This window comes from Sphingobium fluminis (assembly GCF_037723805.1).
Taxonomy (GTDB): Bacteria; Pseudomonadota; Alphaproteobacteria; order Sphingomonadales; family Sphingomonadaceae; genus Sphingobium.
The window spans coordinates 56912-113210 of record NZ_JBBJUK010000004.1 but is presented as its reverse complement, the minus strand read 5'-3'; the positions used below and the strand labels follow the sequence as shown (position 1 = coordinate 113210).

The following is a 56299-nucleotide window of genomic DNA, read 5'->3' as shown; positions in this document are numbered from 1 at the left end:
ACCTTTTCGCCGACATCGATCTCGGTCCACAGCGATTTGCCGAGCCGCCCGCCATTTTCAGCAATCACGCCCGACGCCGCGCCCAATATGTGGGGCGTCGACCGGTAATTCTGTTCCAGCCGCACGATCGTCGCGCCGGGAAAATCCTTTTCGAAGCGCAGGATGTTCGCCACCTCTGCGCCACGCCAGCTGTAGATCGACTGGTCATCATCGCCCACGCAGCAGAGATTTTTGCGGGTCTGGGCGAGCAGGCGAAGCCAGAGATACTGGCTGGAGTTGGTGTCCTGATATTCGTCCACCATGATATAGCGGAACCGCTGCTGATACTGTTCGAGCACGTCCCGATGCGTTTTGAGGATCGTCAGCACATGCAGGAGCAGGTCACCGAAATCGCAGGCGTTCACCTGCGCCAGTCGCGCCTGATAGGCGGCATAGAGCTTCTGCCCCTTGCCATTGGCATAGCCTTCGCTCTCGCCCGCGCCTACATCCTGCGGAGTCAGGCCCTTATTCTTCCACTGGTCGATCAGGCCGCCCAGCTGCCGCGCGGGCCAGCGCTTTTCGTCGATGCCCTCTGCCTGAATGAGTTGCTTCATCAGGCGCAACTGATCGTCGGTGTCGAGTATCGTGAAGTTGGAATGGAGACCCACCAGTTCGGCATGGCGACGCAGCATCTTGGCGGCGATGGCGTGGAAGGTGCCGAGCCAGGGCATGCCCTCGACCGCCGGGCCGATCATCCGGCCAACGCGCTCGCGCATTTCCCGCGCTGCCTTGTTGGTGAAGGTGACGGCGAGGATTTCGGACGGATAGGCGCGGCGCGTCGCGACCAGATGCGCCAGCCGCGCCGTCAGCGCGGCGGTCTTGCCCGTGCCCGCGCCGGCCAGGACCAGCAAAGGGCCTTCCGTCGTCAGCACGGCTTCGCGCTGGGGCGCGTTAAGGCCCCGGAGATATGGCGGTTCGTCAGCAGGGGCTTGGTCGGGTGTCATCGATGAACAACTAGGAAGAGGCAACGGCAGGGGCAAGGTGGCGCACTTGCCGTGAGGCGCTTTCTATGAGAACAAAAAGAGAATCACGCAAGGAGGAAGATATGGTCACGGGCCGATGCCAATGCGGCGCCATCGCGTATAAGGCCGATGGTGACCCGGTACATAGTTCGCTTTGCCATTGTTCGGACTGCCGCAGGAGCGCGGGTGCGCCGATGGTGGGCTGGGCTTTGTTCGCCGAGGAACGGGTGACAATCAGCGGTGCGCCGGTGACGTACCAATCGTCCGACAATGTCAGTCGCGCGTTTTGCGGTACTTGCGGAACCGGGCTGTTTTACAGAAATCCGGTCGCCTTTCCCGGCATGGTCGACATCCAGACCGGCACGCTGGACGATCCTTCGGCTCTCCCGCCGCAGGCCCATATTCAGGTGGCGGATGCACCATCATGGATGGCCGATGCGCACGAACTGCCCAAATTCGATCGCTATCCGTCGGGTTGAATTCCCCCGTTTTTGGTCAGTCCATGGCGCATAAGCCACGCTTCGTCGTCGGGAGGGGAACGGGCGCTTACCGGTGCTGGTTCTTCGCGTGCCGCATCCTGACGGATGCAACGGGCCGACAAGATAAGGAAGGATGATCCCGATGAAATCCATCATGCTGGCAGGCGCCGCCCTGCTGACTTTTTCCGCTGGTCTGACAGGCATGGCGGTCGCACAGACCGCGCCTGCCCAAACCGCTCAGCCGACTGCCGCCGATCCCGCTTCGTCCATGCCGATGGGCGATGCGACCCAGACCGATAGCCCTGCGGCGGCCTCGCCTCAGGCTGCCGATCCCAACGCAGGCCAGCCGACCGGCGCGGTTCCGGCCGATACCGGTATGGTGCCAGCGCCGGCCGATGCGCCGAAGGATGCCACAGCGCCGGTTGGAACGTCCGCCAATCCGGTCACGGTAGGGGGCAACGTCACGCCGCCACCGACCGAAGCGAAGGACTATCCGGTTTGCAGCAAGACGGTGCAGGATAGCTGCATCAATCGCGGCGAAGGGCAGCGTAAGGCGCGCCGCCACCGTTAATCATCGATCAGGGTCTCGTGAAGCCTGTGCTTTGCGGGACCCGGACCGCTTCAGGCATCGGCACGAAGCAGGGTCAGCCGCGCCTTGCCGACATCGCGCACCGCATCGATGATAAAGCCCTTGACCAATATATCCTCACGACGATCCGTCTCGATGCTGATCCAGCTGGCGGGCCCGGTCCAGCCGAGGCGGGACAATTTGTCGAGGGCCACCGCCCCCGCTCCGGTGCCATAGGGCGGGTCCATGAACAGCAGATCGAGCGGCCTCTGGCTGCTTCCCAGCGAAAGAACGCTTGAGGTGCGAATGTCTGGGCGGATGCCGAGCCGGTCGCCATTGGCGCGGATCGCGTCGATCGCCGGCTTGTCTTGCTCGACGAAGAGGCAGGAGCCGGCGCCGCGCGATAGCGCCTCAAAACCCAATGCCCCGGACCCTGCGAAGAAATCACCGACCGCCAGCCCCTCGAACGAACCGAGTCGGCTGACGAGCATCGAAAATAACGTTTCACGCGTGCGATCGGCGGTGGGACGCGTGGCGTCGCCCTTCGGCGCGATCAACGGGCGGCCGCGCCATTGACCCGCGATGATCCTCATGCCTTGTTCTTCAGGCTGGCGCGGAACTGGACGAGATCATGCTGGCGCACCTCTTCGACTTTGCCCGGTGCCAGGTCGGCGAGGAGAAACGGACCATAGCTGGTGCGGATCAGGCGGTTGACCTGAAGCCCCATATGTTCGAGCACGCGGCGCACCTCGCGGTTCTTGCCTTCGGTCAGGGTCATTTCGATCCACTGGTTCCGGCCGGTGCGCCGCTCAAGATTGGCCTCGATCGGACCGTAGCGGATGCCATCGATTTCGATGCCATCGAACAGATCCTCAAGCTGCTGCTGGCTGACCTCACCAAAGGCGCGGGCGCGGTAGGTGCGAGGTACGCCCGTCGAGGGCAGCTCCATCTGGCGCTTGAAGCCGCCATCGGTGGTTAGCAGCAAAAGGCCTTCGGTCGTCATGTCGAGCCGGCCGATCGGAATGACGCGCGGCAGATCGTCTGGCAGCCGATCATAGATTGTCGGGCGGCCTTGCGGATCGCGCTCGGCGGTCAGATAGCCCGACGGCTTGTGAAACAGGAACAGCCGCGCGGGCGGAGGCGCGTTGATAGCGACGCCATCGACCGCGACGCCATATAGCGATGTCAGCAGCGTGGCCGGCGTTTCGATGGCGACGCCGTCCAGCGTGACGCGCCCTTCCTCGATCATCCGCTCCACTTCCCTGCGCGAAGCGACCCCGGCGCGGGCGAGCAGCTTGGCGATCCGCTGCGGCTCGCCCTTGCCATCGGCGCTGGCGGCGGCTCGTGCGGGATGCGGGTTTGCGGGAGATGCGGACGCTGTGGTCTTTTTCCCGAATGCGGGCTTGCTGGCATAGGCGCGCGCGGCATCCGGACGCGCATTAGCCGGGCGAGGCGCACCGGGACGCGACGGCGCGGCTCTGCTCTCCGATCGTGCCGCTTCCGCTTTGGCGCGGGATGCCTTGTTTGCCGAAAAGCTGCCCGGTCTGGAGCCGCCGGTTTTTTGCCCCGGGCCTTTGGCCGGGCCATCGGGGCCACCGGGACGTTTCGGGCCGCCCGGTCCAGCCCGGCGGGGCGGTCCTGATTTTTTTGGCGGTTCCAAGGTGCAGTTCCTTTTCTTGGGGACTGGCTCTCCCCATATCGGCGGGTGCCAGTAATAGGCTTAATGGTGCCATCCCGGCGCTTGCGCGAGGGGAAACGCCTGGCTTGCCGGGCAACCGGAAACGGGGGCGCGGCGTTTAGCGGTTGCATGGCGCAAAGAGGGCGGATCGGCAAATGTTTTTCGGGCGAGTTAAAGGGGCGGTCGGCAAAGCCATCCACAACATTTTGGTGGTGGAGGATGAGCCTCTGGTCGCCTTCGACAATGAGCATGCGCTGGAGCAGGCCGGCTTTCGGATCGCCGCGACCGTCGAGGATTATGATCATGCCGTGGCCGTAATCGACGCGGGCGGCGTCGACCTGATCATCGCGGATGTCAATCTTCACGGCGAAAAGACGGGCGTGGATCTGGCGCGGCATGCCCGCGAACGCGATCTGCCGGTGCTGTTCGTGACCGGCGCATGTCCGGCGCATGCGCGCGAGCTTGCGGTCGGTTGCCTTGCCAAGCCCTATGCGCCCCGCGACCTGGTGGGAGCCATCAATCTGGTCGATGCCGTGTTGCGCGGCAGCGCCCGGCCCCGCGCCCCGGCGGGATTCCATTTGTTTGCGGACCCTCGCTGACCCTCGCGGTGGGTTGCCAGCGCCGGATTTGCTCATATGGTGCCCCTTTGAATCGCCATCGGGGGATTGGGCTGAATGACCGACGCCGCAACGGGCCGCACCGGCTGGCTGGATGCCGTGAAGCCCTATGTCGAAAAGGCCCCGCTCGCGGCCTTTTTCTTGGGGATTTCGTCGGGCTTTCCCTATGCGATGATCGGGGCCACGCTGACGACCCGGCTGGCGCAGGATGGCATCGATAAAAAGGCGGTCACCGCCTTCACGCTCGCATTCCTTGTCTATAATCTCAAATGGCTGTGGGCCTGGGTAGTAGACGGGGTTCGCCTCCCGTTGCTCGGGCGGCTTGGCCAGCGTGTGTCCTGGCTGGTGTTCGCCGGCGCGCTCGTCATGGCGGCAGTCGTCAATCTGGCGCTGGTCGATCCGACCGCCGGCCTGTTGCAGACGGCCTATGCCGCCATCCTCGTCGGCATGGCCGGAGCGACGCTCGACATCGTGATCGACGCCTATCGCATCGAGATGCTCAAGCCCGAGCAGCTCGGCGTCGGATCGGGCATGTCGCAATATGGCTGGCGCATCGGTTCGGTAGCGGCCGGTGGACTGGCACTGGTGCTGGCGGCGCGGATCGGCTGGTCCGGGGCCTATATGGCGTGTGCGATTTTTGCGCTGCCCGCGATGCTGACCGGGCTTGTGCTCGGCGAGCCGGAACGGCGGCGCGAGCCCGCCGGGCGGCGGGGGATGAGCGAGGTCTGGCAGTCGATCGCTGGCCCGTTGGCCGAATTTTTCCAGCGTCGCGGGGCGCTGCTCGTCCTGCTGTTCATACTGCTGCACAAGATCGGCGATACGCTCGCCAATCTGACTTTCCGGCTGTTGTTCGACGATATGGGTTTCACCAATGACGAGATCGCGATCTACGATATCGGCATCGGCTTCTGGGCCTATCTGATCGGCATATTCGTGGGCGGCATCCTCTACGCCAGGCTGGGCATGAAGCGGTCGGTGCTGTTCAGCCTGTTTCTCATGGGCGTTTCCAACCTCAGCTTCGCGGTGCTCGCGGCGGCAGGTCACAGCAATTGGGGCATGGCGGGCGCGATCGGGTTCGAGAATTTCGCGAGCGGGATCGGCGGCGTGACTGTCGTCGCTTATTTCTCCGCGCTGTGCGATCTGCGCTTCACGGCGGCGCAATATGCGCTGATCTCTGCGGCGGCGAGCATCGTCGGCCGGTTCCTGACCGGCACGACCGCCGGGACCATGATCGAGCGATTCGGCTATGTGCAATTCTATCTGCTGACGACCGTGCTCGCCGTGCCGGGCATAGTGCTGTTCTGGCTGATGATGCGCGCCGGCCTGATCGACGCGAGCGTCGGCACGGCGGCGCGCGAAGCAGGCGATCAGCCCGCGTAGAGATCGAGCGGACGGCCAAGATCGGCATGGGCCTGCGCCACCGCCTGCATACAGGTAAGCGCGCCCAGCGCATGATCGTTGCCGAGCAGGGCGCTGACATGATCATATGCGATACGCGGGTCGCGCAACGCTTCCCCGGCGGCACGCATTATCAGCGCTTCGTCGGCGGTCATGCGCGAGCAACAACAGGGCGCGACCAATATCCTGCGGCTCGACATGCGCGCAAATTCCAGCATCATCGCTCGCATCAACACCAACGGCCGCCGGTAGCTGCGCCCGAACGCGCCGAGCAGCGCGTTGGCGGCATGGGCGTCGTCCACGCCCGCGCTCGCCATCCGCCGCATCACGAACAGGAACAGGCGGTTGCCATATCCCTGCGGCATTTCGCGGGACAATTGCTGGGGTAAGCTCGCTGCGTTCATCATGCTTCCTCGCCTCTCATCGGGATCGATAAAAGCAATTTACGCTATTGCGAGGCATTCGCAAGTATAATCAGTCTGGAATTTGCTCGTTCAGTCGCAAAATTTCGCCAGCGAGATAGAGCGAACCTGCGATCAGTATTTTAGGGGCGGCGCGGGACTGGGCGGCGATCGTCCCGATGGCATCGGCGGGCGAAGCGTGGGCGGTGCAGCCAATGCCCCAACGGGCGGCGGTCGCCGCGAACCGCTCGGCCGGGTGATGATCATGCCCCTGCACCGACAAGGCGTGAATATGGGCGATCCCGCCAGCAAAGGGTGACAGGAAGGCGTCCACATCCTTGTTGGCGAGCATGCCGATGACCAGATGAAGCCGCTCACCCGCCAGCCGGTCTTCATCGAAAAAGGCGCTGATCGCCTCGCCTGCGCTCGCATTATGCCCGCCGTCGAGCCAGACCTCGCTTTGTTCGGGGAGCGGCGCCAGCAAGGGACCGTGATCGAGCCGCTGAAGCCTCGCTGGCCAGTGCGCCCAGAGCGGCGCGGCCTTGATCGCGGCTTCGGCCACGGGAATAATCTGCTGATGCCGCAACATGGCGAAGGCAAGCGCGGCATTCTGAAGCTGGTGCGCGCCGGACAGGCGGGGCAGGGGTGTTTCGATCCGGCCCTGCGCATCGCGATAGTGCAGCCGGTCGCGATAGCTTGCCGCGTCCCAGCTCTGGCCCATTGCGAGCCATCGTGTGCCGGCATGGGTCGCCGCCTGCATCATGACGGCGTGGAGCGATTCGGGGTAGCGCTGCGTGACCAGCGGTGCGCCGGCTTTGGCTATGCCGGCCTTTTCCGTGGCGATCTCCTTAAGAGAGTTTCCGAGAAAAGACTGATGATCGATTCCAAGCTGGGCGATGCCGCAAACGACGGGGTTGGGAATTACATTGGTCGCATCCAGCCGGCCGCCAAGCCCCACCTCGATGATCGACGCGTCGGCGGGATGCTCTGCGAAGGCGAGGAAGGCGGCGGCGGTCGTCACTTCGAAGAAGCTCGCGCCGATCCCTTCGGCGACATCCAGCACGCGTTCGAGATAGGTTGCGAGCGCTGCGTCCTCGATCAACTGGCCGGAAACGCGCACACGTTCGTTGAAGCGCACCAAATGGGGCGAGGTGAAGACGTGGACAGTCTTGCCGTCGGCCTCCAGCGCGGCGCGCAGAAAGGCGCATGTGGAGCCTTTGCCGTTGGTGCCGGCGACGTGGAAAACGGGGGGGAGCGCTAGGTGCGGATCGCCAAGGCGCGCGAGCAGCGCGGTGATCCGCTCCAGCCCCAATATGTCCGCCCCGGGGGAGAGGATCGCAAGCCGGTCAAGCTGTGACTGGACCTCTGGATCATCGGAGACGGCATGATCGGGCAAGGCGCGCCTCCATTATGGAAAGGTCAATTCGCGGTGGCGGGCATCAGGTAGCCAATCACCCGCGCTAGCGTATCGCGCAGGTCGCGCCGATGCACGACCATGTCGATCATGCCATGATCCCGCAGATATTCGGCCCGCTGGAATCCTTCAGGCAGTTTTTCGCGAATCGTGCTTTCGATGACCCGCTGGCCTGCGAAGCCGATGAGCGCATTGGGTTCGGAAATCTGGACATCGCCGAGCATCGCATAGCTGGCGGTCACACCGCCCGTCGTCGGGTCGGTCAGCACGACGATATAGGGCAGGCCCGCCGCGTGCAGCTTGCGGATGGCGACGGTCGCGCGCGGCATCTGCATAAGCGACAATATGCCCTCCTGCATGCGAGCGCCGCCCGCCGCCGTCAGGATCACATAGGGGCATTCATGCGCGATCGCGTCATTGACCCCCTGGATGAAGGCCGCGCCCACACCCATGCCCATGGACCCGCCCATGAAGGCGAAATTCTGGACGCCCAGCACCAGCGGCACATCGTCGATCGCGCCGCGCGCATTGATCAGCGCGTCCTGATCGCCGGTCGACTGGCGCGCCGCCCTGATGCGATCGGGATATTTCTTGGAATCGCGGAATTTGAGCGGATCTTCCTGCACCTGCGGCGTCGGCAACAGGATGAAACCGGCGTCGAGAATCTGTTCGAACCGCTCGGCCGGGCCGATCCGGTCATGATGGTCGCAACGCGGGCAGACGGAGAGATTCTCCTCCCATTCCTTGATGAAGACCATCTCGTGACAGGACGGGCATTTATGCCAGAGCGTTTCGGCCGTGCCTTCCTTCTTCGCGATGAAGGGGATGGCGTTGCGGACGCGGTTGATCCAGCTCATGCGGCGGTCTCCCGGAAATGAGGGCTGTTATTGTTGAGCGCCCCGCGCAGGGCAGCGACGAATTCCTGCACCAGCGGCGCGGCGGCGTCGCCATGCGAGCCGATGATATCGACGATGGCCGACCCGACGACGACACCGTCCGCACTGCGGCCGATGGCGGCTGCCTGTTCTGGCGAACGGACGCCGAAACCTACCGCCACGGGCAGGCTGGTCGCGGCCTTCAGCTTCGCCACAGCCTGTTCGACCGAGGCGGTCGCTGCCTGCTGCCGCCCAGTCACCCCCGCGACCGAGACATGATAGAGAAAGCCGCTTGCGCCTTCCAGCACGGCGGGCAGGCGCGCCGCGTCCGTCGTGGGCGTCGCAAGGCGGATGAGGTGCACGCCGGCGGCGCGCAAAGCGGGGCCGATCTCGCGATCTTCTTCGGGCGGCACGTCGACGCAGATCACGCCATCGACACCGGCGTCCCTGCACTGGTCGGCGAACCAGTCCGGCCCGCGCACGAGCATCGGATTGGCATAGCCCATCAGCACCAGCGGCACGGCGGGATGCCGCACGCGAAAGGCCGCAGCGATGGCGAAAATATCCTTCGTCTTCGTGCCTGAACCCAGGCTGCGCAGATTGGCGAGTTCGATCGCCTGCCCGTCGGCCATCGGATCGGTAAAGGGCATGCCCAGTTCGATGATGTCCGCCCCGCCCGCAACAAGCGCGTCGAGGATTGCGGGCGAATCCGCCGGCGTCGGGTCTCCAGCCGTCACGAAGGTGATGAGTGCGGCGCGGCCCTGCGCTCGGCAGGCGTCGAAGCGGGCGAAGAGGCGATCCATCGGGGCGGCGCTCACATTTCCACTCCCAGGGCGTTAGCGACGGTGAAAATGTCCTTGTCGCCCCGGCCCGACAGATTGATGACGAGGATCTTGTCGGCGTCTAGTGTCGGCGCGATCTTCTGTGCGGCGGCGACGGCATGCGCGGATTCGAGCGCGGGGATGATGCCTTCGAGCGCCGAAAGCGTCTGGAAGCTCGCAAGCGCCTCATCATCGGTGATCGGCAGATATTGCACCCGGCCGATCTCGTGCAGCCAGCTATGTTCGGGGCCGATGCCGGGATAGTCGAGACCCGCCGAAATGCTGTGCGCTTCGGTGATCTGTCCGTCCTCGTCCTGAAGCAGATAGGTGCGGTTGCCATGCAGGATGCCCGACGCGCCACCTGCGAGGCTGGCGGCGTGCTTGCCTTGTAATCCTTCTCCCGCCGCCTCGACGCCGATCATTGCGACTTCGGGGTCGTCGAGGAAGGGATGGAACATGCCGATGGCGTTGGAGCCGCCACCGACCGGCGCGATCAGCATGTCGGGCAGGCGGCCTTCGGCCTCCATGATCTGGGCGCGGATTTCCTTGCCGATGACCGACTGAAAATCGCGGACCAGTTCGGGATAGGGATGCGGGCCGGCGGCGGTGCCGATGATATAAAATGTGTCGTGGACGTTCGATACCCAATGACGCAGCGCGTCATTCATTGAATCCTTGAGCGTTTGCGATCCCGACGTGACCGGGATCACCTCCGCCCCCAGCAGTTTCATGCGAAAGACATTGGGCTTTTGTCGCTCGACGTCCTTAGCGCCCATGAAGATTTTGCATTCCATGCCGAACAGCGCGGCGACGGTGGCGGTGGCGACGCCATGCTGGCCAGCGCCGGTCTCGGCGATCACCTTATTCTTGCCCATGCGGCGGGCGAGCAGCGCCTGGCCGATGCAGTTGTTGATCTTGTGCGCGCCGGTATGGTTCAGCTCTTCGCGCTTGAGGTAGATTTTCGCGCCCTTACCGGCAGGCGCGTCCGCGCGAAGGGCGTCGGTCAGGCGGCTGGCATAATAAAGCGGGTTCGGCCTGCCGACATATTGTTTGAGGAGCTGCTCAAACTCTTCCTCGAACGCCGGGTCGATCTTCGCCGCCCGATAGACGCGCTCCAGTTCCAGAATGAGCGGCATCAGCGTTTCGGCGACGTAGCGACCGCCGAACTGGCCGAAATGGCCGTTGGCGTCGGGCTGGCTTCGCAGGCTGTTGGGCAAAGTGAGTGGGTCGGTCATGATCGTTCAGGTCCTTCGGGCAGGCATGGGCGTTCGCTTCGGCAAGCGTTCAGCGCCATCGAGTCCGGCTAGGCTCGGTAAGGGCGGTCATGGTCAGCATTGTGCAACCGCTTTGCAGAAGGCCATGATCTTGTCCACATCCTTGATGCCCGGCGCGCTTTCCACGCCGGACGAAATGTCGACCAACGGCGCATCGGTGATGCGGATCGCGTCTGCCGCATTACCGATCCCCAGCCCGCCTGAAAGTCCCCACGGCATGGGAAGCGCCAGGCCGCGCAACAGCGTCCAGTCGAAACGCAGGCCCATGCCGCCGGGCAGCGCGGCGCCGTCTGGCGTCTTGGCGTCAAACAGCAGGCGGTCGGCGATGCCGACATATGCGTCCGCCGCAGCGATGTCGGCGCGGGTCTTGACCGAAATCGCTTTCCATACCGAAAGGCCGAAACGGCGACGGATGGCGGCGACGCGGTCGGGCGACTCCTTGCCGTGCAACTGGATCGCGCTGAGCATCCCGCCGGCCGTCAGCGCCGCCAGCATGTCGTCGTCCGGGTCGACGACCACGGCGACGCGCTCGACATGGGCAGGCGCGATTGCCGCGAGCGACTGCATTTGCCCCACGTCGACATGGCGCGGGCTTTTGCGGAAATGGACGAAGCCGACATGGCTTGCCCCCGCGCGCACCGCCGCGCCCACAGTGTCGCTGGTCGAAAGACCGCAGATCTTGATCGCGATTCGGGACATGGAGGCGCTTTAGACGCTCGAACGCTTCAAGTCACATCTGCGCGGGTACGGGCCGCGCCGGAACCGGCTGGGTGAGGTCCATATCATGCAGGGCCAGCCACTGGTCGGCATGAGCGACGCAGGCCGGTCCGAGAAAGGCGTCGAGCTGGCGCACGATTTCCGCATCGTCCAGGTCCTGCGGGTCGAGCGGAGGGTGCCAGCGCAGAGTGAAATGCGGCCCGCTGGTGCGTGCGAGATAGAAGGGCAGGAATGTCGCGCCGACCTTGCGCGCGAGCCGCAGCGCGACGGACAGATTGCCCGACGGCGCCAGATCGCGACCGAAGGTCGGGAACCACACCTGCCCGTCGCGCCGCTCGTCTACGAGAATATAGAGGGTGGCGCGCTCCTTCTGGGTCAGATGTTTGAACACGCCGCGCGCCGCGCCTTCGCCGCCGATCGCCTCGCCCATATAACTTTGCCGCGCGCGCTTAAGCAGCGCCGCCTGTGCCGGATTTTCGGGCGGCTCATAGATGCCCAGGCCCGGCCGGTCGGTCGACGCCTTGATATGCGCGGCGAGCAGGTCCCAATTGCCGGTGTGCACTGTCAGGCTGATCATCGGCCCCGGCCCGTCCAGCACGGCCTGATAGCCGACGCGATCCTCGACCCTTACATGGCGGTCGTTCACCAGCCGGTCGATATTGGCGAGTTCGCCCATCGTGCGACCGATATTGAACCAGCGCCGCGTCAGCATATCCTCCCGCTCGGCTGGCGAAAGATCCGGCCGAAGAATCGAGAGGTTCGTCCGCGCGCGGGCGTCGCGCAGCTTCATCCGGGGGCGGGCGACATGGGCGGAGAGCCAGCCGCCGATCCACGAGGCAATCGCGGCGGGAAGGATACGCAGCAGAGCGAAGAGAAAGGGGTTGGAGAGCATAGCCCGAGCGTCATACAGCAGAGCGGGTGGCGGTAAATAGCCGTGACATGGGGCGTGACGATGATGCTGGTGATATGGCTGTTGCTGCAAGGGCTGACCTTGCTGGGCGTCGCAAATTATCTGCGGCATTTGCCGAGAGACAGGCAGATCGAAGCACCCGACGGCGTCGTCATACTATTGTCGGTGCGTGACGAGTGGGATGGCGGTGCCGCCTTGATCGAACGGCTGAAGGCCCAGAGTGCGCCGTTCCGACTGTGTATCGCGACATCGGGCCAATGCCCGGCCGCCGAAGCGCTGGCGGAGCGGGAGAGGGGCTGGGTGCAGATCGTTCATGCCGGTGTCGCGAACGATGAGGGCCAGAAGGTACACAAGCTGCGCGCCGCGTTGCGCGCTCTTCGCCCCGACGATCGCTACATCGTCTTTATCGATGCGGACATCGAACCACCCGCGCGGCTGGTGGGTCGACTGTTGTTCCCGCTGGTTCGTGACAAGGCGGATGTCGTCACGGGCTATCGCCTGCTGCTGCCACGCGCAACCCCAGTGCATGCGTTGATCGGAGCGGTCGAAATGCAGCTCGCGACCCTGCCGCGATTCGCCAGTGCGACCATGCCATGGGGCGGGGCGATGGCGCTGACGCGGGAGACGGCCGAGCGGCTCGGTCTTGAGGCGGCGATGGCGGGCCGGCTGTCCGACGATATGGCGATCGGGCTGGCGGGTTGGCGCGCCAAGCTGCGGTTGCGACCGGTGCGCGATCTTCTGGTGGCCAGTCCGCTGGACGGGGACGGCCGAGCGGCGCTGGGCTTCGGCGTGCGGCAATATCGGCATATCGTCGCCAACAGTCCGTCCATGTGGATGCTGGCGACGCTGGCCGTCGCTGTTCAGTCGGCCGGCTGGGTCTGGGCGTTTAATTGGGGCGGATGGGCGGCCGTTGCCATCGGCTATGGCGCGGCATGGGGACGGGCGCTTGTGCGGGCGAGGATCATCGCCGGCGTGGTCGATCGCGGGCAGGCGCGAGCAGCGCGCCGGTCGCTGTGGTGGGATATCGCCGCGCCGTTCGTCGTGACATGGTGCCATCTGGCATTGCAGATCGCGGCGATCACGTCGTCGCATATCCGCTGGGGTGGTTGGGACTATTGGTTGCAGCGCGGGCGCGTGGTGCGGATGGCGAAAGTGGATCAGAACCCCGCCGGGAACTGATGTAAGCCGTCATCCCCGATGCGCAGCACCACCTTGCCCGCGACAGCGCTCAGCGGAAGATCGCCATAGAGATGGGGGAACAGCGCACCGCCCCGTGAGGTCTCCCACCGAATCGAGTCGCCGAACGGAGCGAGATCGACCATGACCATGACGAGCCGGTCCTGCCCGGCGAAATGCTTCGCCGCCGTTTCCGCCGCCTGATCTCGGGTCGACAGATGGATATAGCCATCGGTCAGATCGACCGGCGCGCCGCGAAAGACGCCATCGGCCTTGAGCTGGTCAAATTGTTCGGCGGTCAGGATCTTGTAGGCGAACAGCTCCGTCATTCGTCCGCCGGCCCCGACGCGCCTGGCAGGTCGGCGGCGTCCTCGATCGCCGCGTCCAGTGCATCCTCGGCCGTCTCATTATCCTCGATCCGGGCGGCGCTCACCACATGCTCGTTTTCCGCCACGTTGAACAGCCGGACGCCGGCCGAGTTGCGGCCGATGACGCGCATCGAATCGAGGCCCATGCGGATCAGCTTCGCCTGATCGGTGACGAGCATCAGATGATCTTCATGCGCCACCGGGAAACTGCCGACCACAGGGCCATTGCGAGCTATATTGTCGATGTTGGTAATACCCTGACCGCCACGTCCCGTGCGGCGATAATCATAGGCCGACGACAGCTTGCCATAGCCATTGGCGCAGACGGTCAGGATGAACTGCTCCGCCGCGGCAAACTGGCTGACGCGGTCGGGAGCCAGCGTCGGCGCGATCTCGTTTTCCTTCCACGGCGCGGCGCGCAGATAGGCCTCGCGCTCGTCGGGGGTGGCGTCGAAACCTTTGAGGATCGACAGCGATATCACCTCGTCATCGGGTTTCAGGGTCATGCCGCGTACGCCGGTCGAGGTGCGGCTCTGGAATTCGCGCACGTCGGTCGCGGCAAAACGGATCGCCTTGCCCTGGCGCGTCGCCAGCAGGACATCATCTTCCTCGGTCAGAAGCGCGACCCCGATCAGACGATCGTCGCTGCCCTCGTCGAAGCGCATCGCCAGCTTGCCGTTGCTCGGCACATTGGCGAAGGCGTCCATGCTGTTGCGGCGAACCGTACCGTTCGCGGTCGCGAACATGACGTGCAGCTCCTTCCAGCTATCCTCATCCTCGGGCAGCGGCAGAACGGTGCGGATGGTTTCGCCCGGACCCAGCGGCAACAGGTTGATCATCGGCCGCCCGCGCGTCGCGGGGCCGCCTTCGGGCAGGCGCCAGACTTTCATGCGATAGACCTTGCCGGCGGTCGAGAAGAACAGCACCGGCGTATGAGTCGAGGTCACGAACAATTCGGTGATCGCGTCTTCATCCTTGGTCGCCATGCCGGACCGGCCCTTGCCGCCGCGCGCCTGCGCCCGGAAGCTTTCAAGCGGCGTGCGCTTGATATAGCCCTGCACCGTGACGGTGACGACCATCTCCTCGCGCTCGATGAGATCCTCGTCGTCGATGCCGTCGGCAGCGGCCGTGATTTCCGAGCGGCGCGGCTTGGCGAATTCGCGCTCGATCGCCTCGAATTCCTCGCGCATGACAGCGTAGAGCTTCACCCGGTCGCCCAATATGGCGAGATATTCCGCGATGGCCTCGGCCAGTTCGGCCAGTTCCTTACCGATCTCGTCGCGACCGAGCGCCGTGAGGCGGTGCAGGCGCAGATCCAGAATGGCCCGGACCTGAAGATCGGACAGCTTGTAGACGTCGCCCGAAATCTCCGTGTCGATCGCCTCGACCAGCCGGATGTAAGGCGCGATCTCACCGATCGGCCATTCGCGCGCCAACAGCTTTTCGCGCGCCTCGGCCGGGCTCGACGATCCCCGGATGATTTTCACCATCTCGTCGAGGTTCGTGACCGCGACGACCAGGCCGAGCAAGATATGCGCTCGGTCCCGCGCCTTGGCGAGCTCGAACTTGGTGCGGCGGGTGATGACCTCTTCGCGGAACCTGACGAACGCTTCGATGATGTCGCGCAGGTTGAGCAGTTCGGGCCGACCGCCGCGAATGGCGAGCATGTTTGCCGGAAAGCTCGATTGCGCGGGGGTGTTGCGCCACAACTGGTTCAGCACGACTTCGGCCGTGGCGTCGCGCTTCAGGTCCATGACGATGCGCACGCCTTCGCGGCTCGATTCGTCGCGAATGTCGCTGATGCCCTCGATCCGCTTTTCCTTGGCGGCCTCGGCGATCTTTTCGACAAGGCCGTTCTTGCCGACCTGATAGGGGATGGCGGTCAGCACGATAGACTGGCGATCCCCGCGTCCTTCCTCGATCACATGGCGCGAGCGCATCATGATCGATCCGCGACCCGTATGATAGGCGCTGCGCGCGCCCGACTGGCCCAGAATCAGCGGTGCGGTCGGGAAATCGGGGCCGGGCACGATCGCGATCAACTCGTCGATGGTGATGCCGGGATTGTCGATATAGGCAAGGCATGCGCGCAGCACCTCGCCCAGATTATGCGGCGGAATATTGGTCGCCATGCCGACCGCGATGCCGCCAGCGCCGTTTACCAGCAGGTTCGGGAAGCGCGCGGGCAGGACCTGCGGCTCGCTTTCCGACGCGTCATAGTTCGGCGTGAAATCGACCGTATTCTTGTCGAGATCGTCGAGCAACGCGTTAGCGACCTTGGCTAGGCGCGCCTCGGTGTAGCGCATAGCGGCCGGCGGATCGGGGTCCATCGATCCGAAATTCCCCTGGCCGTCGATCAGCGGTACGCTCATCGACCAGTCCTGGGTCATGCGCGCCAGGGCGTCGTAGATCGAGCTGTCGCCATGAGGGTGATATTTACCCATGACCTCACCGACCAGGCGGGCGGACTTGCGATAAGGACGGTTGTAGACAAAGCCCGCTTCGTGCGCGCCGAAGAGAATGCGGCGGTGAACCGGCTTCAGTCCGTCGCGGACGTCGGGCAGCGCGCGCGAGACGATCACCGACATCGCATAGTCGAGATAGCTCGTCTTCATCTCGTCGACGATGCTGACGGGGCTGATATCCGAAGGGTCGGCGAGGGCGGTCTCGTCGGTCAATGCGATTCTCTTTTTCGGGTAAGCAATGTTTCTGACTTTCGCACTAGCGGAGCGAAACATGTCTGTCACCCCTCGCGCCTACACGCGCGCGCTCGCGTGCGAGGCAGACAGCATGGCGCAGTCCGGAACGAAGGGGAGGGGCTGACAGTTACGAAAGCCGCGCATATAGGCTGTTCAAACCTTATTCACGCACCGGCCCCTAACCGGTGCTCAACATGGTCGCCTTCATACAGGCGCACAAAGGAGACTGGATGATGCGTTTCGTTACCCCTGTCGCGCTTGCTTTGACCTTGGCCCTTACGAGCGGCGTCGTCGCCGCGCCCGCGTTCGCGGCAAAGAAGGAAAAGGCCGAGAGCGCACCCAAGCTCAACGTCTCGCCAGCGGTCATCAAGCCCTTACAGGCAGCGCAGGCGGCGATGGCGAAGAATGATTTCGCCACCGCCAAGGCGTCGATCGCAGAGGCCGAGGCGCTCGCCAAGTCGCCCGACGATCGTTATCAGGTAAATGCGGTAAGGCTGAACCTGTCGATCAGCACCAAAGACCCGGCGTTGCAGGGCGACGCGCTGCGCGCGATGCTCGACTCCGGTCTCGTGCCCGCTGGTCAGGTCGGACAGTTCTCCGGGATTGTGGCCGAATCCGATCTTGCCGCGAAAAATTATGACTCGGCGCTTGCGCGTGCCCAGACCGCGCTCAAGGCGGGTTATATGCCTCAGGCGGTCAATGTCACGATCGCCCAGGCCTATTTCGGCAAGGCTGGAACCGGCAACATGAACGTCGAACCCGGCCGCACCAACACCGTCAACGGGCTCGCCGCGCTCAAGGCCGCAATCGAATCATCCAAGGCTGCAGGCCAGGCCGTTCCAGCCCAATGGTACAAGATCGGCGTTTCCCGCGCGGCGGCCGCGAAGAGCCCGGACATGGGCGAGTGGGCACGGCTCGCCTATCAGGCAGAACCGAGCGGCGAAAACCTGCGCACGCTGATCCGCATTTTCCAGCAGGGTAATCCGAATATTTCAACGCGCGAAAATCTGGACGTGCTTCGGCTCATGGCCGCGTCCGGTGGACTTGTCCTTGCGGGGGACTATCTCGAATATGCCGAGACAGCGTCGCGCCTGGGCATTTATGGCGAGGTGAAGACGGCTATCGATTCGGGTCGGAGCAAGGGCGTACTCAACGCCTCGCAGGGTAGTGATTTCTACCAGCCGGCGGTTGCCCGGATCGCCGGCGACAAGAGCACGCTGGGCGCTGCCGAAGCGGACTCGCGCAAGGGCGCCAATGGCAAGATCGCTGCGGCCACGGCCGACGCCCAGATGGGCTATGGCAATTATGCCAAGGCGTCCGAACTGTTCGCACTCGCTCTGCAAAAGGGCGGTGTGGATGCCGATGAAGTGAATACGCGCCTTGGGATCGCCAAGGCGCTGGGCGGTGACGTGGCCGGTGCAAAGGCGGCTTTTGGCGCGGTGCAGGCCGGCGCGCGCAAGCAGATCGCAGGGCTGTGGCTGACCTATCTCGCCACCAAGGGGGCATGATGTCCCGGCGCGTCGTTCATGGGAACGACGCGCCGCCGCGCGGGCGCTGGTGTATGACGGCGCTCGTCCTGTCTCACTAGTCATTGATTTACCGCGATTTTCGAGCAAGTAAGTGGTTTCAACTGCTCCGAAAACGCTCTATCCTGCTGACAGTCAAGAGCCGTCGGTTGCACCGGTCGGATAAGGGGAGGCCGTTGGCCATGCGCGTGCGTTTCACATTTTTTTCGGGCATGTCCGTTGCCGCGGCGGTGGCGGCCAGCGCGGTAGTGATGTCGCCAATGCCCGCCGACGCGAAGAAAGCGGCCAGCGGCACCCCGGTGGAAATGTCGGACAGCTTTCGCGCGACCTTGGCTACTGCCCGGAGCGCGATCAGGGCGGGTGACATGGGCGCCGCCCGGGCGTCTGTCGCGGCTTTGACGCCCGCGACGGATTTTGAGGTCTATGCCGCGGCCGGCGCGCGATTCGAACTGGCGACCCAGCGGCGCGACATTCAGGCCCAGCGCGTCGCGCTGAGCGATATTTTCAAGAGCAGCGCCGTGCCCCGTTCGGACGCGCCCCGCCTGCGTTACCTTGCGGCGCTGTTTTCCTACATGGTCGGCAATTATGACGATACGCTCGCTCAACTCGCCTATGCCCGTACGCTCGGCTATGACGATATCGACGCCACGCTCCTGTCCGCCGACACCTATATCCGCAAGAACCGCCCAAAGGAGGCACGGCCGATCGTGGACGCCGCGCTCGCGCGGCAACGGGCGCTGGGGCAGCCGATCTCGGCAGCCTGGTATGATCGGGCGATCTCGATGGCCTATTCGTCGGGTGATTGGGATGCGGTGGGGGCGTTATATCGTGAACGACTGGCCCATTATTCTTCCGCGCCAGAGTGGCGATCGGCGCTTGTGAACACGCTTTCCACGCCCGGCGTGGACACGCAGATCCAGCTCGATCTCTATCGCTTGCAGGCCGCCAATGGCGCCATGGCGAGCGAACGCGATTATCAGGCCTATGCAACGCTGGCTGAAAAAGCCGGTTACAGCGCGGAATCGAAAGCGATTATCGAAGCAGGCCGTGCCGCAGGAAAGTTGACGGCGACGCAGCCGGTCACGGCGCAATTGCTCAAAAATGTCGCGCCAAAGGCGACCAAGGAGATCGCGGCGTTACCGGCACAGGCAAAGAAGGCCGATGCGGCAAACAAGGGCGATGCCGCGCTGAAGGTCGCCGACAGCTATTTTTCGCTCGCACAGTTTCCCAAGGCGGCGGAATATTATCGCCTTGCGCTGGCCAAGGGTGGAGTCAAGGCGGCGCATGCCAATGCGCGGCTTGGCGTGGCGCTGGCGCGTTCGGGCGATTTGGCGGGTGGCAGTTCGGCATTGGCGGCGGCGGATGGCGAATGGGCCAATGTCGCCGGGTTCTGGTCCGTGTGGGTCGCGCAGCAAAGCCGGAAGGTCGCCCTCCGCTCGCCGGTCGAACGGCCCATCTACAGTTAAGGACGGCTGGCGCTGCTATCAGCGGGGAAGGGGAACGCCCGGCAAATTTTTGGACGTCCGAATGGTCAGCGATGTCTTGACGCTGACCACATTGGGCGCGGGCGTCAGCTTCGATGTCAGAAACTGCTGAAAGCTTTGCAGGTCGCGCGCAACGACCTTCAGGATGAAATCGATTTCGCCGTTCAGCATATGGCATTCGCGCACTTCGGGGAGCGCCGCGATATGATCCTCGAATGCCTTGAGGTCCCCCTCCGCCTGGCTTTTTAGGCTGACCATCGCATATACGGTGATGGTGAAGCCAAGCATCGCCGGATCGACGACGGCATGATAGGACGTGATGGCGCCGGCGTCTTCCAGCGCGCGGACGCGCCGAAGGCAGGGAGGCGCGGTAAGCCCGACCTTGCGCGCCAGTTCGACATTGGTCATCCGGCCGTCATCCTGCAACTCGCTGAGAATCTGCAGATCGATATCGTCGATATTTGGCCCCGCCATTATTCGATTATTTCCATTCCTATCGGTTGCCCCGCATTATAATAATATTTCAAGGCAATGCAATTGTCCCACTATGCGACGATCGAAGCTGGATCGCCTTGGTGGCCCTTTCCCTTTGCGCATTGACCCCTTATCGGTAGGTCGCGACAGTATCGGTGGCGCGATCAAGGTCAGCGACGGCGATGCCAATGGGGATTTTTGGGTGCGTTTCAACGATCTCATGCAGACGGTGCTGGCGGCCGAAGACAGAAGCGGTCTGGGTGCCGTGACGCTGTGGCGTCAATGCGTGGATCTGCTGGCGCAGCATGACCGGCATGATCGCGCATCGCTGTTGCCCGAGGACCGTAACAGGCTGGTACAGCGGCTTGCCGACCTGCGCCCGAAATTGTCGGAAACCCAGCGGATCGCCACGGTCGTGGAACTGGGGCGGCAATTGCGGTCGCCGGCCCTCGTGCAATTTTTTGCCAACGACCGGCCTTCCATAGCCGCTGCGGCCATTGCGCGTGCGCAACTGCCCGATGCCTTGTGGATCGAATTGCTGCCCCATCTGACGCCGACCGCGCGGGGCGTATTGCGCGGGCGGCGGGATATCGGGTCGGGCGCTCGCCAGGCGCTGGAGGCGTTCGGCGCGACGGACCTTGTCCTGACGACCGACCCGCAGATGGGCGAAGCGAGCGATATGCTGCTGACGCCGGATATGGCGGTCCCCGATAATGAGGGCGACATCGTGCGGCTGGACATCGCAAAGCCGGCCATTCCGGTCGATGCAGCGCCGCCGCCGCCCGCTGGCGGCGGCCAGAACCAGATCCGAAATCTCGTCGACCGCATCGAGCGGTTTACAAACGGCCGGCGTCCGCCCGGGGAAGCCGTTCCGCATGTTTCACCTGTAGCTGTTGCGCCGCGCGCTTTCACGTTCGAAACCGACGCTTCGGGATCCCTTATCTGGGTGGAGGACGCGCCGCGCGCCGCGTTGATCGGGCTGACCCTTGGCGAAGTGGCCATCGAGGGCGGCAGTGGCCCGGACGGTCATGTCGCCGGCGCCTTTGCCCGGCGGAGCGGATTTCAGAACGGGCGCTTCGCGATCGTCGGGGGCGTGATGGACGGGGAATGGCGGATGTCCGCGACCCCCTTTTTCGATCCGCGCTCCGGTCGGTTCGAAGGGTATCGTGGCCAGGCGCGCCGGCCGCATCTGCATGAAGTTGCAGCGACGCCTCCGTCCGAATCCGTCGGCATCACCGGTCTTTCGGCGGACTCGTTACGACAGCTGGTCCATGAATTGCGCACCCCGCTCAACGCCATTTTAGGCTTTGCGGAGATTATCGAACAGCAGTTGTTCGGCGAAGCGGGGCCGGAATATCGCGACATGGCAGGCCGGATCGCGACCGATGCCCGTCATTTGCTGACGGCCTTCGACGATCTGGACCTTGCGGCGCGCGTGTCGCGCGGAGACGATCAAGGAACGCCCAGCTTGCTCGATCCTGCTCTGCTGGTCACTCATGTCGTAACGCGCTTCGGCCAGCAGGATAACGCAGACCACACGCCGATCGACATTGCGATCGCCCCCAACCTGCCATCGGTCAACATTGATCCGGTCCAGGGCGAGCGGATGGTTCAGCATCTGATCCGCACCTTGATATCCGTGTCGTCGGCGGGGGAAGGGTTGCACGGCGCCTGCTGGTTTCAGCCGGACGGGGGGCGTGGGCGGGTGGTCCTTGCGATCGATCGCCCCGCAAGCCTCGTCGGTATGGAAGAGGCGCAATTGCTGGACCCGGGATATACGCCGGAGGGAGACTGGGCGGACGGGCCGCTGCTGGGCCTCGGTTTTTCGCTGCGGCTGATCCGCAGTCTGGCGACGGGCGCGGGCGGCGCGCTCGATATCGAAACAGGCCGTTTCCTGCTCGCCATTCCCGCCGCTCAAAAGACCGAGGACGCGGCGGGTCGCGCCTGACTAAGCCACAGGGATGGAAAGGCAACCCTATGGCAATCATTTTAGCCTAGGCCCATGGGCATGACCGCCCCCATCCATGACGGCAACCTTCTGCAAGCGCCCGCAGCCGACGATATGATCGCGCTCGATCCGGACTTCGGCACGCGCTTCATGCTGTTCGTCGACACCGAAGAAGAGTTCGACTGGAACGCGCCGTTCAGTCGATCCGGTCATGGCGTGACCGCCCTGGACGGGATGGCCCGCGGGCAGCGCTATTTTGCGCGGGCGGGCGTCAGGCCCGTCTATGTCACCGATTACCCGGTTCTGGAGAGCGATGCCGCCGCCGACATGATGGGGGGCTGGGCCGCCGCTGGCGAAGCGCATATCGGCGCGCATCTCCATCCCTGGGTCAATCCCCCCCATGTCGAAAAGGTCTCCGCCGCGAACAGCTATGTCGGATCTCTTCCCGAAGCCGTCGAGCGTGACAAACTGGCTGCGCTGAGTTCGCGCATCGCGGAGCGCTTTGGCCAACGTCCGGTCGTCTATCGCGCGGGCCGGTATGGCGTTGGCGCCAACAGCGCCCGCCTGCTCGAAGAGGCGGGGTTCCGCCTCGATAGTTCGGTGCGAAGCGGCTTTGATTACAGCCAGCAATATGGGCCGGATTTCCAGGGGTTGCCGCAAACCCCCTACTGGGCCGGACCGACACGATCGCTGGTCGAACTGCCGCTATCCACCGCCTTTGTGGGGCTGCTGCGCGGCGGCGGCGAGCGGCTCTATCGAGCGGCGCAGGGCATGGGGCCGCTGGCGGGCGCTCTGGCGCGCTCTCGCATGCTCAGCCGGGTGCCGCTAACGCCCGAAGGCGTGCCGGCGCGCGACGCCATCAGGGCCATCGACGCATTGATTGAGGAGGGCGTGCGAGTCCTCAATTTCAGTTTCCATTCGCCAACGCTCGCGCCGGGGCATACGCCCTATGTGCGCGATGAAGCGGACCGGACGGACTTTTACAACTGGTGGGACGAAGTGCTGAACCATCTCGCGCGGCGGAACGTGATATCCGCAAGCATCGACCAGCTTCTTGGCGCGATACCCGCACGCGGCCGGGCTTGCCAAGCGGCCTGATGCTCCCTATTCCGCGCCTAGGGTGGGGCCTGTAGCTCAACGGTTAGAGCTGGCCGCTCATAACGGCTAGGTTGCGGGTTCGATTCCTGCCGGGCCCACCAAATCTTTCCATCATAGCGTACATCTGCTATCAATAAACCTTGGATAACAAGGGATTATTGGACGATGTTAGATCAACACCTCTCATAAGAGATCAGGACTTCTCGACGAATCTGGGGGTATTTTTGGGGGTATCGGCGGCCGATTTGGGGGTATTTTCTCCATGGCTCTCACCATCAACGAAATTAAAAACGCCAAGCCTGCGAAGCGCGATTACAAGCTCACTGATTCCAGTGGCTTGTTTCTTCTGGTCACGATGGCTGGCGCCAAGTCCTGGCGCTTCAAATATCGATTTGGCGACCGGGAGCGGCTACTCACGTTCGGGCGCTATCCCGATCTTGGATTAGTGGCCGCGCGCGAGGCGCATCAGGAAGCGAGAAAGCTCCTTGCAGCCGGCAAAGATCCAGCGACGGAAAAGAAGAAGGCGAAGCTTGCGAAAGTCGCGGCTTCCCGGGCAACTTTCCGCAAGATTGCTGACGAATGGTTCGCTGACCAGCGTCCGATCTGGTCACTTTCCAACGCCAAGCGTGTGCGCCATCGGTTGGAAAAGGACCTGTATCCAGTCTTCGGCAATCTGCCGATAGGAGAAATAGAAAGTTAGACGATCTTGCGCGCCCTGCGCAAAATCGAGGCCCGGGGTTCCATTGAAACGGCCAAGCGCGTCCGAGGCTATGTTCGTTCCATATTCCTGCGCGCCAAGGGGGAAGGCTACGTCTCACATCCTGTCCTGATGGAAATAGACGAGATCAAGGATGCTCTCAAGCCGGCGCGGCGTGGGTCGAAACAGCCTGCGTTTACAGACGTTGCCGAACTTTTGGAATTCCAAAAATGCGTAGATCGTTCGACATCGAACGTTCTGACTAAGCTTGCTTCTCGACTTCTTACCCTAAGCCGCGCCCTTTGCCAGTGCCAGGTGGTCGCGATCACCAGAGGATACGGCCGAATTTGATTGAACTCAGAACCAGCCAGCCTGCTTCTGGGCTATCAGCATCATGGTGGAATGTCGGTAAAGGGTCACGAATTGCTGGAACGGAAATTCGAGATCGACAATATACGGATCCTCGACCACCGGATCCATCAACTGATTGATATCAAACCGCCCTTCACTCATCATCGCACTCTCCTTTGGGTTGTCTTTTGCTGTGGTTGACTCATCTTGGCATGGCACTGATCTGGCATTAACTTCATCTGGACGTTGGCGGCAGCGCTCCGCTGATGAGCAGCGAAAACCGAATTGCATAACGGGGAGGTCGAATTTGACATACAATCTCGAAGGTCGCTCTATTCTTGTCACCGGCGGTGCCAGCGGAATCGGGCGCTCTGTCGCCATACTGAGTGGAGAGGCGGGGGCCGCGGTTACGGTAACCGACCTGGACCCGGACCGTGGCAACGCCGTTGTCGACGAGATCGGACGCAAGGGCGGGCAGGCGCAATTCGTCCGGTTGGACGTCACCCAGGAGGCGCAGCACCATGCTGCGGTAGCGGCAGCGGTGAAGGCGTTCGGCAAGCTCGACGGATCGTGCAACGCCGCGGGCATGTCATTCGAAGGGCGGCCAGTGCATGAAATCAATCCGGATTACTGGGACAAGCTTTACGCCATCAATGTTCGCGGCGTCTTTTTCTCCTTTCGCGCGCAGGTTCCGGCGATGCTGGAGGCCGGCAAGGGCTCGATCGTGAATATTGCATCGACATCCGCCATGGCCCCGTTTCCGAATGCCGCCGAATATTGCTCGTCAAAAGGAGCGGTCGTCACGGCCAGCCGGGCCGCGGCGCTCGACTATGCCAAGAGCGGCATTCGCGTGAATGCCATTCTTCCCGGAGCAACACGCACGCCGATGCTGCAGGGGGAGATGGACAAGTATGACGGCCTGGAGGAGATGATGATAGCCGACTGCCCTCAGGGCCGACTGGGCCACCCCGATGAAATCGCCTTTGCGGTTCGCTGGCTGCTATCCGACGAAGCCAGCTTCGTGACCGGGAGCGCGATGGTGGTCGATGGCGGATTGTCGGTACCCTGACACTGCACGGGTCGGCCAAACTTCATGGCAGCTTGACCGGCCAGAGTAGTTTCCCGAGGGGCCTGGGCCTCTTCGGGACACTTGGCGATCGTCAATCGTCGAACCAATACCGCCTCAAACCCCGAAGACCTCTGCCACGTGAGCTGTGTCCATATATTCGCGCAGCTTCGTGATCTTGCCGGAATCATCGAACTCGAACAGGAAGTGATAGAAATTCTCGTATGTCTTGCCGTCGGCCGTGATGCCATGGCTCCGGGGCTTCGACCTCCTCGAACATCAGCCGCAGCTGGGCGATATCCATTTTCTCGGAGCTGCGGCCGAACTGGACGCGCAGCAGCCGCGCGACACGATGCTCGAGCTTTTCGATCCGCAAGGTCTGGGCTTTTACGGTGGCTTGCGCCACCGTCAGTTCGGCCCGTTCCTGCTCCATGACATCGGCCATCTCCAGCAGCATTTTCTGCAGGAGAACCGGCGCCGCGTGCGCTGTTCGAACTACTCAATGGTCGCGGACGTGAGCGTCCGATCCGTTCGGGTGAGACTGTTAAGATCGTGACCTATTCGGATCGCCGATGAACTGCACGATGTGTATGACTAACGGCCAGTGACACTGCCTCGGCTAAGCGCCACTACAAAGGGGCGTTTCGCTGAATGGCTACACCTTAAACGACACCTTGAAACAGGTGCCGCCATCGGGTCGGTGACCGCTGGGGGCCGACGCCGATCCGACCTTGAGACGTGGGCCTACGGAGCAGACGATGGCGGCTTATGTCGGAAGCGCTGACCCAGCGAACTGGCGTTCGTCTCCATTGCTAGCGTCCTTCCACAGCGATCTGCACCCGGCGCTGATCGTCGTCCTGGACGTGGACCCGCTGCATGACGAAGCGCTCCTTTATGCAGAGAAGCTGAAGGGCGCGGGCGTTACCGCGCACGTCATGCTGTTCGACTACACCGATCTTTAAAGCGGGGGTGCCGGGCGGACTATGCGGGGGGCCATAATTGGTCGCGCCCGGCACAGGATCAACGGGTTGGCCTCCGACTGGTTCCGTAGCATCGTTTGCAGTCGCCGCTGCCTTTGATCAAAACTCCTGCGAGCTCGGCAAAAGGCCGGACTGACGAGGAAAGCATTGAACCTTCATGCGGCGTGCGCGATAAGGTGGGCGATGTGCGCCTCGCCGCCCTAATTCCCGATCCACACAAGGTAGCTGATGAAGATAAGACGGCTGTTTGCGTCCTCTGGCCATGACATGGCGATCGACCTTGGAACGGTGAATACGGTGGTCCATGTGCGCGATCGGGGGATCGTGCTCAACGAACCGTCGGTCATCGCGATCGAAACGGTCGCGGGCGTGCGTCGAGTCAAGGTCGTCGGCAACGAGGCGAAGCTCATGATGGGCAAAACGCCGGCCAATATCCAGGCGATCCGGCCCCTGCGCGACGGCGTGATCGCCGACATCGATGTGGCCGAACAGATGATCAAGCATTTCATGGCGAAGGCCCTGGGGAAGACAGGCCGGTTCAGCCGCCGTCATGAGGTGGTCATTTGCGTGCCTTCCGGCTCGACCATGGTCGAGCGCCGCGCGATCCGGGTCGCCACCATGAATGCCGGCGCATCCCGGGTTCAGTTGATCGACGAGCCGATGGCGGCCGCGATCGGTGCGGGCTTGCCAGTCACGGAGCCCCGTGGCGCGATGGTCGTGGACATTGGCGGGGGCACCACCGAGGTCGCCGTGCTGTCGCTGCGCGGCATCGCGTACAGCAACTCGGTCCGTGTAGGCGGGGACCGGCTGGACGAGGCCATCGCGTCCCATATCCGCCGCCATCATAACCTTATGATCGGCGAAATGACGGCCGAGCGCGTCAAACATGCTATCGGCTCGGCGGTGGTGCCCGACGATGACGGGCGCATCATCAGCGTCAAGGGGCGCGACCTGGTGAACGGCCGGCCGGCGGAGATCAGGATTACCGAGGCGGAGATCGCCGAAGCCCTGAGCGATGGCGTCGGCCAGATCAAGGCGGCGGTGATGGCTGCGCTCGAACAGACCGCGCCGGAGCTTTCCGCCGATATCATCGAAGAAGGCATCACCCTGACGGGCGGCGGTGCTTTGCTCGCGCGCTTTGACGAGGCCTTGTCGGAGCGGACAGGCCTTCCGGTCAAGGTGGCGGGCAACGCGCTGATCTGCGTCGCGATGGGAGCGGGCAGGGCGCTCGAGGAAAGCGCCTATGAAGGCGTGCTGACGGCCGGATAGGGCGGCCCAAAGGCGAGCGGCGCATACTCGCACCCCTCTCTCGATCCGTGGTTTGGGCCGATGCTGGTCGCAACATTCGCCCCCGCACTTCGTTATCCCTTGCAGCGCGCCGATGAGTTCGGCCTACGGGTTGATTCGTCGGCGTGCCATGACCACCCTTCTCCAGGTCATGCCATCGAGGAAAATATGTGTCGCTCACGCCCTGCATCAAAGCCATCTCGACCGCAACGCCGCCCCATGACGTCCATCACGCCTTCATCGACTGGGCCGGACGCCAACTGACAGACGAGCGCGAACGAGCGCTGTTCGCGCGGCTGGTGGACCGTGCCCGGATCGACCATCGCTGGAGCGTCATGCCGCCCGAGGCGATCGATCAGAGCACCGGCGCTTTCTATGATGCGAAGGCGTGGCCCGGAACGGCGCAGCGCATGGCCATCTATGCGCGCGAAGCGCCGGCGCTGGCCGAACAGGCGGTTCGCGGGCTGGGATCGCTCGATGGCGTGACTCATCTGGTGGTCGCGAGCTGTACGGGATTCGTGGCGCCTGGCGTCGACCAGTTGCTGGCGAAACGCCTGGGGCTCGCGGCAGATGTCGAGCGGGTGCTTATCGGGTTCATGGGCTGTTACGCGGCGATAGCTGCGCTGAGGACTGCCTACCATATCATACGGTCCCAGCCGCACGCCAACGTGCTTGTCGTCACGGTCGAACTAAGTTCTCTGCATCTGCAAAAATCGGGCGATCTCGAAACGCTGCTCGCCATGCTGCTCTTCGCCGACGGCGCGGCAGCAGCTTTGGTCAGCGCCCGCCCGGCTGGTCTCGAAATCGACGCGCCATTTTCCATCGCCCTGGACGACAGCAGCGATCTTATCACCTGGACAGTCACCGATACCGGCTTTGCGATGGGCTTGTCGGGAAAGGTGCCGGCCCGGGTCGCAGGCGCGCTGGCCGATCCCGATATTCGCAAACGAATCGGCGCGGACGAAGGAATGGGCGGATGGGCCGTTCATGGCGGCGGCCGCTCCATTCTGGATGCGGTGGAGCGCGGATTCGATCTGCCCTTGGAGGCGCTTATGGACTCCCGCGCCATTTTGCGGGATTTCGGCAATATGAGTTCGGCGACGATCATGTTCGTGCTTGCCCGCATTCTGGCCCGCGATCGTCCCCAGACTGGCGTGGCGCTGGCCTTCGGACCGGGCCTCGCGATCGAAGGCTTTCACTATCGAACGCCGCGATGACCGACCTGGCCCAACGTGCCGTGGCGCTGGAGCAGATGGATGCGCCGGACCTGCCGGCCGATGTCTATGCCGATGTGCTGCGCGATCTTAGCCGGGTCAATATGTGGACGATGGCATCCCGTCCAACGCTCGATTTTCTCGATCGCGCAGCCAGACCCGGCGCCCGGCTGCGCATCCTCGATGTCGGCTTCGGGGCTGGCGATATGCTGCGCAGGATCAGCCGGTGGAGCGATCGGCGCGCAATCCCGACCGATCTCGTCGGGATCGATCTCAATCCCCGGTCCGCCGCCGTCGCCCGCAGTGCGACCGGCCCGGATCACAGCATCGATTTCCGCACCGGCGACTACGCGGATTTGCGAGGCGAGCGCTGGGACATCATCCTTTCCAGTCTGGTCGCGCACCATATGACGCATCAGCAACTGGTCGATTTTCTGCGCTTCATGGACGATGAGGCGGAACGGGGCTGGCTGGTCAACGACCTGATGCGGCATCGCTTCGCCCACATGGCTTATCCGGTCCTTGCGGGATTGATGCGATGGCATCCGATCGTCCGGCAGGACGGGACACTGTCGATTGCACGGTCCTATCGCCCGGGTGAATGGCCCTCGATCCTGGCCGAAGCGGGGGTCAAGGGCGCGCGCATATTCCGCGCCTTTCCCTTTCGTCTGTGCGTCGAACGATGCCGTTGATCGTCGGGGGAGGACCGGCCGGGGCGGCGGCGGGGATCCGACTGGCGCAAAGCGGCATGCGCCCGGTGATCGTCGAGCGTACTGCCGAGCCGGCCGATATGCTGTGCGGCGGGTTTCTGAGTTGGAACAGCGTCGAAATTCTCCGCGATTGCGGGGTAGATCCGATGGCGCTGGGCGCGCACGCCCTTCACCGCGCCCGTATCTTTGCGGGAGGTCGTGCCGTCGCCATGATGTTGCCGGCTGCGTCGGCCGGCCTTTCGCGCCAAAGTCTGGATAAGGCGCTGCTCGATCGCGCAGCGCGCGCGGGCGTGGAAATCCGTCGCGGTGTCACCGTCCGGTCGATCGAAGGCGGATCGGTGCGTTATGCCGACGGCACGGTCGAATCGCCTGACCATCTGATCCTGGCCACCGGCAAGCACGACGTTCGCGGTTGCGCCCGTCCGGTCGTTTCGAATGATCCGTCGGTTGGCTTGCGCTGGCGCTTCCGGGCCGGCGCGCGACTGGCCGATGCGGTCGGCGACGCGATCGAACTTCACCTGTTCCGGCATGGCTATGCCGGGCTGGTCATGCAGGAGGAGGGGGCCGCCAATCTGTGCCTTGCGGTGCGGCGCAGCGCCTTCGTCGCTGCCGGGCAAAGCGCCGATGCGATGCTGGCGACGATTCTCGCCCAATCTGCGACGCTTGGCGATCGGCTGGCAGGCGAAAGCCTGGGGCCGGCTCAGGCGATCGCCAATATTCCTTATGGCTGGCGCGCGCGCGATCGGGACGCGATGCTCTACCGGGTCGGCGATCAGCTGGGGGTCATTCCCTCGCTTGCAGGGGAAGGCGTCGGGATCGCGCTGGCAACGGGCATGCGGGCCGCCGACGCGATCATTGCCGGCATGGACCCGCAAACATATCAGGACCGGACTTCCCGAAGAATCGGCCTGCCTATAGCCTGTGCTAGCCTGATCTGGTCCATCTTCGAAAGGCCCGACCTCGCCCGTCTGGCGATGCCCGTCCTCACTCGCATACCCGGAATGGCGACCGCGGCCTTGCGCTGGACTCGCATTGGGGCCGTTCCGGCAAAAAGTCCGTCCTAATTTATCTTCGGCGGGCCAGGATCGGCCTGGTTCCGGCGAGCCCGCCCCACAGCGACGGCGGGTAGCGCACTGGGCTGCTCATTTGGTGCCATCCGGATTGCGGCCGTAGCGCCGCCCAGTCCCGAAGCGCCGCCCGTCACGATGGCACCGAGTCCGCCAATATCCATGTCGATCCTGTCCTGATCAGTTGAGTTCGATAGCCATGGCGGTCGCTTCGCCGCCGCCGATGCACAGTGAAGCGACGCCGCGCTTTAGTCCCCGATTCTGAAGCGCCGCGATCAACGTGGCGAGAATGCGAGCGCCGCTGGCGCCGATCGGGTGGCCAAGGGCGGTGGCGCCCCCATTGACGTTGAGCTTTTCCATGGGAATGCCCAAATCCTTCGCGGCAATCATCGCCACGACGGCAAAGGCTTCATTGACTTCGAACAGGTCGATATCGTCCACGCTCCATCCGGCCTTGTCCATGACCTTGCGCATGGCCGGCACGGGCGCGGTGGTGAAGAGGCCGGGTTCATGTGCGTGAGCGGCGGTAGCGATCACGCGCGCGACAGCCGAAAGTCCGAGCCCGTCGGCAACGCTCTGCCGCGTCATTACGAGCGCGGCGGCGCCATCCGAAATGGACGAGGCATTGGCAGCGGTGATCGTTCCGTCGGCGACGAATGCAGGCTTGAGTGATGGGATCTTGTCGGGCTTCGCCTTGCCGGGTTGTTCGTCCGTGTCGACGATCGCCTCGCCGCCGCGCCCCGAAACGGTCACCGGCGCGATCTCCCGGACAAAGGCGCCGCTCTTTATCGCTTCATTGGCGCGCGCCAGCGAGCGGATCGCATAATCATCTTGCTCGGCGCGGGTGAACTGGTAATTGCGCACGGCATCCTCGGCAAAGACGCCCATCGCCTTGCCCGGACTATAGGCATCCTCCAGCCCATCCATCATCATCGTATCGATGATCCGGTCATGGCCGATGCGCGCGCCCGATCGATGCTTGGGAAGAGCGTAGGGTGCATTCGTCATGCTTTCCATGCCCCCTGCAACGATGATATCGGCAGTACCGGCCGCGAGCGCCTCGGCCGCCATGATGGCCGCCTGCATACCCGATCCGCACATCTTGTTGACGGTGGTAGCCTCTACCGATCGGGCAAGGCCCGCGCCCAGCGCCGCCTGCCGCGCCGGTGCCTGGCCAAGCCCGGCGGGGAGCACGCATCCCATATAGATCCGATCGATCGCGTCGGTGGCGACACCTGCCCGCTCGACCGCCGCTTTCACCGCCACTGCGCCCAGATCGGTCGCTTTCAGCGCGGAAAGTGCGCCCTGAAACCCCCCGATGGGGGTGCGCGCATAGCCAAGGATGACGACGGGATCATTCTGCATATTCAACTTCCTTTCAGGCCGGTGCGGCGATCTGGTTATGGCTCATGCCCTTGGCCGAGGTCGGCTGCGGACGGGTTCTTGTTTCATGCCTGCTTTGGAGCGGGGCGGGCAGGGGCTGGAATGTCGGCAGAAGCCCTGCCGCGCGATAACTGTCGACGAGCGAGTCATAGAGCGTCACGTCCGCCCGGCTCCGGGCCATGAGATGCGCGCAGACGAGCGCCGCGAAGATGGCTCGCGCCTTGGCGTCACCGCTTTCCATTCCTGTTGCGGCGAGGCGCTCGCTCAACCACATGATGTGGACGTCGGCAAATATTTGAACCTCGGTCTTCACCTCGTCGGGAAGATCGTCATATTCAGCCGCCATGAAGCTGCCCAGGCACATGCGGTTCTCGTTTTCCAGCGCGATCCGGAACATGCGAGGATATTGGCGCAGGCATTCTGCCGGATCGGGCGTTTCGGCCGACAACGCTTCAAGAGCCCCCGCCGCGTCCTCCCGGTAGCGCCTCGCCACTGCCACACCCAAATCCGCCTTGGCGGGAAAATGATAATGGACGCTGGCCGCCTTGATACCGACGACTGTCGCCAGGTCACGGAAGTTCAATCGGCTATAACCGCGCGACTGCCCGATGCCGCCAGCGTCTATTTTCATCACGCGACGCCGGGGCTCGGCGCGGACGTTGAACGATATCGGAACGCGCAATGGGGCCAGTATCAGCGCGAAAAGGCGCTTCGCGGAATGCATTATTTCAGCGCCCTGCTGGAACGTCAGCCGTTCGTGGCTGGCGATAGCTTCTCCATGGCCGAGTATGCGCGGATGCAGGAGCGACCAAGCGTGAAAAACCGCGTGACAATGTCGGATTCCGCTGGCTGAGCCGGACATCAGCCGGCCTCGGCCTGTTGCTCGATGCGGATCAGCATCACGCCTTCGGCCACTTGCGAGCCTGCCTGCGCCTTCAACTCGGCGACAACGCCGTCGAATGGCGCAAACAGCGCCTGCTCCATCTTCATCGCCTCAAGCACCAGCAGCTTTTGACCTCTGGCAACGATCGCGCCTTCTTCCACATCGACGCTGACGATGCGGCCGGGCATGGGCGACAGTATCGCGCCATCGGAAGGGCCATGACCCCCGCCTGCATGATCGGCGCGCGGGAGGCTGAACGGCCACGCTTGCCCGTCCAGGAAAAGCAGCATTTCGCCTTCCACTTCGGCGACACTGGCGGGCAACGCCGCCCCGTCAAGCGTCACGTCATGCGTCACCCCGGCAATGTCGACCTGCATTCTGAAATCGGGATCGCCATTGGCCCTGAAGCCGGTCAGCGCCGTCCACGGATCGCGGCCCACCGTGGGCAGCAATGCGCGCGCGACCGCCTGCAACACCGGCTCGCCCGGATCGGCGGAGGGGATGAGCCGTTCGGCATGGCGTTCGATAAAGCCGGTGTCGACGCGGCCAGCCGTGAAATCGGCGTTGGCGGCGGCCCGCGCCAGAAATGCAGCATTCGTCCTTACCGGCCACACTTCGACCGAAGCGGCGGCACGGGCGAGTTTTGCAGCAGCGGCACGACGGCTGGGCGCGTGGACGATGAGCTTGGCGATCATCGGATCGTAGAAGGGGGTGACCTCGCCGCCTTCCTCCACACCGGTATCGACGCGGATGTCGGCGGGCAGCCTCAGGCGGTGCAACGGCCCCGTAGAGGGGAGAAAGCCGGTAACCGGGTTCTCCGCGTAAAGACGTGCTTCCATGGCCCAGCCATTGATGGCGAGATCTTCCTGCCGCAGCGGCAATGGTTCCCCGGAAGCGACGCGCAACTGCCACTCCACCAGATCCTGCCCGGTGATCGCCTCGGTGACCGGATGCTCGACTTGAAGGCGCGTATTCATTTCCATGAACCAGATGCGATCCGCGCGGAGCCCCTCGGACGCGTCGGCGATGAACTCGATCGTGCCCGCGCCGACATAGTCGACGGCCCGCGCCGCTTTGACGGCCGCCGCGCAGATCGCAGCGCGCGTTGCATCGTCCATTCCCGGCGCGGGCGCTTCCTCGATGACTTTCTGGTGGCGGCGCTGGAGCGAGCAATCGCGTTCGAACAGGTGGACGACATCGCCGAAACTGTCGCCGAATATCTGCACCTCGATATGGCGGGGCCCAAGGATATATTTCTCGATCAGCACGCGATCGTCGCCGAACGAGGCTGCCGCCTCGCGCCGGCAGCTATCGAGCGCATCGGCAAAGGCTTCGGCGGTATCGACCCGGCGCATCCCCTTGCCACCGCCGCCGGCAACGGCCTTGATGAGAACGGGATAGCCGATCGCGTCGGCTTCGGACTGGAGGCGCGCCGGGCCTTGATCCTCCCCCATATAGCCGGGGGTCACGGGCACGCCGGCGGCGAGCATCAACTGCTTGGCCGCGTCCTTGAGGCCCATGGCGCGGATCGAGGAGGGCGGCGCCCCGACCCATATCAGGCCAGCCGCCTGAACGGCTTCGGCAAACTCGGCATTTTCCGACAGAAAACCATAGCCAGGGTGGATCGCCGCCGCGCCCGTCGCCTTGGCGGCCGCCAGGATCTTGCCCTGATCGAGATAGGATTCACGCGCCGACGCCGGACCGATGCAGACGGCTTCGTCGGCCTCGGTGACGAAGGGCATTGCGGCATCGACGTCCGAATGCACCGCGATCGTGCGCACGCCGAGCATCCGGGCCGTGCGGATGATGCGTCGGGCGATCTCGCCGCGATTGGCGATCAGAAGGGATTCGATCATGCCGGCAACTCCATCACATCCGGAAAATGCCGAAGCGCGGATGCTCCGGGATCGGCGCGTTCAGCGTGGCGGCAAAGGCGAGGCCCAGCACATCGCGGGTCTGCACCGGGTCGATGATCCCGTCATCCCATAGCCGCGCGGTCGCGTGATAGGGGTTGCCTTCGTCTTCGTAACGCTGGCGGATCGGGTCCTTGAATGCCGCTTCCTCCTCGGCTGTCCATGAGTCTGCATCGCGATGGACGGTCGCCAGCACGGACGCTGCCTGCTCGCCGCCCATCACACTGATCCGGCTGTTGGGCCAGCTGAACAGAAACCGAGGGCTGTAGGCGCGCCCGCACATGCCGTAATTGCCGGCGCCGAAACTGCCGCCGATCAGCACGGTGATCTTGGGGACGCTGGCCGTCGCCACCGCCGTCACCAGCTTCGCGCCATTTTTGGCGATGCCTTCCGCCTCATATTTCCCGCCGACCATGAAGCCCGAGATATTTTGCAGGAAGAGCAGGGGCACGCGGCGCTGGCAGGCGAGTTCGATGAAATGCGCGCCCTTGAGCGCGCTTTCGGAAAACAGCACGCCATTATTGGCGAGGATCGCCACCGGCATCCCCCATATCCGCGCGAATCCGCAAACCAGCGTCGTGCCGTAAAGCGCCTTGAACTCATGAAAGTCGGACGCGTCGACGATCCGCCCGATCACCTCTCGCACGTCATAGGGCGCCCGAACATCGGTCGGCACGATGCCGTACAGTTCCTGCGGATCGAGCCTCGGCGGGCGTGGATCGCTCAGGTCGATGTCGACCGTCTTGACGCTGTTCAGCCGGCCGACGATCTCGCGCACGATCAGCAGCGCATGTTCGTCATTTTCGGCGACATGATCGACGACGCCGGACCTGCGACCATGCGTTTCCGCCCCGCCCAGTTCCTCGGCTGAAATCACCTCGCCCGTCGCCGCCTTCACCAGCGGCGGCCCCGCAAGGAAAATCGTGCCTTGATTGCGTACAATAACGGACTCATCGGACATGGCGGGGACATAAGCGCCGCCCGCCGTACAACTGCCCATCACGCAGGCGATCTGGGGAATGCCCTCGGCCGACATCTGCGCCTGATTGTAGAATATCCGGCCGAAATGATCGCGATCGGGAAAAACCTCGGCCTGATGGGGCAGGTTCGCCCCGCCGCTGTCGACAAGGTAGATGCATGACAGCCGGTTCTGCTGCGCGATCTCCTGCGCGCGCAGATGCTTCTTCACCGTCATCGGAAAATAGGCGCCGCCCTTTACCGTCGGGTCATTGGCGACGATCATGACCTCGCGACCCGAAACGCGGCCGATCCCGGCAACGACGCCCGCTCCGGGCGCTCCACCGTCATACATGTCGTTCGCCGCAAGCGCACCGACTTCGAGGAAGGGCGAGCCCGGATCGAGCAGCCGATGCACCCGATCGCGCGGGAGCAGCTTGCCGCGCGCGACATGCCGGTCACGCGACGCTGCCGTCCCGCCCAGTGCGGACGTCGCGATCCGCGCGCGCAGATCCTCGGCCAGAGCGCGATTATGCGCCGCATTGGCGCGGAAGCTCTCTCCGGCCGGATCGATCATCGTTCCAAGCGTCGTCATGCTCCGATCAACTCCCGGCCGATGAGCATCCGTCGGATTTCGTTGGTGCCAGCGCCGATATCGAGCAATTTGGCGTCACGCAGGAAGCGTTCGACCGGCCAATCCTTGGTATAGCCCGCACCGCCGAGCGCCTGGATCGCCTCCAATGAGACCTTCACCGCATTCTCGCTCGCCAGCAGGATCGCGCCGGCCGCGTCGAAGCGGGTCGTCTTGCCAGCGTCGCAGGCGCGCGCGACGGCATAGACATAGGCCCGCGCCGAATTGAGCGCGACATACATATCCGCCACCTTGGCCTGCATCAGCTGAAATGCGCCGATCGGCTGGCCGAACTGCTTGCGCTCGCGCATGTAGGGCAACACCACGTCGAGGCACGCCTGCATGATGCCCAGCTGGATGCCGGACAGAACCGTGCGTTCGTAATCGAGGCCGGACATCAGCACGCCGACCCCGCCATTGACCGGCCCCATCACATTCTCTTGCGGAACTTCGCAATCGTCGAACACCAGTTCAGCCGTCGGTGATCCGCGCATTCCCATCTTGTCGATCTTCTGCCCGATCGAAAAGCCTGGCATGTCCTTTTCGATAATGAAGGTGGTAATGCCCCTCGATCCTTCGCCGGTCCTGGCATAGACCACCAGCGTGTCCGCATAAGCGGCGTTGGTGATCCAGAATTTGGTGCCGTTGAGGACATAGCGATCCCCCTTCCGATCGGCGCGCAGCTTCATACCGACGACGTCCGAGCCAGCCCCGGCTTCCGACATGGCAAGCGAGCCGACATGCTCCCCGGTGATCAGCTTGGGCAGATATTTGCGCTTCTGTTCTTCATTGGCCCAGCGGCGAAGCTGGTTGACGCAAAGATTGCTGTGCGCGCCATAGCTGAGGCCGATCGATGCGGATGCGCGCGCCACTTCTTCCTGTGCCACGACATGTTCGAGATAGCCGAGCCCAAGGCCCCCAAACTCTTCCTCGACGGTGATCCCATGCAGGCCGAGCGCACCCATTTCGGGCCACAATTCACGGGGGAACCAGTCTTCCGCGTCGATACGCGCGGCGAGCGGCGCAATATGATCCATGGCGAAACGCGCGGTCGAAGCGCGAATGGTGTCCGCCATTTCTCCCAGGGCGAAATCGAAATCGGCCATGCACCACTCCTGAAAATATTCTCGCGGCAGCATTAGCGCAATCATCGTCGCGATGAAAATTGATATTCCCACCGGCATATTATAGATGCTGTCTATGATCGATCGATACACTCTCCGCTATTTCCTGGCCGTGATCGACTCGGGCAATTTTTCCAAGGCGGCAGCGCAATGCAATGTGTCGCAACCGACCCTGTCGGTGGGGATCGCCAAGATGGAGCGCGAACTGGGACAGCCGCTGTTCCATCGCACCAATCGCCGGGTCGAACTGACCACGGCGGGCGCGCGTTTCGCCAATCATGCGCGCCGGATTGAGGCCGAGTTCGCCCATGCCGAACATGCCGTCCGTGAAACAGCGCCGCATTCCATCCTGCGCCTCGGCGTACTGGCCACGATCCCCGCACCATGGATTGAGGCATGGATCGAACGGCTCGCGCGTGAGCACGACCATCTGCCGGTGGAAATCGTCGAAGGCCGCGAGCGCGACCTGATCGAGCGACTGGCGCGCAGCCGGATCGATGTCGCTCTGACGATCATCCGGTCCGACAATGATCGCTTCGCAGCGGAAACATTATTCACCGAAGGCTATTCGCTGGCGATGGCATCGACTCACAAGCTGGCCGGCAGGCTTGTCGTCGCAGCCGAGGAACTGGCCGACAATCCCATGATCGTTCGCCGACAGTGCGAGCTTCTGTCCGACACCAGCCGGCACTTCACCGCTCGCGGGGTGCGCCCCTTTTTCCCCGCCCGCACGCTCAGCGACGAGCGCGCCATGGGATATGTCCGCACGGGGCTGGGCGTAACGATCATGCCCGACTGTTTCCGGTCGGAAGGCGTCGTCCGTCCCAAACTGGCGGACTTCCACTTCAGCCGCGACATCGGCCTTCTGTTTGGACAGCATATCGACCGGACCGGAGTGCGTGGCGGGGCAGTCGTTTCGACGCTCGTCGCCAGCCTGGAAAGCTCCCGAGCCCTCCGTCCCCCGGCTCCGGCACTTCTTGGACAGTCATGATGGCATGAACCATTGGCCGTTCGCAAGTCGGCATCCAACCCGGCCCAAGGCCAAGAAATATGACTCATGCCCCGCTATAGGGCATGAGGTGGAAGCAACGAACCCGCGACGGATCAACATGACCCTTCAATATCAGACTTTGGACGATCTGGGCTGGCGACCATTTTTCAGTGCGCAAATTTCGGGATACGACGAAATCGGATGTCAGCCTGTCCGGGTGATGGCGGTTCATCGCGGCAAGATAATCGTCGCGGGGGCGGGGGCGGGGGCAACCCATTCCATAGAACCTCCCATGTCCGAAACGGGCGCGGCGGAAGACCGTCCTACGGTGGGCGACTGGCTGATGATCGACGGGCAGACGCTGGAAGTCCGGCGGCTTCTCGAGCGCCAAAATCTCTTCAAACGGCGCGCACCGGGCCCCGATCAGAAAACGCAGCTGATCGCGGCCAATGTCGACACGCTCTTCATCGTGGCCTCCTGCAATCAGGATTTCAGCGAGGCGCGGCTGGAGCGATACCTGATTCTGGCTCGTGAGGTCGGCGTGAGGCCGGTCGTCGTCCTGACCAAGACGGACCTGACCGACAGGCTGGAAACATTCGTCGCCGCAGCGCGCGACCTGGAGCAGGGGCTGTTGGTGGAAGCCGTCGACGGCCGCGATCCCGCCAGTGTCGCGGGCCTTGCTATCTGGTGCGGCAGGGGGCAGACCGTCGCGCTCCTCGGGTCATCGGGCGTCGGCAAATCGACGCTCGTCAACACGCTTCGGGGGTCCGACAGCATTGCCACGCAGGCGATCCGCAAGGGGGACGACACCGGACGCCATACGACCACAGTCCGGGAGATGCACCGGCTGGACCGCGGAGGCTGGCTCCTCGACACGCCCGGCATGCGCGAACTGCAACTGACGGATGCGGCGTCGGGCATTGCCGAGGTTTTCGACGACATCGTCGGGATGGCGGAGCATTGCCGCTTTTCCAATTGCGCGCACGAGGTCGAACCGGGTTGCGCCGTCAGGGCGGCCCTTGCCGATGGAACGATCACGCCGGGCCGGCTGGATCGATGGCGCAGACTGGTGGCCGAGGAAAGCTACAACAGCGCGACGCCGTCGGAACGTCGCGCACTCGACCGCATCTCGGGGCCTGCCTCCGGCAAACGGAAATGATCGGCAAACTACCTGCCGCCAGGTCGGACGGCCAGTCAGGTCTACCGGTGAAACGGGTTTTGGCTGGGAAATGACGACTTTCTGGTGCATCATATCGCCTGGAGCTTCATGATGACCGTCACGATCACCGCATTCGCTCACTCTCCCGATCGCGGCAGGGGCCTGGCGCGCGACATGCGGGTACGCTGGGCGCTCGAGGAGGTTGGACAACCCTATGATGTCCATCTTGTTTCCTTCGAAGAGATGAAACAGCCAGCCTACCGAAAACTTCAGCCCTTCGGACAAATCCCTGCCTATCTGGATGGGGATCTCGTCCTGTTCGAATCAGGCGCGATCCTGCTCCACATCGCGCAGCATCATGCAGGACTGCTACCCGATGATCAGGATGCTCGGGCAAGGGCGATCGCCTGGATGTTCGCCGCGCTCAACACGGTCGAGCCGCCGATCGTGGAACGCTCGATGGCGGTTCTGCTGGATGGCGAAAAAAGCTGGTATGCCGATCGCATGCCCGTCCTCGACGATCGGGTTCATGCCCGGTTGAGGGAATTGTCCGACCGGCTCGGCGATGCCGAATGGCTCGACCGAGCGTTTAGCGTTGGGGACCTGTTGATGGTGACTGTGCTGCGCAGGTTGGGTAGTTCCAACATGCTGCAACATTATCCCGCTCTTGCCGCCTATGTCGCTCGCGGCGAAGCGCGCCCGGCCTATCAGCGCGCCTTTGCCGATCAACTGGCGGTATTCAAGGCCACACATAAGGCTGCCGACCAAGGTCGGCGCTCATAGTCCTCTGGCCGGCGCGAATGTTGGCCTGACTGATGTCACGTGATGCCGGGTAGGCGGTAATCAGAGCTGGTTCAAAGGGATTTTCAGATAGACGACGCCATTATCCTGCGGAGCGGGAAAATGGCACGCACGCATATTGACCTGAACGGACGGCAAAATCAGACGCGGCATAGCGAGCGTTCGGTCGCGGCTTTCACGCATCTCGACAACGTCCTCTTCACTCACGCCGTGGCGCGCATGCACATTTGCACGGCGCTGGTCCCAACGGTCGTTTCCCAGGCATATTGGTCTCGGCCAGCTGGCAGATAATCATGGCACATGAACAGTCGCGTTTCTGAGGGAAGGTTGAGCAGCCGCCGAAGAGAGCGAAACAAGGTTCGTGCGTCACCGCCGGGGAAGTCTACGGACCGTACCATAGTGAGGCATGAACATGGTATCGCCCACCAAGGCCGCGTCGCCCATGACATAGGCGGCGCAGGCAGGCGTATGTCCCGGCACATGCAATAGGGTGACGGGCACGCTCGCGATAGCGAAGCCGTCGCTATCATCCCACAAATGATCGAAGTCGGCCGTGGCGTCGGAACTCACCGCCTATTAGACAGGTCGCCGAAAGTTTGCTGTACATCGCAGATATGAGAGCCGATCGCGATTTTTCCGCCCAGCTTCTGTTGAAGGTAAGGAGCGGCCGACAGATGATCGGCGTGGGTATGTGTTTCCAGGTGCCATTCGACCGTCAGGCCTTTTCCCGCGCGTAAGCGATGATCAGGTCGGCGCCATGCGCTTCCGTGCGACCCGAAGCGGCATCATAGGTCAGGACGCTGTCGATGATGGCCGCTTTGCGCGCCTCGTGATCATGAACGACATATGTCACGGTAAAGGTTTGAGAATCGAAAAATGCTCTAACGGCAAGTAGGTCCCGTGATGCGGCAAAAAACTTCCCCCGATCAGCTCATGCCGGCGCTCGTCATTTCCTCGGTAAGCGTCTGCCGTGAGCGGGCGCGATCGACGAAATTCGCTTCGTCTTGCGTGACCCAATGCGTGAATTCGGGATTCGCGGCAATGCGCATCAACTCCTCCAGCGCTGCCTCATCCCTAATGGTGTAAACCGACACCGCATCATAATCCACGCCACCATCATCTTCCGGAGAGGCGTCAGCATCGGGCCGGCCGACGTAGAAGTTCATGTGTCCCTGCGGGTAGTAGCGTCGCGACTCCGTGAACAAATGTCCCACCCATTTAGCGACCGTGGGGATGTGGATATTCTCGTAATGAGCGCGAAAGTCTTCAAAGGAAATATCGTCTTTGCGCTTCATGAACATCATCAGCTTATGCATCTGGCGATCCCTCTCATTGCGGCCCTGTTCGGGCTGAAACCCAATATCATTATCTCGATCGTGGAATAGTCGTTCAGATCCGGTCGACAGACTCGCGAAGCGCCTATTTTTGCCAGTTCAGGTCAGGCACGGCTTCCGCAAGGGCATCAGCAGCGTCTTCATGCATTTCAGGCGACGGGTAATAATGGTTGGTGCTCCACTTCATGCCTTTAGCGTAGGCGGCCATCGTGCCGCCGTCGACCTCGACCGGTTCGCCCGTAAAGCGGCTGACGAGCGGATAGCCGTAATTCCGCATGCTTCTGCATTCGACATAAGCATCGAAGAGCGGCCGAACCTTATCCATGCTTGGCGCGTCAACGAACTGCGGGAATTTCCCTAATATGCTCAGCATATCGGATGCACTAAAATCTACAGGCGTGTTCAGATCCTTGTCCGAAAAATAGAAGAGAATTTTCGGGACACGGATTTTTTCGGCGAGCTCGCGATAGCGGCTTACCCAATTGTCCAAACTTTCCGCCACATATTTGGGGGCGTTTTCCGGCTCGTTATTGAAGACGTGCGTCCACGCTTCCATGGTGGAAATCTGTTGGCCCGTCTTGAGGTCAAGTAACGCTTCCACAAAGCCATAGGGGCCGTAACGGCTATTGGGCTCGGTCCGCGCCGTCATCGCCTGAACGATCGTAAAGCGCCCCTTGTTCACAAGGTCAAGGAGCCCCGGAGCCTGTAAGTAGAAGCCAGCGCCACCGCCACCCACGCTCAGGTTCAGGACGGGCAGGCCGATGCGGTCGGAAAGGATATCGCCAAATGTCCGTTCCACAAATATCCCATTGGCCTGGGCGCCGCCGAGGCACGTGAAGTAATTGCCGCTCGCGAGTACGTCATCAGCCAGAGGGGGGCCACGAAACTGGATGCCGGGAATACCCTCCAGCTCATAATATTGGTAATCGACGATTTCATGGTCCCGCTTGCTGTAGTCGAGGCTCCACTCATCCGGGTGATCTTCTGGATTGAAAGCATAGTTCACCATGAAAGATCTCCTAAAACAGTTTCATAACATAAATATCAGATATAGTCGCTGAATGCGCCGGTGTACCGAGAGAAAGTGCGTCGAATTTCTTCGTCCGTGCTGCCTACCTCCTCGGCGGAATATTTGGCTTCCCCATGCTTTTCCTTGGGATTTTCAGCTTCCCATCCACGTATGCCCGCCAGCGCGCGCTGAGTCAGTTTGAGGCCGGCAAATTCATATACTTTGCGTGCCGCCGACTGACCGTCCTTCACCACCTCGCTAAAGGCAAGATCGAGCACTTCGATATGAGGGTTGCGCGTGCGCCATTCCATATGCCGGTCCGTCGCGGATGATAAATGGCCAAGCATCTTCGAGGCGAATAGGTGCCTGTTGTCGAGATCGGACCAGATGCCCCTACTCGCCATGACCGTACTCGTCACCGAGGGGACACATTTGACCGGATCGCGATGCGTGACGATGAACCGCGGGTTCTCATAGGCCGCCGTCAAATAATCTTCCTGGCCGAGATGATTGGGATCTTTGAACAGCCAGGGCTTGGAAGGCGATCCATTTTGCCATTGCAGATATTTGATGACGGAAACGAGGTAGTCATAAGCGGGTTTCAAGTCCGCTTCGGCAATCCACGCCGCAAATGATGGCACGTCATAATGACCGAATATGGTTGGATGGCGATAGGTCGCCTCCATCAGATAGCATTCCTCCTCGGGTTCTTCAGCATGGAGGGGATGACCCATGAGCATGTCCGGCGACTGCTCGTACATCCATGCCTCATAATCCCTGGCCTCGGCAATTCGTTGGGAGGTGCCTCCCCGCGGCGCGCCGGGGACGCGCGCGAACTTCATCGTTTGCCAGAAGTTGAGCGTCTGAAAGTCGCCCGTGGCACCGAGGACCCGATGCAATTTCGTGCTGCCGGTACGGGGCAGGGACAGGATGATAAGGGGCGCCCTGATACGTTCCTGCGCGATTTCAGGATGGGCCTTAAGATCCTCGGCAAACCAAAGCCGCTGCGTCAGCAGGTTCAGGAATTTTTCCTGTAACTTAGCCTGGCATTTTTCACGAATGTCTGCCTCGCGATTGATCGCGTCGACCAGCATGAAAAAGCCGTCACGGAAGTCGTCAGGTCCGAAATCATTCAGGCCGGTCTGCGCCGCAGCAGCTCGTAACAATTCAGATGCGTCCATCAGGGCTTCTCCTTGGCCCATGCGGCACGACTTCTCCGTTCGTGCGCATGCCTAGTCTGCTGCTACTAAATACTAGCGCCCCCATGCCCGTCAAGCGATTGTAATTCGTGCAAGGGCGTCATCTGCGCGGCTGCAAGCTCACATTAGATCCTTTAGTAGACGGCAGGCAATGCTCGTGAAACCCGCAGAGGCTCCGGCTAGGATGCTTTTATGCAACAGTTGAAAACATTGATGCTGGATCGCTTTCTAATATCTTGCAGACAATCAGGCATGGCAATAGGGAGTCGGTACTCCATCCTAGAGGCCGCCCGTTTCACAGGCGCCGGGTGGCCGCGCTAATATTGATGCTTATGCAAGCAATGCTGAAAAGAGTTTGGGAGAGATCCATGAGGAAATTAGGACCCGTATCCATAGCGCTGAGCGCGATGCTCTCGTCCACATGCTACGCGCAGTCGTCAGCGAGCACTACTGCCACACCTGCGGCGGACAGCGGTATCGGCGAAATCATCGTCACCGCCCAGCGCCGGTCGGAAAATCTCCAGCAAACGCCAATCGCGGTGACTGCGGTAACGGCCGAAGCTGTCCAAAGCCTCGGCCTCACCGAAATTAAAGACATCGCCGCTGTCACGCCCGGCGCGAGTTTCACGACCACGAACGGCTTTTTCACCGCACGTATTCGCGGCATCGGCGCGGATTTCGTATCGGTTGGCCTGGAAGCGCCCGTGGCGGTCTATGAGGATGGCGCCTATCTGACGCGCACCCTGACCGTGAACGAAATCGTCGACAATTTCGACATAGGCAGCATCCAGGTGCTGCGCGGCCCGCAGGGCACGCTGTATGGCCGCAACGCCACCGGCGGCGTCATCATCGTCAACAGCGCCGATCCTACGAACAAGTTCGAAGGCCGCGTCCGCGCCGAATATGGCAATATCGATCACCAGCAGTTGAACGGTATGATCAATATTCCGCTGGGCGAGGATCTCGCTTTCCGTGCGAGCGCGACCTACAAGCATGATGGCGGCTATGTTCGCAACCTGATCACCGGCGGTGAAGCCGGCGGCGGACGGACATATAGCGCCCGTGCGAAATTGCGCTGGACCCCGGGCATTGCCGACATCGTTCTGGGCGGCGAATATTATGACACCGCCTATCGCCTCGGGCCGCTCCAGTCGCTGGCGCGCAATGACAACACCTGCTATGCTTGCGTTCTCTTTCCAGGGTCGGTGGGGCCCAATGCCTCCGACCTGTTCAAAACCGAATCTGTCGTCCTGACGCAGCCGGTCAGAACCAAATTCTACGGCGCCAATCTCAAGATGAGCTTCGATTTCGATAGCTTTGAACTGAGCAGCACGACGACCTTTCGCAAGCAGAAGACCGTCGACAGCGCCGGTGATGCCGATCTGACGAAACTGCCCGGTTTCGAATTTTCCGTGCCCAGGTCCGGCGGCCGGTCCTACACCCAGGATCTGATTGTCAGCTCCAAGCTGGACGGCATGTTCAACTATCTGTTTGGCCTCAGCTATCTGGATGATAAGGGCATTTTCAATACCCGCTTCGTGGGTGATCCAGCCCTGGGTCTGGGCGGCGCCGGCCTTACCCCCGAAACTGCATTCGGCGCCGACAACACCGCCAAGACGAAATCTTTCGCTGCGTTCGCCGAGGCATATTTTCAGGTTAATGAGCAGATCAAGGCGACGGTCGGTGGCCGCTACACCTATGAAGAACGCTCCGCGCACGTCCGCTTCACGAGCGGCGGCGAATTCGATCTGAGCAGCGCCCAGCGTGCCTTCACCCCGCGCTTCGTCCTTGCGTGGAATAACGGCCCGACCAATGTGTATTACAGCTTCACGCGCGGCTTCAAGGCCGGCGGCTTTCCGGGGCCGATCTTCGCCCCGATCGAGGCTGTGAAGGCTGAAAAGATTTTCAGCCACGAAGTCGGCGTCAAGCAGTCGCTGTTCGATAACCGGGTTCGCCTGAATGCGGCCGCTTTCTACTTCAAGAACAAGAATCTTCAGACCCAGACGGTCGATCTCGCATCGGGCGGCACCAAGACGCAAAATGCTGGCGCGCTGGAGAATTACGGTATCGAGGTGGAGGCGCAGATCGTGCCTACCGAGGGCCTGACGCTTGGCCTCACCGGCGCATGGCAGCATGCCCGGTTCAAGCCCTATCTCAATGCCGCGATCGCCTGCTACAATCCTGCCGCGGTCGCGCCGGTGCCGACGCTCAGCCGTTGCTTCACCGATCTCACCGGCACCCAGGCCCCACAGGCACCCGATTGGTCGGGTTCGTTCAATGCGAGCTACGAATTCCCGATCGGCTCGTGGACCGGATCGCTTTCGGGTATCGCCCAGTATCGCTCGTCCGTCCTTTACACGCCCGGTGCCGGCGGCGAATTGCAGGCCGACCGTGATGGGAGCCGCTTCCTCGTAAATGCGTCCGGTTATATCAGTCCTCCAGGGCAGAATCTGCGGATTGGCTTCTACGCGGTTAACGTCTTCAACAAGAAGTATGTCTCTTTCATCCAGACCGACACGACCTTTGGCGTTTACCAAAACGCTGCCAGGCCGCGGACCTATGGTTTGCGTATGGAATATAGCTTCTAACGAGTGATCCGACACCCGGCTTTTCAAGCCGGGAAAACCAAAACCCACGGCACTGGTACAGGTGCCGTGGGTTTTTTGTGTCGGCTCTGGCGTTACGGCTGCGATGTGCCGGCGTGGCGTTATCGCTGGGGGCCGTGATAAAGGATACGACCATTCCGCCACATATTTGTAAGCGGAGCCTCGGCTCCACTTTGCAAGGTTGAAGGGCAGGGCCGGGTGTCTGCGTCCTGATAGGGTGGGGGTGTGCTGCTACTATGATAATCTCGGATGATGATCCTGTGATCAGGGGCGCGCGGCGGTTTGAGATATTCACGGGAGCGGGCAAGCGGCGGGAGTGGCCGCCCGAAGTGAAGGCTTCGATTGTCGCGGAGTGCTATTCGGGCCGCGAGGCGTCAGTGCCGTGGCGCGCCGGTATGGGCTGGTTCCCTCGCAGGTTTACGCGTGGCGGCCGGACTTGCGGAAGCAGCTCGAGGCCGAGGCGGTGATCCGGAACGGCGTCGGCCACTTCGCAGTGTCACCGGTCGCCGGATCGTAGCGGTTCAGCGACAGTCCCTTAATGTCGAGCTAGTAAAGCGCACCCTCCTCGGCGACCAATGTCGGTGCTTCGCCAAGCACGGCCTGGGCTGCCCCGACGCAACTTGCTTCAGGTAAAGCGGATCGGCTCACCCGCTCATGCGTAGAGACATCGAACATCTTCGCCAAGCATGTCCGTTGGTGCTTTGAGGTAAAGCGAGAATGGAAAGGCGAACTCCTCGGAACGGGACGGACGCGTGGCGGCGCCATGCCGATGCTGCTCGCGGGAATGATAGGGTCGAACCGCGGCTGGATGGAGGCGCCCTATGTGCCATGCCCCGCAATTGCCCGACCTCACCGAGCGGTTGCTATGGGCGGAGGCCGGCCGCACCGCGATCGTTCCAGATGTATATTTCATAGCCTGCCCGCTCATCGCCATCGTGCGTGGCATTCGCCCGGAGGAGGCGGATGCCGTTGGTGACGCGCTTGTCGACGCCGGTATCCGGATCATTGAGGTGCCGCTGAACTCGCCCGATCCTCTTGTCAGCATAGCGCGGCTGGCGCGCCGGTTTGGCGATCGCGCCATAATCGGCGCGGGCACGGTGCTCGATCCGCAGGACACTACTCAAAGCGGCGTACTGCTCAGCAAGATTCATCCGTCGAGCACAATGTCCATGCCGAGGGACTGCCCGCCGTCGACGCAGATCGATTGTCCCGTGATGAAGCGCGCCGCGTCGGAGGCGACGAAGGCGATGACGTCGGCAAGCTCGGCGCACTCCGCCAATCGCCGGGCGGGCAGGACAGAGGCAAGCCGGGCGATGGTCTGCGCGCTCATCTGCGTTCTGACGGCGTCGGACATGGTGCCGCCGGGCGCGACCGCGTTGACCGTAACGCCCTCGGCCATGAGTTCCATCGCCGCTGCTTTCACAAAGGCCTCGATCGCGCCTTTCGCGGCACCATAGGCGGCGAGGTTGCGCGATACGCTTCGCCCTGCCGCTAGGGAAGAAACGAAGATCGCTCGACCATGCCGGCTGGCCCGCAGCATCGGCAGAGCGGCCTTGAGGAGATGGAAAGCGGTGTCCGGCCCGACCGCCATCGCCTTTCGCCACTCCTCTTCGGGCAGGTCGCCGATGGGGCCGTAGGGAATATAGGCGGCGTTGTGGATGAGGATATCGAGCGCGCCATACCGCGCCCTAACAGCCTCGACCGCCGCCCTCGCGGCGTCAGGAGACCCCAGTTCGATGGCGGCGAGATCGGCATCACCCCCGGCGGCGCGGATTGCTTCGAGTGTTGCCTCGCCCGCTGCGGCGCTGCGCGTGACGACCAGAACGCGCGCCCCTTCCGCCGCCAGCTTCTCGCAGGTTGCACGGCCGATGCCCTTGCCCCCGCCCGTCACCAGCGCAACTCGCCCCGCCAGTATCTCCATCATTCCCGCTCTCCGCGCATATCGCTCAGCGTCTGGGGCCATTGCCCCGAAAGGCCGACTCGACGATCTTCTGCTGCTGTTCCAGCTGCCAGCCGATATAGTGGCGGATCTCGGCGCGCAGGGCTTTCACTTCGGGCAGGGCCTTGCCCGCTTCGTCTTCCGGGATGATGATCTCCTGAATGTCGCAGACATGCTGGCGGAGCCGGGCGACGTCTTCGCTGGTCAGGCTCAGCGAAGGATAGATGGACGGATCCCGCTTCTCACTCAGCACGCGGCGGAGGCCGGGAACCAGTCGCGCTCCGTGCGGATGCGACGCCATGACATCGGCCGCCCTTGCAAGCAGGACATGCAGTCGTGCAATCTCGTCGAATAGCTGCTGTCCTTCCTGCTCCAGCCGGATTTCGACATGGCGGCACAAGACGATGGCGGTCGTCGCATAGCTGCTGGCGCTCGACCCTTCGGTCGCCGGACGAATCCAGTCCTCCAGCGCCTGACGCACGTTGCGCACGGTCTCGGTGGCGGTGGGTGTCAGCAGCGCTTTCATATGACGGTCTCGTTCAGTTCGGCGAACCAGTTGGGGTCGATCGGGTCGCATAATCCCGCTACCGCACCATTCATACGTTTCATCAGGTAGAATACTTCCGTGCCGGTCCAGCCCTGGCGAATGTCGGCTTTGCCCTCATGCATGATCACTGCGCTCTTCTGGCCATATAGAATGGACCCCAGCGTCCGCAGGCTCAGATAATAATCGACATTCGCTCTGGTCACGCCATGGCCCGACACTTCGTTATAATAGTCGATGGCATGTTGCAGGCCCCAAATCGGCTCGCCATCGCGCATGATCACTGGATACATACTCTGCATGCTCGCGAAATCGGCAGCCGGATCGCCGATCGACGCTTCTTCCCAGTCGCTCATCGCCACGATCTGGCCGTCATTGAACACCTCTTCACCGATGCCATTGGTGCCCTTGCACAGGGCGATGACGGGGGCGGGTGGAGAACCGCGACGGAAAATGGCGACCGCCTCGTTCAGAACCGGCATGGGCTCGCGCTGATATTCGCGCAGATTGGCCAATGCCCTTTCGAGGAAATGGCGGCCGGCACTTTCCCGATCGGGCGGCGGTGCGAGGCGTTCGTCCAGGCCCAGCGCCTTCCAGTCCACCTTATGTACTATCGCAATCTTGCGCAGATGTTCCTTGCAGATTGCGATCCGCAGATCGTCGAACCGCGGATCGGGATCGTCGAAATGCGGAACGACCCAGTTGCCCTCGATCTGCTCACGAATGTAGAAAGGGCGGTCCGCCCAGTCCGGATCATCTTCCCACGCGATCACCTTCGCGACCGGGACATCGGTCGCCGAAAGACGATCATACATATAATATTCCTGCTCAAGCGACGTATGGATCGTCGAGCCGCCCTGAAAGTCGCCGCGAAAGACCACAGCGATTAGCTCCTCGCCCGAAGCGGGACGATATTCGACGAAATATGTGAGGCGAGAGGAGCCTCGCGGGAATCTCTCCTCGCTCAAAAGTTCGGCCTGATCGCCGAAACGGTGCCTGATATAGTCGCCCAGCGGGCGCTTGAGCAGTTCCACGCATTCTCTCCCTCGGCCCGTTCGTGCCGCATCCGGCATCGTTCTTTGGTGATGACCTTGTCGCTGCGAAGCTCGGCTTTACCTGCCCGCCACGTCGAATGATAGTACGATAACGCACTAATGTAAACTTACATTCCATCGTGAACGTATGTCTTTACTAGTGCAATTATTGGGTCTAGGACGAGTCCGCAGCACCAGGTGACGGCTACGTCCCGGCGGATGCGCAGAACAACGATATCAAAATGTCGTGATGGACGGGGAAAGCTGAAATGGTCATCAGGAAATTGCTGGTTTGCGCGTCATCGATTGCGATCGCGCACATGTCGGGCGGCGCATTTGCGCAAGATGCGGCGGGAATATCGCCACTCGCCGCGAGCCCGAGCGAAGATATTATCGTAACGGCGCAAAGGCGTGCGCAACGTCTGGAAGATGTGCCACTCACCGTTGCGGTGCAGTCGGCAGAACAGTTGTCTAGGGCCGGAGTCGTCGATAGCCGGGGGCTGCAACAACTGACACCGGGCCTGATATTCCAGCAGCAAAGCTCGTTCCTCAATCCCTCGCTGCGCGGCGTATCGACGACCGTGGTCACCGCAGGCGCGGAAAACCCGATCGCGCTCTATCTCGACAATGTCTATGTCGCGAGCTTCGCCGGCTCGATCCTGTCGCTGCCCGACGTCCAACAAATCGAGGTGCTCAAAGGTCCGCAGGGAACATTGTTCGGTCGCAACGCGACCGGCGGCGCAATCCGTGTATTCACCAAGGAGCCGGGCAACGAGACCGAAGGCAAGATCGATGTCACGGGCGGCTTTTATGACGGCGCCGGGTCCAGCCGCTCGGCCTATATTCTCGGGTTCAACGGCTTCGTATCGGGACCGATCGCCACGGACAAGGTGGCGGCCAGCGTCGCCTTTTCCTATCGCAAGAGCAATGGTTACGGTCGTAACGTCGCTTATGCCCAAGTGTCGCCCAGCATACAGAATGCCTTTGGCAATGATCGGACGATGTTCCTCGAAGACAAGCTGATCCGCGGCAAGTTAAAATTCACGCCCACTGATTCGCTGGACGTCCTGCTCACGGCATATTGGAACGAATGGGAATCGGATCGCAGCCAGATGGGCTTGGTGCAGTTTGGTGGCACGGCGACCGGACCCGCCCGGATGAACGATGCGAATGGCAATCCGTATAATTATATCGTCGGCACCAGGCCGTGGCAAAATGCCTATGACGCGCATCGGCCAAATGCCAAGGTGGCCGGCCGGGGCGCCAGCATGCGTGCCCGATGGGAAACCGGAATCGGCGAATTGACCTCCACTACCGCCTGGTCGCGGGCGCGAAGCAAGGAGTGGGTCGATTCCGACAACAGCTATTCGCCCGAATGTCTCGAAATCGCGAATGTCGGTGCTGGCGTCGGCTGCGTCGCGCCGTTCGATACGCTTCTGGACAAGACGTTCCAGCAGGAACTGCTTTTCTCGTCGCAAGAGTTTGGCCGGTTCAGCTTCGTCGCCGGTGCCAACTACTACAAAGCCACGTCGACCGTCGATGTGCGGGTCAGTGACTTCGCCACAGGCGCTTTCCCGGCAGGCGACCTGTCGGTAAATTATCCGTCGATCTTTACCTACCGGACCGCGATCAAGACGAAGGCGATCGGCCTGTTTGCCGAGGGCACGTTCAAGGTCACGGACAAATTCACTGCAATTGCGGGGATGCGGTACAGCGATGAGAAGAAGACCGGCACGACCTCCTTCTTTGGCGGGCCAAACGATCCGCTCATCCCGGTAAAGGGCGATGCCTGGACGCCGCGCGTGTCGCTGATCTACGAAATCGGCGACCGTACCAACCTCTATGCGACCTGGTCGAAGGGGTTCAAGTCCGGCCTCATCCCCGGAGGCAACGCGTCCTATCTACAAAGCAGCCCCAATCCGCTGCCAAGCGTCCGGCCCGAAAAGATCACCGCCTATGAAGTCGGGTTCAAGACGGCGCGGGCTGGCGCCTATACTTTCAACCTTTCGGCATTCTATTATGATTATACCGATGTGCAGGTTCAGGCGAGCCTGGGTGCAGGCGGAACGATCCTTGCCATTCAGAACGCCGCCAGCGCCACTATCTACGGTCTGGATGCCGAAGGAACGGTGAACCTGAGCCCCGATTTCAAGATTCGTGCCGGGGCGTCCTACATTCCACGCGCGCGCTACGACCAGTTCCCCGGCGCGCAGGTCGCCCTGCCTCCCGGCAATTATGGCGGTTTTGTCAATGGTCAGCTGGTCGATCTCAAGAACAAGCGCCTGTTCAAGACTCCCAAGTTCACGGGTAATATCTCGCTGAGCTATGATCATGAATATTCATGGGGCAAGCTCGATTCTACCGTGACGGCCTATTATGCATCGCGCCAATATTTCGACCCCACCTATATATTCTCGACCGACGAGTTCAAGCTGGGCGCGGAAATCGGCTTTTCTCCCGCCAACAGTCCGTTCCGGCTGGCCTTGTGGGCGCGAAACCTGACTAACGACGACGCCTATGTGTCCTATCAGCTGACGTCAAACGCTTCGGTATTATCGCCAGGGGAGCCGCGCTCCATCGGGCTGACGGGCACTATGAGGTTTTAAGACTGTACTGGTAAAGGGAAACGGCGCCATCATGACGCCGTTTCTTTCAGGTTGGAAAAACCGTCAGGGCTGCAAGCGCGCTTTGACGAACTCCAGCAACATCGCCTTCGTCGCGGCGAGCATCCGATCCACCGTTTCGGAGCTTTGATTGAGCAGTTGCGCCACTGCCGCCCCCTGGCTCATCGTCAATGTAACGTCGAAGCTCGCGTCGATCAGATCCTCGGGAATATGCCCTTCAAGGTTCCCGCGCCAAAAGCCGCGGAACTGTTCGGTCAGCTGGCGCTGGAGTTCGAGCGTCTCCGCGCCTAACGCTGCGTCGCTTCGACTGGCGCTCCACAGGTCGTATACAGCGACATTATCATCGGACGAGGTCAATGCGATGACCTTGTCGAGAACCTTGATCAGCCGATCGAGTCCGGTGACGTCAGCATCCAGCACATAGTCGTCCATCGCGCGGGAAATCCGCGCATCCAGTTCTCCGATGACCGCCAGGAGCAATTCCGCCCGGTTGGAAAAATGGTGCTGGATCGCTCCCCTCGTCAGATTGGCTTCTGAGGCGATGACGGTCATGTTGGTGGCGGCCAGCCCGCGCTCGCGCATGTGGCGGATGGCGCTTTCCAGCAGGCTGGCACGGGAGGCCGCGCTGCGTTCTTCCTGCGAACGGCGCGGCTTGGCAGCCGCCCTGGCTTTCTTTTGATCGCTCATGCTTCCCCATGACCCGTTGGCACACATATTTCAATATCAAAGCATTTACATACATCCTAATATGAATGTATATTTTCAATATGTCCGGTGCGGGTGAATTTTTGGCGACCGGGGCGAAATGTGCAGGAGACTCAACGATGCTGATGCAAGAGGTGGAACCCGATCCGCTAATGGACTTCACCGATCCTGACATGCTGGCCAATCCCCACCGCTTTCTTGCGGAGGCGAGAGCGGTCAGTCCGGTCGTCCGGGCAAGGGTGCCCGGCGGCACGACCGCTTTTCTCGTCACCAGCCATGCCGCCGTGTCGGAAGCGACCAAACGGACGGAGGATTTTTCCTCGCAAATGGGCCATCTGACGAACCGGCCCAATATGGACAATCATGAAGCGCTCGCCATATTGGCAGAGGCGGGCACCGCGGGATCGGGCCTGTTGCTGGTGTCCGACGATCCCGATCACAAGCGTTACCGTTCGCTGGTCAACGCCGTGTTCGCTCACGGGCGAATCGCCAATCTGCAACCGCTGATCGAGCGTATCGTCACCCAGTTGCTGGATGATATGGCAAAGAAGAGCGAGACTGACTTCGTCAATGAATTCGCCGTATTATTGCCCACTTATGTCATCGCCGACATATTGGGGCTGGACCGCGATCACTGGCATCTGGTGCGCCAATGGTCCGATGCCGCCATCCTCCTCGTCAGCCGCATGGGCACGCCCGAGCAGGAGGTGGAGGCGGCGCGGAATGTGGTCGACTTCCTGCGTTTCATTCGGGACCGCATCACGCTGCGCCGGGCGCAACCGGCCGACGACCTCATCTCGAACCTCATTCATATCGGTGTGGAGGGGGTGCCGCCGCTGAACGACGACGAAGCGACCGCGCTGACACTGGAAATCGCGGTGGCGGGCAATGAGACGACGCGAAACACCCTGATGAGCGGCCTTGCCCAGCTTCTGCGGCATCCCGACCAACTTGAGGCGCTCCGGCAAAACCCCGCTCTGGTCGCCAATGCGGTCGAGGAACTATTGCGATATGAAACGCCGGCGACGTCCATGTGGCGCATCGCCACCCGCGATACCGAACTTGCAGGGACATTCATTCCCAAAGGGGCGGCCGTGCTCTTGCGCTTCGACGCCGCCAACCGCGATCCGGCGCGTTTCGAGAATCCCGACCGGTTGGACATAAGGCGCAAGGATGCCCGCCACCATGTCGCCTTCGGTGCGCCGGGCATTCACCGCTGCCTTGGCCAGATGCTCGCGCGCAAGGAACTGGCCATAGCCCTGCCGGCACTGCTTTCGCGTCTTCAGGACATTCGCATCCTCGACGACAGCCAGACCGGCTATTGGCCCGGCCTGCTCCATCGGGGGATCACGAGCCTGCGCATCGCCTACCGGGCATCTTAATCAGCGGCCCGAAGACCACGATAACATTAATCGAGAGAGACGCCATGACAGCCACATCAACCGAAAACACGATAATGAAAGGCTTCGGGACGAAAGACCGCCCGGTCACGCAGGAAGTTTGGAACCGCGAGACATTTTCGCCGGGCCATGTGTCGCTTAACACCCATGGTACCATCGAACCCGATCAGCGCCGCTTCGATCATTCGATCTACTTCGATCCGGCAGTGGCCGCTTTGGAACATCGCTATGTCTGGGAAAAAAGCTGGCTCTATGTCGGTCGGGACGAAGACCTGCCGCTCGTCGGCGACAGGATGCCCGTCAACGTCGGTGCGCGATCCTACATGATCGTGCGCAACGGCGAAAACGACTTCAAGGCCTATTATAATAGCTGCCCTCATCGCGGCACGGAATTATGCGCACAGAAGGAAAATGCCGCGTCGATCCGCTGCCCCTACCATGGCTGGGAGTGGCAGAATGGCGGCAAGCTCAAGCGCATCCCCAGTCACTGGGATTTTAAGGAGATCACGCCCAATAATGGCAGCCTGCCCGAGGTGCGGTTGGAGCGCTGGGGCGGCTTCCTCTTCATCAATGCCGACGATGACGCACCCTCGCTTATTGACACGCTTGGTCTGATCCCGGAACATTTCGCGGAATTCGACTACGCCAACCGCTACACACACGGTCATTTCCGGCGAGAAATGAACTGCAACTGGAAAGTCGCACAGGAAGCGTTTCAGGAAGCCTATCATCTCTATGCGACCCATCCCGAAGCAGTGCCTTTTGCAGGGGATGCTCAGGGCAAATATGATATCTGGTCCACCAAGGGCGGTCATGTGGGAAGAAATTCGACCTATTCCGCCATCCCGTCGACCCATGCCCCCGCCGATGTCGATCCGGTATCATCCGCGCAGATGTTCATGCAGGCGACCAGCGACTGGCATTATCCGGGTTACCCAGTGCCTACCCTCGATCCCGATAGCGACTTGCGCAGCCAGATCGCAGCGTGGATCAGAAAAGCCTTCAAGGACAAGCATGGCCGGGACGCCGGGGTGCCCGACGCCATCCTTCTGGATTCGCTGCTCTACTTTTTCTATCCGCACAGCTGCTTCTGGCTGTCCGAGGCGGTGCCCTTCACCTACCAGTTCTGGCCGCATGCGACCGATCCGAACAAAAGCTATTTCGAAGTGCGCATGCTGTATCCCGTCAACCCGGACGCACCGCGTCCGCCGGCTGCGTCGCGCGTCGACCTTGGCCCCGATGATTCGATCTTCGCGGCCATGGAGGACAAATTCGGGTTCCTAGGCTATATCTTCGATCAGGATTGCAGCAATCTGCCCCGGGTACAGCGCGGGGCGCATTCGGCGAATATCAAAAATCCCACGACGTTCCTGGGCGCTTATCAGGAATCGATCATACAGCACTGGAACGGCGTCATGAGTAAGGCGATCGAAGAGGGTGTTGCCGGGGAGTCGTAGGGCTCGCAGATCAGGCGAGGATTGCCAACGCTGCGAGACTGCCCGGTATTTACATACTGTATGGAATGTATCTTGAAACGGGGAAAATTTGCGCTACGGTCGGGCGAGAGGGGATATCGCAGCGCGCTTAGCAAGCCCGGCTGCCGCCATACGGGATGCGGGAAGAAACAATAATCTGAAAGGAAATGTGATGGCCGCCTATATGGTTGTGCTGGTCTATCTCGATAAAAGCGAATGGGTGGCTGACTATGTTGCCAATGTTCCCGACATCCTGCGCAAATATGGCGGTGAATATTTCGCGGTATCCG

General features: G+C 62.2%; 52 protein-coding genes, 1 tRNA gene and 3 pseudogenes (2 of these 56 cut by a window edge). 28 read left to right on the top strand and 28 right to left on the bottom strand.

The window, feature by feature from the left end:
* Positions 1 to 983, bottom strand: the 5' end (the start) of a protein-coding gene (locus WG907_RS12585; protein WP_340233246.1) for an ATP-dependent helicase. Its footprint begins 1294 nt before the window's first position; the window shows 983 of its 2277 coding nt (coding positions 1-983); its start codon is at positions 981 to 983; its stop codon lies beyond the left edge, outside the window.
* A gap of 101 nt (positions 984 to 1084) precedes the next feature.
* Between WG907_RS12585 and WG907_RS12580 the strand changes: the two genes are divergently transcribed.
* A complete protein-coding gene (locus WG907_RS12580) occupies positions 1085 to 1480 on the top strand; it encodes a GFA family protein (protein ID WP_340233245.1) in 396 nt (131 codons plus the stop codon).
* 142 nt (positions 1481 to 1622) lie between these two features.
* Positions 1623 to 2051, top strand: a complete 429-nt coding sequence (locus WG907_RS12575; protein ID WP_445326815.1) for a Fe-S oxidoreductase — start codon at positions 1623 to 1625, stop codon at positions 2049 to 2051.
* A gap of 50 nt (positions 2052 to 2101) precedes the next feature.
* Here WG907_RS12575 and rsmD read toward each other — a convergent pair whose 3' ends face one another.
* Together rsmD and WG907_RS12565 are read right to left on the bottom strand one after the other, a co-directional pair.
* Positions 2102 to 2641, bottom strand: a complete 540-nt coding sequence (rsmD, locus tag WG907_RS12570; RefSeq protein ID WP_340233241.1) for a 16S rRNA (guanine(966)-N(2))-methyltransferase RsmD — start codon at positions 2639 to 2641, stop codon at positions 2102 to 2104.
* Entirely contained in the window at positions 2638 to 3708 is a 1071-nt protein-coding gene (locus WG907_RS12565; RefSeq protein WP_340233239.1) for a pseudouridine synthase, read from the bottom strand. Before WG907_RS12565 ends, rsmD begins: the two co-directional genes overlap by 4 nt.
* A gap of 173 nt (positions 3709 to 3881) precedes the next feature.
* On the opposite strand from WG907_RS12565, the gene WG907_RS12560 reads away from it, so the two are divergent.
* Together WG907_RS12560 and WG907_RS12555 are read left to right on the top strand one after the other, a co-directional pair.
* Positions 3882 to 4325, top strand: a complete 444-nt coding sequence (locus WG907_RS12560; protein ID WP_340233237.1) for a response regulator — start codon at positions 3882 to 3884, stop codon at positions 4323 to 4325.
* Between the two features lie 75 nt (positions 4326 to 4400).
* A complete protein-coding gene (locus WG907_RS12555) occupies positions 4401 to 5723 on the top strand; it encodes an AmpG family muropeptide MFS transporter (protein ID WP_340233236.1) in 1323 nt (440 codons plus the stop codon).
* Here the strand turns inward: WG907_RS12555 and WG907_RS12550 are convergent.
* The 7 genes from WG907_RS12550 to WG907_RS12520 all read right to left on the bottom strand — a co-directional run bounded on the left by WG907_RS12550 (position 5711) and on the right by WG907_RS12520 (position 12135).
* On the bottom strand, positions 5711 to 6148 hold the full coding sequence (locus WG907_RS12550; protein ID WP_445326814.1) for a DUF6628 family protein: 438 nt from the start codon (positions 6146 to 6148) through the stop codon (positions 5711 to 5713). The genes WG907_RS12555 and WG907_RS12550 overlap by 13 nt on opposite strands.
* A gap of 67 nt (positions 6149 to 6215) precedes the next feature.
* Complete coding sequence (locus WG907_RS12545; RefSeq protein WP_340233235.1) at positions 6216 to 7538, bottom strand: bifunctional folylpolyglutamate synthase/dihydrofolate synthase; 1323 nt, start codon at positions 7536 to 7538, stop codon at positions 6216 to 6218.
* A 23-nt stretch (positions 7539 to 7561) separates the two neighbouring features.
* Positions 7562 to 8413 carry an acetyl-CoA carboxylase, carboxyltransferase subunit beta gene (accD, locus tag WG907_RS12540; RefSeq protein ID WP_340233233.1) on the bottom strand — a complete coding sequence of 284 codons (852 nt, stop codon included), beginning with the start codon at positions 8411 to 8413 and terminating at the stop codon, positions 7562 to 7564.
* On the bottom strand, positions 8410 to 9234 hold the full coding sequence (gene trpA / locus WG907_RS12535) for a tryptophan synthase subunit alpha (protein WP_340233518.1): 825 nt from the start codon (positions 9232 to 9234) through the stop codon (positions 8410 to 8412). The genes accD and trpA overlap by 4 nt, the downstream gene beginning before the upstream one ends.
* Before the next feature lie 11 nt (positions 9235 to 9245).
* On the bottom strand, positions 9246 to 10487 hold the full coding sequence (gene trpB / locus WG907_RS12530) for a tryptophan synthase subunit beta (RefSeq protein WP_340233232.1): 1242 nt from the start codon (positions 10485 to 10487) through the stop codon (positions 9246 to 9248).
* Between the two features lie 93 nt (positions 10488 to 10580).
* Positions 10581 to 11225 (bottom strand): phosphoribosylanthranilate isomerase, encoded by a 645-nt coding sequence (locus WG907_RS12525; RefSeq protein ID WP_340233230.1) that lies wholly within the window; start codon positions 11223 to 11225, stop codon positions 10581 to 10583.
* 31 nt (positions 11226 to 11256) lie between these two features.
* Positions 11257 to 12135, bottom strand: coding sequence for a lysophospholipid acyltransferase family protein (locus WG907_RS12520; protein ID WP_340233228.1), 879 nt, complete (start codon positions 12133 to 12135; stop codon positions 11257 to 11259).
* A gap of 63 nt (positions 12136 to 12198) precedes the next feature.
* On the opposite strand from WG907_RS12520, the gene WG907_RS12515 reads away from it, so the two are divergent.
* Entirely contained in the window at positions 12199 to 13332 is a 1134-nt protein-coding gene (locus WG907_RS12515; RefSeq protein ID WP_340233516.1) for a glycosyltransferase family 2 protein, read from the top strand.
* Here the strand turns inward: WG907_RS12515 and WG907_RS12510 are convergent.
* On the bottom strand, positions 13311 to 13658 hold the full coding sequence (locus tag WG907_RS12510; RefSeq protein WP_340233226.1) for a DUF952 domain-containing protein: 348 nt from the start codon (positions 13656 to 13658) through the stop codon (positions 13311 to 13313). The genes WG907_RS12515 and WG907_RS12510 overlap by 22 nt on opposite strands.
* Positions 13655 to 16375, bottom strand: coding sequence for a DNA gyrase subunit A (gene gyrA / locus WG907_RS12505; RefSeq protein WP_340233224.1), 2721 nt, complete (start codon positions 16373 to 16375; stop codon positions 13655 to 13657). Before gyrA ends, WG907_RS12510 begins: the two co-directional genes overlap by 4 nt.
* Before the next feature lie 254 nt (positions 16376 to 16629).
* On the opposite strand from gyrA, the gene WG907_RS12500 reads away from it, so the two are divergent.
* On the top strand, positions 16630 to 17904 hold the full coding sequence (locus WG907_RS12500; protein ID WP_340233514.1) for a hypothetical protein: 1275 nt from the start codon (positions 16630 to 16632) through the stop codon (positions 17902 to 17904).
* Between the two features lie 200 nt (positions 17905 to 18104).
* Positions 18105 to 19388, top strand: a complete 1284-nt coding sequence (locus tag WG907_RS12495; RefSeq protein WP_445326813.1) for a hypothetical protein — start codon at positions 18105 to 18107, stop codon at positions 19386 to 19388.
* A gap of 18 nt (positions 19389 to 19406) precedes the next feature.
* On the opposite strand, the gene WG907_RS12490 is transcribed toward WG907_RS12495, so the two are convergent.
* Positions 19407 to 19880 (bottom strand): Lrp/AsnC family transcriptional regulator, encoded by a 474-nt coding sequence (locus tag WG907_RS12490; RefSeq protein WP_340233222.1) that lies wholly within the window; start codon positions 19878 to 19880, stop codon positions 19407 to 19409.
* Positions 19881 to 20100: 220 nt separating this feature from the next.
* Between WG907_RS12490 and WG907_RS12485 the strand changes: the two genes are divergently transcribed.
* The 4 genes and pseudogenes from WG907_RS12485 (at position 20101) to WG907_RS18225 (ending at position 23974) form a co-directional block, all read left to right on the top strand.
* On the top strand, positions 20101 to 21828 hold the full coding sequence (locus WG907_RS12485; protein WP_340233511.1) for a sensor histidine kinase: 1728 nt from the start codon (positions 20101 to 20103) through the stop codon (positions 21826 to 21828).
* Positions 21829 to 21888: 60 nt separating this feature from the next.
* Positions 21889 to 22926 (top strand): polysaccharide deacetylase family protein, encoded by a 1038-nt coding sequence (locus WG907_RS12480; RefSeq protein ID WP_340233220.1) that lies wholly within the window; start codon positions 21889 to 21891, stop codon positions 22924 to 22926.
* Between the two features lie 25 nt (positions 22927 to 22951).
* Positions 22952 to 23027, top strand: a tRNA-Ile gene (locus WG907_RS12475).
* A 161-nt stretch (positions 23028 to 23188) separates the two neighbouring features.
* A pseudogene (locus WG907_RS18225) lies at positions 23189 to 23974 on the top strand (tyrosine-type recombinase/integrase).
* Positions 23975 to 23980: 6 nt separating this feature from the next.
* Here WG907_RS18225 and WG907_RS12465 read toward each other — a convergent pair.
* Complete coding sequence (locus WG907_RS12465) at positions 23981 to 24139, bottom strand: hypothetical protein (protein WP_340233217.1); 159 nt, start codon at positions 24137 to 24139, stop codon at positions 23981 to 23983.
* A 142-nt stretch (positions 24140 to 24281) separates the two neighbouring features.
* Between WG907_RS12465 and WG907_RS12460 the strand changes: the two genes are divergently transcribed.
* Positions 24282 to 25043, top strand: a complete 762-nt coding sequence (locus WG907_RS12460; protein ID WP_340233215.1) for an SDR family NAD(P)-dependent oxidoreductase — start codon at positions 24282 to 24284, stop codon at positions 25041 to 25043.
* A 184-nt stretch (positions 25044 to 25227) separates the two neighbouring features.
* On the opposite strand, the gene WG907_RS12455 is transcribed toward WG907_RS12460, so the two are convergent.
* On the bottom strand, positions 25228 to 25485 hold the full coding sequence (locus tag WG907_RS12455) for an IS66 family transposase (RefSeq protein WP_340233213.1): 258 nt from the start codon (positions 25483 to 25485) through the stop codon (positions 25228 to 25230).
* Positions 25486 to 25771: 286 nt separating this feature from the next.
* Here WG907_RS12455 and WG907_RS12450 point away from each other — a divergent pair, with 286 nt between their 5' ends.
* From WG907_RS12450 to WG907_RS12430, 5 genes are all read left to right on the top strand, one after another.
* The gene (locus WG907_RS12450) at positions 25772 to 26002 is read left to right on the top strand and encodes an alpha/beta hydrolase fold domain-containing protein (RefSeq protein ID WP_340233211.1); all 231 of its coding nucleotides are present in this window, start codon (positions 25772 to 25774) and stop codon (positions 26000 to 26002) included.
* Positions 26003 to 26248: 246 nt separating this feature from the next.
* Positions 26249 to 27289: a rod shape-determining protein gene (locus WG907_RS12445; RefSeq protein WP_340233209.1), complete on the top strand. Its 1041-nt coding sequence runs from the start codon at positions 26249 to 26251 to the stop codon at positions 27287 to 27289.
* Between the two features lie 188 nt (positions 27290 to 27477).
* Complete coding sequence (locus WG907_RS12440; protein WP_340233207.1) at positions 27478 to 28524, top strand: type III polyketide synthase; 1047 nt, start codon at positions 27478 to 27480, stop codon at positions 28522 to 28524.
* On the top strand, positions 28521 to 29213 hold the full coding sequence (locus WG907_RS12435) for a methyltransferase domain-containing protein (protein WP_340233205.1): 693 nt from the start codon (positions 28521 to 28523) through the stop codon (positions 29211 to 29213). Before WG907_RS12440 ends, WG907_RS12435 begins: the two co-directional genes overlap by 4 nt.
* On the top strand, positions 29204 to 30295 hold the full coding sequence (locus tag WG907_RS12430) for an NAD(P)/FAD-dependent oxidoreductase (protein WP_340233203.1): 1092 nt from the start codon (positions 29204 to 29206) through the stop codon (positions 30293 to 30295). The genes WG907_RS12435 and WG907_RS12430 overlap by 10 nt, the downstream gene beginning before the upstream one ends.
* A gap of 183 nt (positions 30296 to 30478) precedes the next feature.
* On the opposite strand, the gene WG907_RS12425 is transcribed toward WG907_RS12430, so the two are convergent.
* Both WG907_RS12425 and WG907_RS12420 read right to left on the bottom strand, forming a co-directional pair.
* Positions 30479 to 31663, bottom strand: coding sequence for an acetyl-CoA C-acyltransferase (locus WG907_RS12425; RefSeq protein ID WP_340233201.1), 1185 nt, complete (start codon positions 31661 to 31663; stop codon positions 30479 to 30481).
* Between the two features lie 13 nt (positions 31664 to 31676).
* The gene (locus WG907_RS12420) at positions 31677 to 32312 is read right to left on the bottom strand and encodes a TetR/AcrR family transcriptional regulator (RefSeq protein ID WP_340233199.1); all 636 of its coding nucleotides are present in this window, start codon (positions 32310 to 32312) and stop codon (positions 31677 to 31679) included.
* 87 nt (positions 32313 to 32399) lie between these two features.
* On the opposite strand from WG907_RS12420, the gene WG907_RS12415 reads away from it, so the two are divergent.
* Entirely contained in the window at positions 32400 to 32534 is a 135-nt protein-coding gene (locus WG907_RS12415; protein ID WP_340233197.1) for a glutathione S-transferase family protein, read from the top strand.
* 8 nt (positions 32535 to 32542) lie between these two features.
* Here the strand turns inward: WG907_RS12415 and WG907_RS12410 are convergent, their stop codons facing one another.
* Genes WG907_RS12410 through WG907_RS12400 form a run of 3 tightly spaced genes read right to left on the bottom strand, consistent with a single transcriptional unit; the run spans position 32543 to position 37171 of the window.
* Positions 32543 to 34420 carry an acetyl/propionyl/methylcrotonyl-CoA carboxylase subunit alpha gene (locus tag WG907_RS12410; protein ID WP_340233195.1) on the bottom strand — a complete coding sequence of 626 codons (1878 nt, stop codon included), beginning with the start codon at positions 34418 to 34420 and terminating at the stop codon, positions 32543 to 32545.
* Positions 34421 to 34433: 13 nt separating this feature from the next.
* Positions 34434 to 36029, bottom strand: coding sequence for a carboxyl transferase domain-containing protein (locus WG907_RS12405; RefSeq protein ID WP_340233193.1), 1596 nt, complete (start codon positions 36027 to 36029; stop codon positions 34434 to 34436).
* Positions 36026 to 37171 (bottom strand): isovaleryl-CoA dehydrogenase, encoded by a 1146-nt coding sequence (locus tag WG907_RS12400; RefSeq protein WP_340233191.1) that lies wholly within the window; start codon positions 37169 to 37171, stop codon positions 36026 to 36028. Before WG907_RS12400 ends, WG907_RS12405 begins: the two co-directional genes overlap by 4 nt.
* A 94-nt stretch (positions 37172 to 37265) precedes the next feature.
* On the opposite strand from WG907_RS12400, the gene WG907_RS12395 reads away from it, so the two are divergent.
* The 3 genes from WG907_RS12395 to WG907_RS12385 all read left to right on the top strand — a co-directional run bounded on the left by WG907_RS12395 (position 37266) and on the right by WG907_RS12385 (position 40122).
* Positions 37266 to 38180 (top strand): LysR family transcriptional regulator, encoded by a 915-nt coding sequence (locus WG907_RS12395; RefSeq protein WP_340233190.1) that lies wholly within the window; start codon positions 37266 to 37268, stop codon positions 38178 to 38180.
* Positions 38181 to 38472: 292 nt separating this feature from the next.
* Positions 38473 to 39339, top strand: coding sequence for a ribosome small subunit-dependent GTPase A (rsgA, locus tag WG907_RS12390; protein ID WP_445326812.1), 867 nt, complete (start codon positions 38473 to 38475; stop codon positions 39337 to 39339).
* A gap of 111 nt (positions 39340 to 39450) precedes the next feature.
* Positions 39451 to 40122: a glutathione S-transferase family protein gene (locus tag WG907_RS12385; protein WP_340233187.1), complete on the top strand. Its 672-nt coding sequence runs from the start codon at positions 39451 to 39453 to the stop codon at positions 40120 to 40122.
* Between the two features lie 60 nt (positions 40123 to 40182).
* Here the strand turns inward: WG907_RS12385 and WG907_RS12380 are convergent.
* From WG907_RS12380 to WG907_RS12365, 4 genes and pseudogenes are all read right to left on the bottom strand, one after another.
* A pseudogene (locus WG907_RS12380) lies at positions 40183 to 40993 on the bottom strand (MBL fold metallo-hydrolase).
* 73 nt (positions 40994 to 41066) lie between these two features.
* Positions 41067 to 41456 (bottom strand): EthD domain-containing protein, encoded by a 390-nt coding sequence (locus WG907_RS12375; protein ID WP_340233186.1) that lies wholly within the window; start codon positions 41454 to 41456, stop codon positions 41067 to 41069.
* Positions 41457 to 41559: 103 nt separating this feature from the next.
* The gene (locus WG907_RS12370; RefSeq protein WP_340233184.1) at positions 41560 to 42483 is read right to left on the bottom strand and encodes a DUF6473 family protein; all 924 of its coding nucleotides are present in this window, start codon (positions 42481 to 42483) and stop codon (positions 41560 to 41562) included.
* A gap of 35 nt (positions 42484 to 42518) precedes the next feature.
* On the bottom strand, positions 42519 to 43664 hold the full coding sequence (locus WG907_RS12365) for a sulfotransferase family protein (protein WP_340233183.1): 1146 nt from the start codon (positions 43662 to 43664) through the stop codon (positions 42519 to 42521).
* Positions 43665 to 44050: 386 nt separating this feature from the next.
* Between WG907_RS12365 and WG907_RS12360 the strand changes: the two genes are divergently transcribed.
* The 3 genes and pseudogenes from WG907_RS12360 to WG907_RS18220 form a co-directional block, all read left to right on the top strand.
* Positions 44051 to 46270, top strand: a complete 2220-nt coding sequence (locus WG907_RS12360; protein ID WP_340233182.1) for a TonB-dependent receptor — start codon at positions 44051 to 44053, stop codon at positions 46268 to 46270.
* A gap of 691 nt (positions 46271 to 46961) precedes the next feature.
* Complete coding sequence (locus WG907_RS12355; RefSeq protein ID WP_522012758.1) at positions 46962 to 47264, top strand: 2-dehydro-3-deoxygalactonokinase; 303 nt, start codon at positions 46962 to 46964, stop codon at positions 47262 to 47264.
* Positions 47224 to 47349, top strand: a pseudogene (locus WG907_RS18220) (2-dehydro-3-deoxy-6-phosphogalactonate aldolase); the annotation flags it as partial. The gene WG907_RS12355 and the pseudogene WG907_RS18220, both read left to right, overlap by 41 nt.
* 86 nt (positions 47350 to 47435) lie before the next feature.
* Here the strand turns inward: WG907_RS18220 and WG907_RS12345 are convergent.
* Genes WG907_RS12345 through WG907_RS12335 form a run of 3 tightly spaced genes read right to left on the bottom strand, consistent with a single transcriptional unit; the run spans position 47436 to position 49805 of the window.
* Positions 47436 to 48212, bottom strand: a complete 777-nt coding sequence (locus WG907_RS12345) for an SDR family NAD(P)-dependent oxidoreductase (RefSeq protein ID WP_340233179.1) — start codon at positions 48210 to 48212, stop codon at positions 47436 to 47438.
* A gap of 22 nt (positions 48213 to 48234) precedes the next feature.
* Positions 48235 to 48753: a hypothetical protein gene (locus WG907_RS12340; protein WP_340233177.1), complete on the bottom strand. Its 519-nt coding sequence runs from the start codon at positions 48751 to 48753 to the stop codon at positions 48235 to 48237.
* Positions 48750 to 49805: a phosphotransferase family protein gene (locus WG907_RS12335; RefSeq protein ID WP_340233175.1), complete on the bottom strand. Its 1056-nt coding sequence runs from the start codon at positions 49803 to 49805 to the stop codon at positions 48750 to 48752. The genes WG907_RS12340 and WG907_RS12335 overlap by 4 nt, the downstream gene beginning before the upstream one ends.
* A 269-nt stretch (positions 49806 to 50074) precedes the next feature.
* On the opposite strand from WG907_RS12335, the gene WG907_RS12330 reads away from it, so the two are divergent.
* Positions 50075 to 52411 (top strand): TonB-dependent receptor, encoded by a 2337-nt coding sequence (locus WG907_RS12330; protein WP_340233173.1) that lies wholly within the window; start codon positions 50075 to 50077, stop codon positions 52409 to 52411.
* A gap of 63 nt (positions 52412 to 52474) precedes the next feature.
* On the opposite strand, the gene WG907_RS12325 is transcribed toward WG907_RS12330, so the two are convergent.
* The gene (locus tag WG907_RS12325) at positions 52475 to 53116 is read right to left on the bottom strand and encodes a TetR/AcrR family transcriptional regulator (RefSeq protein WP_340233172.1); all 642 of its coding nucleotides are present in this window, start codon (positions 53114 to 53116) and stop codon (positions 52475 to 52477) included.
* Between the two features lie 137 nt (positions 53117 to 53253).
* On the opposite strand from WG907_RS12325, the gene WG907_RS12320 reads away from it, so the two are divergent.
* The 3 genes from WG907_RS12320 to WG907_RS12310 all read left to right on the top strand — a co-directional run.
* Positions 53254 to 54516: a cytochrome P450 gene (locus WG907_RS12320; protein ID WP_340233171.1), complete on the top strand. Its 1263-nt coding sequence runs from the start codon at positions 53254 to 53256 to the stop codon at positions 54514 to 54516.
* 44 nt (positions 54517 to 54560) lie between these two features.
* Positions 54561 to 55991: an aromatic ring-hydroxylating oxygenase subunit alpha gene (locus tag WG907_RS12315; protein WP_340233170.1), complete on the top strand. Its 1431-nt coding sequence runs from the start codon at positions 54561 to 54563 to the stop codon at positions 55989 to 55991.
* An 88-nt stretch (positions 55992 to 56079) separates the two neighbouring features.
* Positions 56080 to 56299, top strand: partial view of a DUF1330 domain-containing protein gene (locus WG907_RS12310; RefSeq protein ID WP_340233168.1) — the 5' portion only. Its footprint extends 176 nt past the window's final position; 220 of the gene's 396 nt are visible here — the first part of the coding sequence; its start codon is at positions 56080 to 56082; its stop codon lies off the right edge, out of view.

Bases quoted from the DNA above. Each gene is read 5' to 3' on its own strand.
- WG907_RS12455 (WP_340233213.1), bottom strand. From the start codon at position 25,485: ATGGCCGATGTCATGGAGCAGGAACGGGCCGAACTGACGGTGGCGCAA.
- WG907_RS12400 (WP_340233191.1), bottom strand. From the start codon at position 37,171: ATGGCCGATTTCGATTTCGCCCTGGGAGAAATGGCGGACACCATTCGC.
- WG907_RS12315 (WP_340233170.1), top strand. From the start codon at position 54,561: ATGACAGCCACATCAACCGAAAACACGATAATGAAAGGCTTCGGGACG.
- WG907_RS12515 (WP_340233516.1), top strand. From the start codon at position 12,199: ATGCTGGTGATATGGCTGTTGCTGCAAGGGCTGACCTTGCTGGGCGTC.
- WG907_RS12325 (WP_340233172.1), bottom strand. From the start codon at position 53,116: ATGAGCGATCAAAAGAAAGCCAGGGCGGCTGCCAAGCCGCGCCGTTCG.
- WG907_RS12425 (WP_340233201.1), bottom strand. From the start codon at position 31,663: ATGCAGAATGATCCCGTCGTCATCCTTGGCTATGCGCGCACCCCCATC.
- WG907_RS12330 (WP_340233173.1), top strand. From the start codon at position 50,075: ATGGTCATCAGGAAATTGCTGGTTTGCGCGTCATCGATTGCGATCGCG.
- WG907_RS12555 (WP_340233236.1), top strand. From the start codon at position 4,401: ATGACCGACGCCGCAACGGGCCGCACCGGCTGGCTGGATGCCGTGAAG.
- WG907_RS12580 (WP_340233245.1), top strand. From the start codon at position 1,085: ATGGTCACGGGCCGATGCCAATGCGGCGCCATCGCGTATAAGGCCGAT.
- WG907_RS12415 (WP_340233197.1), top strand. From the start codon at position 32,400: ATGCATTATTTCAGCGCCCTGCTGGAACGTCAGCCGTTCGTGGCTGGC.
- WG907_RS12495 (WP_445326813.1), top strand. From the start codon at position 18,105: ATGCGCGTGCGTTTCACATTTTTTTCGGGCATGTCCGTTGCCGCGGCG.
- WG907_RS12320 (WP_340233171.1), top strand. From the start codon at position 53,254: ATGCTGATGCAAGAGGTGGAACCCGATCCGCTAATGGACTTCACCGAT.
- WG907_RS12525 (WP_340233230.1), bottom strand. From the start codon at position 11,225: ATGTCCCGAATCGCGATCAAGATCTGCGGTCTTTCGACCAGCGACACT.
- WG907_RS12480 (WP_340233220.1), top strand. From the start codon at position 21,889: ATGACCGCCCCCATCCATGACGGCAACCTTCTGCAAGCGCCCGCAGCC.
- WG907_RS12490 (WP_340233222.1), bottom strand. From the start codon at position 19,880: ATGGCGGGGCCAAATATCGACGATATCGATCTGCAGATTCTCAGCGAG.
- WG907_RS12500 (WP_340233514.1), top strand. From the start codon at position 16,630: ATGCGTTTCGTTACCCCTGTCGCGCTTGCTTTGACCTTGGCCCTTACG.
- WG907_RS12340 (WP_340233177.1), bottom strand. From the start codon at position 48,753: ATGAAAGCGCTGCTGACACCCACCGCCACCGAGACCGTGCGCAACGTG.
- WG907_RS12510 (WP_340233226.1), bottom strand. From the start codon at position 13,658: ATGACGGAGCTGTTCGCCTACAAGATCCTGACCGCCGAACAATTTGAC.
- WG907_RS12485 (WP_340233511.1), top strand. From the start codon at position 20,101: ATGCAGACGGTGCTGGCGGCCGAAGACAGAAGCGGTCTGGGTGCCGTG.
- WG907_RS12550 (WP_445326814.1), bottom strand. From the start codon at position 6,148: ATGATGAACGCAGCGAGCTTACCCCAGCAATTGTCCCGCGAAATGCCG.
- WG907_RS12410 (WP_340233195.1), bottom strand. From the start codon at position 34,420: ATGATCGAATCCCTTCTGATCGCCAATCGCGGCGAGATCGCCCGACGC.
- WG907_RS12385 (WP_340233187.1), top strand. From the start codon at position 39,451: ATGACCGTCACGATCACCGCATTCGCTCACTCTCCCGATCGCGGCAGG.
- WG907_RS12430 (WP_340233203.1), top strand. From the start codon at position 29,204: ATGCCGTTGATCGTCGGGGGAGGACCGGCCGGGGCGGCGGCGGGGATC.
- WG907_RS12435 (WP_340233205.1), top strand. From the start codon at position 28,521: ATGACCGACCTGGCCCAACGTGCCGTGGCGCTGGAGCAGATGGATGCG.
- WG907_RS12360 (WP_340233182.1), top strand. From the start codon at position 44,051: ATGAGGAAATTAGGACCCGTATCCATAGCGCTGAGCGCGATGCTCTCG.
- trpB (WP_340233232.1), bottom strand. From the start codon at position 10,487: ATGACCGACCCACTCACTTTGCCCAACAGCCTGCGAAGCCAGCCCGAC.
- WG907_RS12420 (WP_340233199.1), bottom strand. From the start codon at position 32,312: ATGAAAATAGACGCTGGCGGCATCGGGCAGTCGCGCGGTTATAGCCGA.
- WG907_RS12365 (WP_340233183.1), bottom strand. From the start codon at position 43,664: ATGGACGCATCTGAATTGTTACGAGCTGCTGCGGCGCAGACCGGCCTG.
- WG907_RS12575 (WP_445326815.1), top strand. From the start codon at position 1,623: ATGAAATCCATCATGCTGGCAGGCGCCGCCCTGCTGACTTTTTCCGCT.
- rsgA (WP_445326812.1), top strand. From the start codon at position 38,473: ATGTCCGAAACGGGCGCGGCGGAAGACCGTCCTACGGTGGGCGACTGG.
- WG907_RS12560 (WP_340233237.1), top strand. From the start codon at position 3,882: ATGTTTTTCGGGCGAGTTAAAGGGGCGGTCGGCAAAGCCATCCACAAC.
- accD (WP_340233233.1), bottom strand. From the start codon at position 8,413: ATGAGCTGGATCAACCGCGTCCGCAACGCCATCCCCTTCATCGCGAAG.
- WG907_RS12370 (WP_340233184.1), bottom strand. From the start codon at position 42,483: ATGGTGAACTATGCTTTCAATCCAGAAGATCACCCGGATGAGTGGAGC.
- WG907_RS12520 (WP_340233228.1), bottom strand. From the start codon at position 12,135: ATGCTCTCCAACCCCTTTCTCTTCGCTCTGCTGCGTATCCTTCCCGCC.
- WG907_RS12405 (WP_340233193.1), bottom strand. From the start codon at position 36,029: ATGACGACGCTTGGAACGATGATCGATCCGGCCGGAGAGAGCTTCCGC.
- WG907_RS12395 (WP_340233190.1), top strand. From the start codon at position 37,266: ATGATCGATCGATACACTCTCCGCTATTTCCTGGCCGTGATCGACTCG.
- rsmD (WP_340233241.1), bottom strand. From the start codon at position 2,641: ATGAGGATCATCGCGGGTCAATGGCGCGGCCGCCCGTTGATCGCGCCG.
- WG907_RS12445 (WP_340233209.1), top strand. From the start codon at position 26,249: ATGAAGATAAGACGGCTGTTTGCGTCCTCTGGCCATGACATGGCGATC.
- WG907_RS12375 (WP_340233186.1), bottom strand. From the start codon at position 41,456: ATGCATAAGCTGATGATGTTCATGAAGCGCAAAGACGATATTTCCTTT.
- WG907_RS12465 (WP_340233217.1), bottom strand. From the start codon at position 24,139: ATGATGAGTGAAGGGCGGTTTGATATCAATCAGTTGATGGATCCGGTG.
- WG907_RS12345 (WP_340233179.1), bottom strand. From the start codon at position 48,212: ATGATGGAGATACTGGCGGGGCGAGTTGCGCTGGTGACGGGCGGGGGC.
- trpA (WP_340233518.1), bottom strand. From the start codon at position 9,234: ATGGATCGCCTCTTCGCCCGCTTCGACGCCTGCCGAGCGCAGGGCCGC.